Raw genomic sequence first — 57,671 nt, 5'->3', positions numbered from 1 at the left:
GCGTATCCATAGCATTGAAAAACGCAAACGCCGCGTTCACTTCAGCACAGGTAACAACCTCTCCGCTGATGGATGTACCAGTAGGTAAAGCACAAAATGCATCACCTACAAGAACCATTTTACCCGTAGAACTACTGAAGTCGGCGGCTGTAAGACCTCCAGGGTTTACTACAGCAGTCATAACATCCTGAATGGTAAATCGCACGTTGGCCAAAAGATAAAGCATCCCCGACATTTGCTCGAAGCTACCATAAGAGCCATTGGCTTTAAGGTCGGCTACCAGGGCAGCAAAACGTCCGGGAGCCGCAGTATTGAGTGCACCAAGATAATCAATAAAAATCTGTGCATCTTGAATTTCAGTCTCGTCAATTAGGTGTCCACTAACTGATTTGCCAACAAGTAAGCCCAAAGCTGTATTCACATCCGTCAAATCTTGAACAATGAAATCGCCGCTGTTGGCGTGGCTAACTGCTATAGCCGCAGCAAAGCGAAACTGAGCCAAAGGATAAAGCATTGTCGACATTTGCGTGAAGCTGCCATAAACACCATTGGCTTTAAGGTCAGCTACCAGAGCTGTGAAGCGTCCGGAAACCATATTATTGAGTTCGATAATAAAAGCATTTGCAGCTTGAATTTCAGTTAATTCAATTATGTGTCCACTAACTGATTTGCCAACAAGTAAGCCCAAAGCGGCATTCACATCCGTCAAATCTTGAACAATGAAATCGCCGTTGTTAGCGTTGGTAACTGCTATAGCCGCAGCAAAGCGGAAATCGGCTAATTTAGTTAGCATACCGTACATGTTCGTGAAACTGGGATAACCGCCAGGAACAGGGGCATTAGCTGCAAGGTCAGCTACCAGTGCATCGAAGCGTCCGGATACCAATTCTTCAAGATCAGTAACTAAGGCCGGAATACCGTAAAAGTCCTCTGGAATCGTATTGCCATTAATTAACTTTCCTCCATTTTTAAGGGGAATCAAAGCTGTATATACAGCCTGCAAATCCGCAATTTCAAAATTACCGGTATTGGCGTGATCCACAGCTTTACCCACGGCAAAACGGAAATCGGCCAATTTAGTTAGCATACCGTACATGTTCGTGAAACTGCCATAAGCACCATTGTCTTTAAGGTCAGTTCTTAGTGCAGTGAAGCGTCCTGATACCATATTACCGAGTGCATCAATGAAGGTCTGTAGATCTGCAAGGTTCTGATGAGAAGTTACTACTCCATTAATTTTCATGTCTTCAAACTTTGCCCAAGCATCTTTCACAGCCTGCAAATTTTGAAAAGTGAAATCGCCGTTGTTGGCGTTGTCAACAGCTACCTGAACTGCCAGCCTAAAGGTTACCAGATCATCAAAAAGCGTTTTTACATCGACAATGCTTTCATATCCCGTAATAGCTAGACGATTTTCGAGCATATCCTGGGCAACGGCAGTTTTACGGGCAGAGACAAGTGTATTATAATCAACATAATTATCAATACATAAATGTACATCCTCAAGGGCTGTTTGCATTGCTACTTTATCGCCAGCGGCGTTTACTGCTGCGAGTGCCGGACCTGCAAGATTAGAAATCTCACAGGCATTATCTATTACCTTTTCACATCCGGCTTCAGTAGTTCGTATACTAACAACATAGGTGTTGGGTTCAAGATTTGAAAAAGTACCTGATGTTTGCCACCCATCTCCAATGGAATACTCATGATCTTCGAATCCACCTGTCGGGTTTGTAATTCTTATCTCTCCATTGTCTTGATAGCATGTAGCATCTGTTTTGTCAAGAGTAGCTGTTGGCTTAGCCTTTACCACAACGGTTGCATTTTTATTGGTAAATTCTTTAGTGCATCCTGTAGCCGTTATTTCAAGTTTAGTTATTTGAATAACATAACCATTATAGCCGACCACCAAGTCAATAGGTATTTCATAGCTAACTTCACCCTCTTCGCCAGTATTGTCTTCAATGTCTCCATCAAAAACGAAATTACCACCACCGGTTTTAATTACATAAGATGCTTTGCCATTAACATTCAGCGGAAGCCCTGTTAATGTCATGGTTGCTTTATTGCCTGCACACACCGGTGTTAAAGTTACGCTACCGAGTGTTGGGAGTGGGTTTACCGTCCAGGAAACGGAAACTTCTTCCGACATACATCCTAATCCATCAGGGTGCGCACGCCAGGCTTTCACCTGAACAATATTAGTTCCTGAAAGATCGGTAGTAGAAATACTTTGCCCTGAAGTGTAAGTACTCCAGCTTGAGCCCCCATTTGTACTGTATTCATAAGTGTCACTACATCCAGAAACCCCACCTGATCCTGCTACTATTGTTGCAGAAACATTTGTTCCAGCACATACAGACTCATCGATTGGATCTTTGGTCATAGTAGGTGCGATGGGATCGGCTTCTACCTTAACGGTAAAAGCCAAATTAATAAAGCCGCCTGGAGGAGGGTTATTAAAACCGCTAACACTAGCATTAAAAGTACCAGATGAATTGTAGGTGTATGAAAAGCCAATATTACCCCCAATTCCAGCTGTTGGCCCTTGATTGTCACCATTTCCAGGTGCGAAATAATAGTCTTTCCCAGCTTTGCTGCCATGCACAGTGAGATTAACGGTTCCACCTTTACAAATAGTAACGGTTCCAGATCCCCCTCCATCTAAAGGAGGACTGGTACTAATTGTTTCCTGTCCAAACGCACTAAAGCCCACAAAGGCCATCAATGCAATTAAAAGTGTAAATTTTTTCATAACTCGTTAGTTTTTAGTGATACATTTAAAATTTTGTAATTAGTATTATGATTGAGAACGATAAATTTATTGCTGGTTGAAGGATGCGGCGTGGTCGGCTGAACGGAAGCGCTGCCGGCCTTGCCGCTGTTTACGCCGCACATCAGCACGGTGGAAGAGCGCTACTACTGCGGCGCTCACTACAAACAGAAGGATGGTAAATAACAACATGTCCGTTAATTTTTTTGGACCCGGAAAATAAGAAGCCTAATGCTTCTTCGCTAAATCAAACTGTACGAGAGTGTGTCAGAAGAGAAAGGGCTGCCCCTGGGAACACCCCGATAGCACACTGGCAGAGGCAGGTAAACTCGTTACAGATGGTGAAGAGAGAGAAGTAAAGACAGGTTTTTTCATACAACAGGATCAAGTTAATAACTTGGGTAACTCACTATAATGTTAAAACTTTGATGGATTCCCCCCACAAAATTTTCGTAAAAGTAAAAAGTTAAATAATACAAAAATAGAAACCCGTCTCTTATTGTATGAGCGACATGGTTTCGTGTATGAACCCCCTGTTTTTGTGTATGAAGCAATTTCCGCTTTACAAACCTGCCGCCAGCCTCCACACAAAAGGACGAATGGGCTACGTGGCATTTTAGTTATCAGTCTGTTAGCTTCACGCCAGGCACCGGCATTTTACAGAAGGTGCGGCCTTCACTCCATAGCATCGGTACCCATTGATTGCAGATTATCAAGCATTTCACTCTTTCCTGTTTTATTTATGCGGTTTAACGAGCAGATGTAAAAAAAACGCTGGCACCCCCTCTCATTTCTGTCCGCTGTATTTAAAAATCAACACCGAAAAAGGGATTGCCAGGAAGGCAAGATACGACACCAGGTTATAGCTCCATTGCAGTCCGCTGAGATCGCCAAAGAAGCCGATGAGCAGCACGGCAAGGGAGCCAAAGAAAAAGCTGATGGTCATGTAGATGCCGTTGAGGAAAGCAGGGCGGTCGCTGCCCAGGTCCTGCACCATGGCAAGCACCACAGGACCACTGGCGAAAAGAAAAAATCCCAAAAGGATCAGCAGCGGAAACTGCCAGGAGGCAGAAGAATGCACAAAAAACCAAAATACGATGGGCGTCACCACCGTGGCGGTTACCAGTGTGGTTTTGCGGCCAATCCTGTCGGAGAGGGTGCCGGCCAAAAGGGTGCCTGCCGCTCCGGATGCTTCGAGCGCCACCAGTGCAAAACCGCCATACCATAAGGTGGCGCCCTGGTCGGTGAGGTAGGTGGGAAGAAATGCTGTGACAGCCGACTTCAGCAAAGCGCTAAAAGCCAGAAAACCTGCGAGCATCACCAGAAATGGCCAGTAACGGCGAAGTGTGATGCCGGCATTAGCCTCTTCATGGCTGTGCTGCATCACTTCCGAAATCTTGATGTCGCGCAGCAGGAAATACAAAAATAGAGTAAAGAATGCCGAAACGGGGATAAGCTTCCAGGTGTTGGATAATCCCCACAGCGAGACAGCTCCGAGTATCACCATCGGTCCGATGGTGCGCGCCACCTCGCCGCCAAACATATAAAAACTCATCCCGCGCCCCACATACGCGCCCGAAACACGGCGCACCATCACCGGCGACGGCACATGAAACAATGCCGCGCTGATGCCCATCACAAATACCAGAACAATGAGGAGCGTCACGTTGGGGGCTGCACCCATAAAGCTGGCGCAGATGGCAGTAATAAAAGGTGTGAAGATCACCAGATAACGCATCTGAATCCTGTCGGCAAGCAGTCCGATAAACGGATTCAGCAGCATGGGCACCCGGTTGACTACGTTGAGAACGCCCGCCATGGTAAAGGAGAGTCCCAGCCTGGAGATGAGCAGCGGCAGCAGGGGAGCCAAAAACGCCGAGTAGGTGTCGTGAAGGAGATGTGCCCCCGAAATGGTAAGCACGCTACCGGTTTTAAATTTCTCTTTTTCCATCATAATTTTCCACCACAGCAACCAAAAGCGATCCTGCGGATCTCTGATCAATGCAAAGAACACCCTTTTTGTTTTCTAAGAAAAACGGCGACGGAAATTGTGAGACGGAGGGAGCAGTCGGCAGTTCTCAGTACTCAGTCGGTAGCCTTCATTACACAGTTCTCAGCTCAGCGTTCGGCTTAGGCTGGTTTCGACTACGCTGGTTTCGACTACGCTGGTTTCGACTACGCTGGTTTCGACTACGCTCAACCACCGCAACCACCGCAACCACCGCAACCGCCACAGCCTAAGCTGTATCTATTTTTGCAGGCTTAGCCTGCTTTATCCTTTAAACTTTTGAACGATCGAACAGGCACAGCCTGTAAAAATAGAACGGACGAGGCCAAGCCTCGTCCAAACCCCGGGGCAGGTTGAAAAAGTAAGCAGAAGTTAGAAAAAAGAGATGAGTGGTGAGAAAAAAACAGGACGGGTCGCAGGCATTCAGTGAATTTTTATTTCATTATTCGAGTCCGCACTTGCATAATTCTGCGATCCGATATTTAAAAAAATAGAAGTTTTACTAAACGCACTTATCGTTCGGCTTGGCGTTCAGCTTAGGCTGAGCCTAAGCTGCAGCTATTTTTGCAGGCTTAGCCTGCTTTAACCTTTAAACTTTGAACGATCGAACAGGCACAGCCTGTAAAAATAGAATGAACGAGGTACAACCTCGTCCAAACACCGAATATTACCAAGAAAGCAAAGTACGACACCAGTTTTTAGCAACATTACATTCAATTGAACTCATCAACGAAAACGAAAGGCAAAAAAAATGTGCCTATAACAATAAGGTGTGAAATGAACGATCGGGGCTTCGACTACGCTGGTTTCGACTACGCTGGTTTCGACTACGCTCAACCACCGCAACCACCGCAGCCACCGCAACCTCGTTCAAACTCGGGAGGTAGTAAGTAGCTGGCAACCTTCCGGCTTCAGATTATAGTTTTACAGGCACCCATACCCTTACCTTTTTCTCCCTACCATCCCTATACCATCGCTATACCTTCGCTATGTCATCTCCCTGTTGTTTGGCAAAAACTAAACGCAAAAGCGATCATGGAAACTTCATGCTTGGAACATTAACTTAAGGCCTTGCTTCGCTGCGAAACTATTTACCAACAGGAGGCAGTCTTTCAGCCTTTGAATTGAGGTTTTACAGGTACACAGTGCAACTCACCATTTTACTCAATATAACTCTGTGCAACTGCATTTACAAACAAACAACACCTGCCCTGAACGTAGCCGAACGGAAAAACAAACAACACTTGCCCTGAGCGTAGTCGAAGGGAACAACAAACAACCTAACATCTTCTCCTGTATGGCTAGAAATGTATATTTTTGAATCAAAATATTTCATTATTAACAACCAAAACAATAACATCATGAAAATATCCACACGCAACGTACTAAAAGGTACCATCACCCACATCGAGCATGGGGCAGTCAATTCTGAGGTAACCCTTCAATTGCCAGGTGGGCAGGAGATCGTTTCGATCATCACCAAAACATCCGCACAAAACCTTGAGCTGAAAAAAGGCATGGAGGTGTATGGCCTCATCAAAGCTTCCAATGTGATGATTGCCATCGATTAAATAAAAAAATAAACCCTTGATCATGTGTCTTTCGCCATGCGCCCTGCGCCATGCTCTAAGCGCCTTACGCCACGTAATTCTTAACAACTATTTTATGAAAAAGAACTTTTTAATTGTCCTGATTACCTTTGTTGCAGCTTTCGTTTCAGCTGCAGAGGTTACCATCATCGTAACTTCCCTCCCATCCAACATACCACCCGACGAATCAGTTTATGTTGCGGGTAATTTCAACGGCTGGAACCCCGGCGACGAAAACTACCGGCTGGAGACCAACAGCAACGGTCAGCCGCAGGTTACAATCACAGCCTCCGGACAGATCGATTTTAAGTTTACGCGCGGCTCATGGGAAACTGTGGAGGGAAACGAGAATGGCGGTTTCCTACCCAACCGCACCTTTGTGATGAGCAGCGCCGACACGCTGGAAGTATCAATACTAAGCTGGGAAGACCAGGGCAGCACGGGGCATACTGCTGCCGAAAATGTGGTGGTGATGGACGAAGCGTTTTTTATGCCGCAGTTCAACCGCAACCGCCGCATCTGGCTTTATCTTCCACCGGACTACGACATCAGCGCCAAAAATTATCCTGTGCTCTACATGCACGATGGGCAGAACCTTTTTGACGCGGCCACCGCTTTTGCCGGCGAGTGGGAAGTGGACGAAACTCTGAACCAGCTGGCCGACGAAGGCAAAGTCGTTCCTATCGTTGTGGGAATCGACAATGGCGGCCAACACCGCATAGATGAATATACGCCCTGGGCGAATACACAACACGGCGGTGGTGATGGTGACAAGTATGCACGTTTCATCGCCGAGACGCTCAAGCCCTATATCGATCAGCATTACCGCACCCTGCCCGATCGTGAATATACCGGTGTGATGGGCAGCTCGCTGGGCGGTCTTATTTCTCATTACATCGGCCTGAAATATCAAAATCTTTTTGGCAAAGCAGGGATCTTTTCACCCTCCTATTGGTTCAACGATTCTGTGTATGATTTCAGCTACCTGGCCGGAGCGCAGCATCCAATGCGGATTTATATTATGGGTGGCACTGCCGAAAGTGACAACCTGGTGCAACAGATGAATAAAATGAAAGATACGCTGGTGGCAGCAGGATTCCGTCCTGATCAGGTTACAGTAAAAGCAGTAGCTGGCGGCCAGCATAACGAAGCTTTGTGGCGTTCACAGTTCGCAGAAGCTTATCAATGGCTGTTTATGGAAACCTCCGGCGCCATTGGTTCCGGCGTGAATACAAACGAACCAACCCTGCAGGTAGTGGGCAAAAGCCTCGTACTTACCGATCCAACCGGCGCTACCGACACTTTCGATCTGATGGTTTATTCCATGGCTGGTCAGCTTGTGATGACGCGGCGGGTTTCGTCCGGCCGGCAAACAGACCTCTCGCCGCTGCAGGCTGGCATTTATCTCATCAAAGCCAATTACAAGGATGGGGTAATATCAAGGAAGGTGTTTTTGGATTAGTGTTTACTTCTTAATACTTTTCAGAAATTCATCCGGAGTCATGACAGGTATCAGTGATGTTTTAAAATCTTTCCCATTTCTGGTTATAATAATGTCACATTCGTATCTTAAAGCACTGTAATATTGTAATGAGTCTTCAAAATCATGAAACTCTGAGTTCAATCCTTTTTCGATGATTATTTCATCAAGTTCACATATTTTTGAAATGACTTTAAATTTCCTCAGTTTTTCTTTTGTTTTTTCCAAACCATAAAACTTAGTGAGGAAATAACTAACCGTAGCAAAAGATAAAGCAGAAACGATAATATTTAATTTTCGTTGATCAGCCAATGTAGCAAGCTTTGCCGCAGAAACAAAAATGGCACTCGCTCACCCAAGAGATCGAGTACTACATTGGTATCCAAAAACAATTTCATCTTTATTTATTTTTTTCAACCAAATGATTCAAGTATTCTGATTTGTAATCAAAATCTGAAGGAATACTTATTCCGGTGGACATACTTTCTACAAAAGGAGAAATCTCAATTTCGGAATCAATGTTTAAGTCTTCCATCTGAACTAAAAATTTTAGATAGGTCTCAATAATTTCCGATAATCTCTTTTTTTTCGAATAAGCATATTTCTCGGCTTGTTCGATCACTTTTTTGTCAAGTTTTATGATTAACTCAGCATTCATATTCGTTGTTTTTAAAAGGTATCAAATGATTTAAACGAATGTCAATGGATTTTGACTTTCATAATCTCAAAATAATATTTACGAAAATAATAAAAAACTCTGAAGCTCACCTCTTAACATCCTGATATTCCTTCAGGAACTTCACAAAAAAAGACCGGCTCCACAGTAGAGCCGGTCATTCCTTCATTATTAAACCAAATCAAAAAAAGAGTTACTTGCTAATGATGATAGTTTGCTGGTGTGTCTGGCCTGTACTTCCAATAAACTGAAGCATGTAAGCGCCTGCATTTAAACCGTCGAGGTTGAACTGCTGATTCAGTGTATTTATCGTTTTAGCTTCACGAACCAACTGACCGAAGCTATTGAACATGCGAACACTTTCGATACCTTCCACCAGGTCGATGTTGAGCCTGTCGGAAGCAGGAACGGGATAAACACGGATGGCCTGCATCGGAGCTTCATTCATTCCTACCATTACGTCCAGGGTAACCGGAACAACGGTGTAAGGTGTGTCGTGGTCGTTGCTTTCGATAATGATGTTGGCAGCATAGACTCCCTGCATCATAGAGGTAGTGGTAAAATTAACAGCTACTTCCCGAACGTCGTCGGCGGGTACAGTTCCGGCAGCAGGATCGAGGCTGAGCCATTCGCCGGGTGTAAGCTGCAGCAGACCGCGGATGTTGAGGTTGTTATTTAAGCCGGCATCGGAGAGATGCTCCCACGTTTCGCCATCCATCGAAACCCAGTCGCCATTGGGATTAGCAGGGCCGGCGTCGAGACCTGCCACCCACATACCTGCATTGTGGATGTAGTTGACTCCGATCCAGATGTCGGTACTTTCCAGTTCCAGTGGTGTATCCAGCGTAATAGTATTCCACTCGAGCGGCGCCGCGTCGAAAGGCTGAACGTGCAACACCTGACCGGGTGTTGTGGTGGTGCCGGGACCCCAGATAACGAGCGTAGATTCGTTGGGCAAATCATTCACATAAAAATCAACGGATTGTAGCGTTGCGCCGGCAAAGGGATAAACCATTTCTGACGGGAAACGTGCCGCAGCAAACATACTGCCTCCATCCATAAGACCTACAGCCTCTGCATTGTCGCCATCATAATGCAGCACAAAGTAGTCGTCGCGGGCATTGTCGCGCAAAGCAGCTCCACCTTTGGTGGGAGCGGATTGCACCGAAAGGTTCCGGTTGCGCTGGCTTTTGCCTACAGGAACAGCAGTGGGCTGGTTGGTTTTTCCGGCCATCAGATAGTTAACAAAAGTTCCGTAAGTGAGGGGCGCATTACCGGTATTTTGAATTTCCATTTGTTGGGTGGAGCTTTCGCCAGGGTTGAGCGCCTCTGTAATATTTTCGGGTATGACCTTAATATGCGGTAGCTCAGCAGCAAAATCGATGAGGAAAGAAACAGTTTCGCCAGCGGGATTTATTCCGGCACCAATAATATTCAAGCCATCGGGAGTTGCGCCATTGATACTGTAAAATAACCAATCGGAAGCATCCGACATTCCACGGTTTAAAGCATAATCGTTGAAGGTAGACATTTCACCATCAGGCATCCTTACAAATGCGCGGCGCATATCAGGAAATGGGGGGAAACCTTCGACAGTATAGCCAAAAATGGTACCGTCGTCCAAAACGGCTAAAGCAGATATTTCGCCCGCATTCAATGTATTGGGAAAAAGTTCAACGCCGGCTTGTTGGCTCCAGATAAATCCTTTGTCACCAGCAAAACCAACTACATATTCGCCGGTTGAAGAGGCTGCCATTGCTTCGCCATAATCATCAGGAGCAACTTCTATCAGTTGGCCATCAGCCCAAATAACTGGTGAACGTGAAGCGCTGGGCAAATCAGCCCATCCATAAACCACGCTTCCATCGTTGCTAACGCCGTTGGGGCGGTTGCCACCAGAAGCCAGATCGCCAATCATATCGTAACCACCGGCAGCAGACCACTTAAAAGCTTTGTATTGGAAATTCGGATAATATTGCATCCCGACTACTATCGAACCGTCAGCAGACATTCCCCATGCGGAAGAATAATCAGATTCTGTCGGTTCGCCTACTTCAGGATTCAGCGGCAGAAACGACCACTGCCCGCTTTGGGGATGCCACAGGCCAGCCATAGCTGTCTCCTGACCCTGAAGATTATATTCAGGATTGCGCTCGGTGCCTGCTACAGTTCCATCTTCGGCAACCGCAATCACTTCTGGTTCGATGCCGTTAATAGGTAACAATCCGCCAGATTTTGACCAAAGTAATCCCCCGCCACCAAAAGGCACGATCACAACATATTCACCGCTTTCGCTAATGTCGTAAGGGAAGGTGTAGTCATTAACCATAATGGTCACATCAATATTTGCAGCTTCCAGAATAGTGTAGTTAACCGGTACAGTTACTTCCGGCAACTCGGGATCGTTGGAGCTGATGGTGATGGTGGCAGTGTATGTGCTGCCAATAGAAAGACCTTCAGGATTGAAAGTTAGGATATGTGCCAGCGAGCTATTGGTGCCAAGGTCGCCGCTAAGCGGATCGATGGAAAGCCAACCGTTGGTGCCACTGCCATAGGTAAAGTCGAGTGTGTAAACCAGATTATCGATACCGATATTTTTTATCGTAAGTTTTTTATTTACTACCGTATTTATGGGTGCAGTAATATTCAAAACGGCAGGATTGACAACGATTTGCGGGGCGGTATTAAAATCACTTCCAATAAATACATCATCCACAGCCCAAGCATGTGCAAAGTCGCCTTGATAGCGGAATGCAACATAAGCGGTTTGCCCCTCGTAGCTTTGCAGATTAAGAATTACCTGCTCCCACACTGCCACCGCTACGTCAGCCGTCCAAAGCTGCACGAAATCGCCACTGGCCGGATCGCCGCTGCCGGTACTGATCCATACGCTGTTGTTGCCATAATAATCAGGGTCAAGGGTATAATTCCAAAAAGTAAAAACAATCGGATGACCGGTTGGAAAATCCATGGCAGGAGTTACCAGCCAACCATCCTGGTTGCCAAAAGCGAAACTATGATAAGCGCTCATGGAACCATCGGGTGTGTGATTTAAAGTAGTAGTGGCAGCCCAGTATTCGCCGCCACCATCCAAATCATAAATCTGCCAGTTGGCGGGTGGAAAGGTTGCGACTTCAAAGCTCTCCTCGATAGGGAAGATACGACTGCTCTGGGCACCCGCCGTTGTAAACATGAGCATGAGCAGCAACATAAGGCTGGCCAATCGAAATTGTGAGAAAAATGTAGTTTTTGTTTGCATTGTTTTAATTGTTTTGAATTATGAATGTTTGATTTAAGTATTATTAAGGGTGTAATGATTTCTATTTTGTCATTTTATCATCCATTCCTTTTTCGACGTGACGGAGCAACTTCAAAAGTGCTTTTCTCTCGTTTTGTTTACGCTCTAAAAGAGCCTTCAACTCCTCGTCGATTTCTTTCTCCGTTTTATCGTCACTTCTATTCTGCGCCATCGTTTTAAGTTTTGAGCTGCAAGATTACTACGCGTGTGGTTTACCACCAAAAAAACCATCGCCACTTTGTAGCTACAAAACCACAAAACCGACCATACATCCGCACTACAAAAACGATTAGCTTGCTGCTGATGAGAATCTTATGATCGCAAGGCGCTGAGAGCAGGGCACCGGACAAAGAACGCAGAGCGGTTTTTTGAATTTGTGTGTTTGGACGAGGCTTAGCCTCGGTGCATTTTCAGACCTCACCCCCGACCCCTCTCCTAAAGGAGATGGGAGCACTTCTGCGGAAGGTTACTGTGCGCTTTTCTAATCGAAATGTTTCGTTTAAGTTTTCCAATAGTGGTGTTTGAACGAGGCTGTAGTGGTTTCGACTACGCTCAACCACCGTAACTCAAACCAGCCAAAAATTAACACAACTGATTCTCAACCTGAAAATCTGGGTGTTTGGACGAGGCTGTGCCTCGTCAGGTCTATTTTTACAGGCTTAGCCTGTTGTAACCAAAAAGAAACTTATCTTAAAAAAGCAGGCAAAGCCTGCGGAAATAGAGACAGCTTAGGCCAAGCCTATGCTGAACACATCGGAATTTTATTGACAGCCGGAAAACTATCAGAGAGCACTTCTGCGAAAGGTTGGTGCGCGCTTTTCTAATCGAAATGTTTCATTTGAGTTTTCCAATAGTGGTGTTTGGACGAGGCTGAGCCTCGTCAGGTCTATTTTTACAGGCTTAGTCTGTTGGAAACCAAAAGAAAATTGATTTAAAAAAGCAGGCAAAGCCTGCGGAAATAGAGACAGCTTAGGCCAAGCCTAAGCTGAACACACCGGAATTTTATTGAGAGCAGGGGCGCCATCCCTTGCCGGCTGCTTACTGAGAACTGCAGGCTGAAGACTTCGTCAAAGAGCAGCAAGATATTCAACAAGCCCTGTATCCGAGTTGGTGAGCTTGAGCTTTTTGCGCAGGCGGGTTCTGGCCACATCAATGGTGCGGGGCGCTTGACCGGTGATGAGCGAAATTTCTTTGGAGCTCATGTTTAGCTTTAGGAAAGCGCACAAACGCCGCTCGTTGGGTGTGAGGCTGGCGTCGATATCGTTCAGTTTTTGGTAGAAATCATTGTGCACCTGTTCGAAGCGAACTTCAAATTCCTGCCAAATTGAACTGTCGTGCGTGCGCTCAAGATCGCGGATGGTCTGAAGCAGCCACCGCTGATCGGGCCGTTGACCCGTTGCCATTTGTTTTTGTAGCTTCTGGACAATTTCATAAATCAGCTCGTTTTTCTGAATTTGAACCATCACATTGGTGGTCAGCTCTTTTTTCTTGATGTCGAGTTCCTTTTCAAGATTATTTTTTTCAAGCTCAATTTTCTGCGCATTCAATTGAATATTCTCGGCCTTCAGACGAAGGCGTTTGTTGCGGCTATGCGAAAGGAAATATAACAGGCTGATAATGGCCAGGATCAAAAGCAGGGTGAGTCCGATAAAAAGATAGCGCTGCTCCTTGCGCTGCTGCTCCAGGCGCATCCGTTGCCGGCTTTCTTCGTATTTGCTGGTGATTTCAAACTGCATGAGCGTGTTAGCCGCCTCTTCGCGGGTGAGCTTTTCGTTGATATCAGCGTAAGCGATATAATATTTCAGTGCCGAATCGGAGTTGCCCTGCCGCTGATAAATCTCAAACAATTTGATCGCCACTTCCGTTAGCAAACCCATATTTCCAACCTGAGTCGCCAACCGATAGCCTTCGTTAAGATGACTGATGGCGGAGTGGTCGTCGTTGATGGCGAGATAATAGTCGGCAAGCGTGCGGTGCGACTGCCCCATGGCGCCGAGATCGTTGGCTGCCTGGCGAAACCGGAAAGATTCGAGCAGATATTCAAGACTTTTTTCAAGATTGCCCTGCCCGATAAAAAGCGCCCCCAGATTGTTGAGCAACATGCCGAGCTCTTCGGGTTTGCTGCCATCCTGCTGTGCCAAAAGAATTCCTTTTCGGTAGTACTTTTCGGCCAGATCATACTCTTTCAGGTTTTGACAGGCAATGCCCAGGTTATTATAAATGGTCAGCATCTCTTGATGTGGCGACGCCTGACGAATAGAATCGGGCATTTGTTCAAAAAAAGTCAGTGCCTTTTCAAAATAATCGCGTGAGCGTTCGTATTGCTGCAACTGCAGATAAACCGCCCCCAGATTAATGCGCCCGTAAGCAACACCTTTTTCATCGCTGAGGCGGGTATTTATTTCGATGTATCGTAAATAATATTGCGTGGAAAGCTCCAGCAGGCCATTGACGAAATATGCGTTGCCAAAGTTGAGGCAAGCGTATGCGATTAGTTTTTGGTTACCCGATTTTTCTGCTACATCCATTGCCTGCTGCGCCACCTGTAAAGCCTCTTCGATATCGGAGGCAACAATTGCTTTGGATAGTTCCACATATTCGTGCACCCGTGCCGAATCGCCGGACGCCAGATTAGCACGATGGTTGAGCGAATCGATCTGGACCATATTCTGTGACGGAAGTCGTCCGGCAGAAATCACCAGAACTACGATAGACAACGCAATACGGAAAATCATTACATGCTTCACCTTAACGATATTAGATGACAAAGATAACTTTGTTTTTAAGGCTTTTATTCCACAGGCAGCGGGCGCACAAAGCCCTCTTCGAGCGAGATGAAAGTTTCTGTGGCAACTATCTCCGGGATGGATTGGATTTGCTCGACGATGATGTTTTTGAGATGCTCGTTGTTGCGTGCCAGTATTTTCACCAGCAACGAATATTTGCCGGTGATGTGGTGGCACTCAACGATTTCAGGGATTTGTTTTATCTTCTGGAAAACTTCCTCATGTGTGCTCGTAGCAGTGAGATTTACCTGCAAACCGATGAAAGCACACGTGAGATAGCCGAAGCCACTGCGCGAAATAGTTACCTGCGAGCCGATGATCACACCTGCTTCGGTCATTTTTTGCACCCGCTGATGGATGGCCGCTCCCGACACTTTGCAATGTCGTGCCACCTCGAGGTATGGCGTGCGGGCATCGGCGGTAAGCAGCGCCAGGATGCGCCGGTCGAGACTGTCGAGTTTGAAATTTTCAGTCATGAGCTGTTTGTTAATCGTTAATCGTTATTTGTTAATCGTTATTCGTTGTTTAGAAACTAAAACATCCACTATAAAAAACAAGCCGCAAACTTACAGTTTTTTAAGATATTCTTGGTTTTGGTTACAGTTTTTAAAATCTTTAAAGATACCGCCTTTAAATCGGCGCAATTTCCTTAGTTTTGCTTCGACATTTAAAATTAAATAATTTAAAAAAGATACAATTATGAAATTTGATCCGGCAAGTAAAATTCAGGATTTATTACAGTTTGGCGAATTTGGCGGTGTAAACCCATCCGTCACCGATTCGGCCACCTTCACATTTATGCAGGCCAAGACCATGCTCGACACTTTTAAAGGCGAGGCAGAAGGATGCTTCCTTTACTCACGTCACTGGAACCCCAGCAACAAATTTCTGGCTGATGCGCTGGCCGCCATGGAAGGCACCGAAGCAGCCTGGGTAACAGCCTCAGGAATGAGCGCCATCACCTGCGCAATTTTGCAACTTTGTAATGCCGGCGACCACATCGTAGTTAGCCGCACCACCTACGGCGGAACCTTTGCATTTCTGAACAACTACATAGAGAAATTCAATATCGAGGTGACTTTTGTAGATATCACCAACCTGAAAGAAGTAGAAGCTGCCATAAAACCCAACACACGCATCGTCTACACCGAAACGGTCACCAATCCGCTGCTCCAGGTTTCGGATGTGCGCAAACTAGCAGACATCGCCCACAAGCACAACGCAAAGTTGCTGGTCGACAACACCTTTACGCCGATGATGATCAGCCCGGCCAAATTGGGCGCCGACGTGGTACTTTACAGCCTCACCAAATTTATAAACGGAAAAAATGACTGCGTTGCCGGTGCCATCTGCGGAACGGAAGAATTTATCGCTTCGCTCATCGACGTAAACAGTGGAACTGCTATGCTTTTGGGCCCGGTGCTCGACCCGTTCCGCTCGTCGTCGATTTTGAAAAACCTGCATACACTCCACATCCGCATGCAGCAGCATAGCCGCAATGCAATGTATCTGGCCGAGAAACTGGAAGAAATAGGCGTCCCGATAAATTATCCCGGACTGAAAAAACACCCCGGTCACGAGCTGCTCAAATCGATAATGAATGAGAAATATGGCTTTGGTGGCATGCTCTCCTTCGACGCAGGTACGGCAGAAAAAGCCGCTGAAATGATGGAGATGATGGAAGAGGTTGGCGTAGGCTATCTGGCCGTAAGCCTCGGCTATTTCAAAACACTCTTTAGCAACTCGGGCAAAAGTACTTCGTCGGAAGTACCCGCAGAAAAGCAAAAAGAAATGGGTCTTTCCGAAGGTCTTATCCGCTTCTCGGTGGGACTTGACAACGAAATCGACCGTACTTTCGAGATGATAAAAAAATGCCTGAAGCAAACAGGAATGATCAAATAGATTAGATTGTCAGGTTATCAAAGTTACGAAGGATCAAAACCTGGATTCCTGACGAAATAACAAAGTACAGATAAATATAAAAATCCCGGAGCATCTCTGCTACCGGGATTTTCTATTCACTCAATCAACTAATCAATCACTCAACTTTTTGTTTACTTATTGTCGTCGCCATCAGTCAGATCGCGCAGCTCGTTCTTGAAATCATCCCAGCCATCGTTAAAGTCAGCCTTGAACTTTTCCCAGTCGCTTTCGGTCCATTCATCAAGACGTTCTTCGAGGTGTTGCGTCTCACGTTTCAGGTTGTTGATGGTACGCTGGGTTTGGGTATCAATTTCATCGCCGCGTTCTTTCATACGGTCTTCAAAATCGTCGATACGCTCTTCGAGATTATCGAGCGATTCCTGCATGCGCTCTTTGAAATTGTCGGGTTTGTCGCGCAGAGTAGCGTCAATGTTGGCCTCGAGGCGGTTGATGTCAGCACGCAATTCTGCCAGTGCCTGTTGACGTTCTAGTTTCATTTGCTCCGGTGTATATTTAGATTCGTCACGCTGCTGGGGATTGTTACATGCGGTAGCGATAAAAAATAGAGACACTAGTGCCAGTGAAATGATTTTAAATCGGGATTTCATAGAAATCGTTTTTTAAGTTTAAAAATTTAATCTTTTAAAAAATGGATTTACTGATGTTCAGCGTTTAGTGGGCGTCATTTGCGAATCAGCGAAATCAGTATAGAGATAACAGCTAACACCAAAAGGATGTGGATGAGTCCGCCAGCTGTGTAAACAAAGAATCCGAGTATCCAGCCAATAATCAGGATTACCGCGATAATATACAATATTGATCTCATAATTAATTTATTTTATTGATTTCGTTAGTTAATTCTTCTTTTGTCTTTCCGGTTTTCTTTTGCAGACGGCCGAGCAGTTCGTCTTCTTTGCCTTCGACATACGTCAGATCGTCGTCAGTAAGGTTTCCGTAATTCTGTTTCAATTTTCCTTTCACTGTGTTCCAGGTTCCTTTTAATTGCAGTTTGTTCATTGCTTTTACTTTTTTAGGTTTAACATTTTATTTTCAAAATCTTAATCTGGAAAGGTGATAAGAGAGGATCGTGCCAGAAATTTTGGAAAAGAAAAACAGACAAATAAGTAGCTTAACCCACTGATTGTATGGTTTTTAATTTTAAATCTTAAAAAATAAAAAAATACTGCGCTGTGGATACCCTTACCCAAAATTTGGGTTAAAAAATCTACAAATAGGAAGTTCTCAGTCTTCAGGCGGCAGTTCTCAGTCGGTGGTCATCACGACGCCACGCGCCATGCTCAAGCATCATTCTTATTTCTGATAAGGTTGAGCGCCGAGCCGGCGTTAAACCATTCTATTTGTATTGGGCTGTAGGTGTGCAGCATCTCCATCTTGTCGGTGGTGCCATCAGCATGGCGAACGATGAGCTGCAGCGAACGTCCCTGCTCAAAAGTTTCGAGACCGGTGATGTCGAAAGTGTCGTCTTCCAGGATCTTGTCGTAGTCGGCTTTTTCGGCAAAGGTAAGCGCCAGCATTCCCTGCTTTTTCAGGTTGGTTTCGTGGATGCGTGCAAAGCTACGCACCACCACAGCCCGAACGCCCAGATGGCGCGGCTCCATGGCGGCATGTTCGCGCGATGAGCCTTCGCCGTAATTTTCGTCGCCCACCACAATGGTTCCGATGCCCTGCGCTTTGTAAGCTCGTGCCACGGCTGGCACTGCATCATATTGTCCGGTGAGCTGATTTTTGATCAGATTGGTATTTCCTGTAAAGGCGTTTTCGGCGCCAATGAGCAGATTGTTGGAAATATTATCCAAGTGACCACGGTAACGCAACCACGGCCCCGCCATCGAAATATGATCGGTGGTGCATTTTCCTTTGGCTTTTATCAGCAGCCTGAGCCCTTTTATGTCGTGACCTTCCCAGGGGGCAAAAGCCGTGAGGAGCTGCAGGCGATCAGAGTCGGGAGCCACTGCTACATTAATATTGCTGCCGTCGTGGGCTGGTTCCTGGTAGCCATTATCTTCTACTGCAAAACCTTTTATCGGCAGTTCGATACCCTGAGGTTCTTTGAGCTTTATCTTTTCTCCTTTTTTATTAATAAGGCTATCAGTAAGCGGATTAAATTCGAGGGTGCCGGCGATGGCAAAAGCCGTCACTATTTCCGGCGAAGCGACAAAGCCATGCGTATTGGGGTTGCCGTCGTTGCGTTTTGCAAAATTTCGGTTGAACGAAGTCATGATCGAATTTCTCTCCTTCTTGTCGGCATTGTGCCGTGCCCACTGCCCGATACATGGACCACAGGCATTGGCCAAAACTACACCGCCTATCTTTTCGAAAATGTCCAGGTAACCATCGCGCTCTACCGTGTAACGCACCTGCTCAGAGCCGGGCGTAACGGTATATTCTGATTTCACTTCCAGATCGTTGTCGAGCGCCTGCTGTGCCACGGAAGCAGCACGCGTAATATCTTCGTAGGAAGAGTTGGTGCAGGAACCGATCAGCCCCACCTCCAACATCAAAGGCCAGTTGTTGTCGCGCGCTGCCTGCGCAAACTCCGATACAGGAGTAGCCAGATCTGGCGTGAATGGACCATTGATGTGTGGCTCCAATTTAGAAAGATCAATTTCGATAACCTGATCAAAATATTTTCCGGGATCATTATAAACCTCTTCGTCACCGGTAAGATGGTCGGCAATTTTATTGGCAGCGTCAGCCACCTGAGCACGTCCCGTTGCACGCAGATAATCGGCCATGCGGCGATCGTAGCCGAATAAAGAAGTAGTAGCACCAATCTCGGCGCCCATGTTACAAATAGTACCTTTTCCGGTGCAGCTCAGATGTTCGGCACCCGGGCCAAAATATTCTACAATAGCGCCCGTTCCGCCTTTTACCGTAAGGATACCGGCCACTTTAAGGATGACGTCTTTGGAGGAAGTCCATCCGCTGAGCTTACCGGTAAGTTTCACGCCTATGATGCGTGGCATCTTCAGCTCCCATGGCATCCCGGCCATCACATCCACAGCATCGGCGCCACCCACGCCAATGGCAACCATGCCCAGTCCGCCGGCATTTACGGTATGCGAATCGGTGCCAATCATCATCCCACCAGGAAACGCGTAATTTTCGAGCACCACCTGATGGATGATGCCGGCTCCCGGTTTCCAGAATCCTATACCATATTTACTGGATATCGACGAAAGGAAATCAAAAACTTCCCGATTATGATCTTTAGCCACCTTTAAATCTTCTTTGGCTCCCACGCGCGCCTGAATCAGATGGTCGCAATGAACGGTGCTTGGAACCGCCGCTTTTTCGCGTCCGGCCTGCATAAACTGTAGCAGCGCCATCTGTGCGGTTGCATCCTGCATGGCCACCCGATCGGGAGCAAAATCCACGTAATCGTCGCCACGCTTATGCTCTTTTTCTAACTCGCCCCAAAGATGAGCATACAGGATTTTTTCGGTGAGTGTAAGCGGACGCTTCAGAAGCTGACGCGCCTTTTGAATTCGTTCAGGAAATTTATTGTAAACAGTTTGGATGAGATCAAGATCGAAAAGCATAGTTTTTTATTTTTTGCGTTAATGGATTTGCAAAAGTAGCAAGAATCGCTGGTGAGACGCTGTTAAGAAATACTAAAGCACTGACATGGTAGTCGTTTCAGGCGTTTTTTTTCCACCATTTATAAAATGCTGCCCCCACATATTGTCCTGTAAAAAATGCAGCCACCAAAAAGAGATAGGTACTCCATCGGAAACCAATTTTGAGATAAAACCTCAGAAAGATGATGATGGGCACCGGGATATGGATGGCCAGAATCCACGCGAAACTATACCGGCGTGTGCTGCCGCGCCAAAAACCAAAGGGCAGGTTGATAACGAATGTCAACAAAGTGGCGAGCAACAGAGAAGCGGAAACGAGCATTTTTAAGATTTTATCTTGTCGCGCAGATATTGGCCGGTATAGGATTTTTCAGCTTTGACAATTTCTTCGGGCGTTCCCTCAAAAACGAGATATCCGCCCTGGTCGCCGCCTTCGGGACCCAGGTCGATGATATGATCGGCCGATTTGATAATTTCAGGATTGTGCTCTATCACCACGATGGTATGGCCGTTTTCGAGCAAAGCGTTAAACGCTTCGAGCAGTTTGCTGATGTCGTGAAAGTGCAGCCCTGTGGTGGGTTCATCGAAAAAGAAAAGCGTAGGGCTTTCGCCGGCGCCTTTGGTAAGAAATGAAGCCAGCTTGATGCGCTGCGCCTCGCCACCTGATAAAGTACTCGACGATTGTCCCAGTTTTAAATATCCCAACCCAACATCCTGTAATGGCTGCAGCCGGCTCATGATACGTTTTTCGGTAGCCGAAGCTTTGACGTTGTCGATGCCAAAAAAGTCGACTGCCTGATTGATGGTCATGTCGAGGATGTCGGCGATATTTTTGTCTTTGAATTTTACATCCAGAACTTCATCTTTGAAACGCTTGCCGCCGCAGGCTTCGCAGGTGAGATAGATGTCGGCCATAAACTGCATCTCTATCTTTACCACACCTTCGCCTTCGCATTCTTCGCAGCGACCGCCCTCAACATTAAAAGAAAAGAAACCCGGTTTGTAACCGCGCACCTTTGCCAGTTGTTGACTTGCGTAAAGCGCCCTGATTTCGTCGTAAGCTTTTACGTAAGTGGCAGGGTTAGATCGCGAGGAGCGCCCGATAGGATTCTGGTCGACAAACTCTACCGCCTCTATGCGCTTGAGATCGCCCTGCAACACGTCGTATTTTCCGGTTTTTTCAGAATATCCTCCGAGATGCCTTTTGATGGCAGGATGTAAAATCTGCCGCACCAGCGACGATTTTCCCGAGCCGCTAACACCCGTTATCACCGTAAAAACATTCAAAGGTATCTTTACAGAAATATCTTTGAGGTTATTTTCGCGGCATCCGGTGGCCTCTATGTAGTCGTTCGATTTACGCCGTATTGCCGGCACCGGAACCTCCAGCGTACCAGTCAGATATTTTGCCGTAAGGCTCTTACCACTTTGCAACAGCTCGGCGAGCGTTCCCGAAAATACCACCTCTCCCCCATGAACACCAGCCAGTGGACCAATATCGATGATTTGATCGGCTTGCCGCATAATGTGCTCGTCGTGCTCTACCACTATCACGGTATTGCCAAGTTGTTTCAAACGTTTGAGCACCATTATCAGGCGCTCTGTATCGCGCGGATGAAGTCCGATGCTGGGCTCGTCGAGGATGTACATCGATCCCACCAGGCTGCTACCGAGCGAAGTGGCCAGGTTGATGCGCTGCGATTCTCCTCCCGAGAGCGAGGACGACAAACGGTTTAGAGTGAGATAACCCAGACCCACATCACACAGAAATCCAAGACGGTTTTTGATTTCTAATAAAAGCCGTCGCGCCACACCCATCTCGTAGTCGGAAATATGAATGTCTTCAAAAAACCTCAAAAGTTTATCCAATGGCATCAGCACCAAGTCGGTGATGGAATGGTCATCCACCCTGACATATTGGGCGTCTTTGCGCAAGCGTGTACCGCGACAATCCGGGCAGATGGTTTTACCGCGATAGCGCGAAAGCATCACGCGGTACTGAATTTTATAGGTCTGTTCTTGTACCTGTTTAAAAAACTCATCAATGCCTTCAAAGTGTTTGTTGCCCGTCCACAACAGGTTACGTTGCTCCTGCGTGAGCTGGTTGTAAGGCTTGTGCACCGGAAATTTAAACTTCGGCGCAGCCATAACAAACCATTCGCGCCATTGCCCCATCTTCTCACCTTTCCAGGGAGCCACTGCCCCCACATACACCGAAAGACTTTTGTTAGGGATTACCAAATCTTCGTCGATGCCTATCACGCTGCCAAACCCCTCGCAACGTTTACAAGCCCCAAAGGGATTATTAAAACTAAAAAGATTCTCCGAGGGCTCTTCGAAAGTAATTTCGTCGAGCTCAAATTTATTGGAAAACTCATGCGAGGTCAGCTTGTCGCCATCATACACTTTTACGTAGCAGCGCCCCTTGCCTTCGTAAAAAGCAATCTGAACAGAATCGGCCACACGCGAGCGCAGATCATCTTCATCGGTTACCACCAACCGATCCACCACCACCTCTATCTCATCAGCATTTCCTTCGGCAAGTTTTGGATTTTTAATAATGTCTTCGATGCGGATAATTTCCTGATTGACGAGCAAACGTGTAAAGCCTTGCTGCAAAAGAACTGTAAGCTGGTCAGGCAATTTACGGGTACCGGCGCTGGTGATACAACTGGTGATGAGCACACGGGAATCGGCGGGCAGAGACACTACGAAGTTTACAACATCCGTTACCGAATGACGCACCACCTCCTGCCCCGACACCGGAGAAATTGTATGCCCGATACGTGCAAAAAGTAGTTTGAGATATTCGTAAATCTCGGTAGAAGTACCCACAGTTGAGCGCGGATTGCGCGAATTCACCTTTTGTTCGATGGCAATGGCGGGCGAAATACCCTTGATGTAATCGACTTCGGGCTTTTGCATGCGTCCCAAAAACTGCCGTGCGTAGGCGCTCAGACTCTCCACATAACGCCGCTGGCCTTCGGCATACAAGGTGTCGAAAGCCAACGATGACTTTCCGGAACCCGACAAGCCGGTAATTACAACCAATCGATTGCGTGCGATGGCAACATCAATGTTCTTCAGGTTGTGCACACGGGCACCTTTGATGAGGATAAATTTATGCGGGTCTAAGGTTTCGATATTATCAATTGACATGGAATTTGTTTTACCGTTTCATGGCATAATTCTTGAATGCTGAACACCCACAAAATTGCCGATTTATAAGGCAACAAAAGTAAAAGAAAATTTGGTGGTGTTAATATTTGTCTATATTTGCACCAACTTTTCAAAAGCATTGATTGACCATTAAATAAATTATTAACAAAAAATAGGAGACAGATTATCGAAAAAAAATTACGCTTGTGAAACAAACATAAAAAGGAGATCCGTATGAAAGCTCAATTTCCAAGTGATAAGGACTTAATTTGTCAATTTTTGGAAGGTAATCAGTACAGCCTTGAAAAGTTAATCCAACGCCACCAAAACAGGGTGTTTGCCTACATTCTGATGGTGGTAAAAGATAAACAGTTAGCTGATGACATTTTTCAGGATACGTTTATCAAAGTTATCAACACCATAAAATCGGGTGCTTACAGAGAGGAAGGGAAATTTATCCAGTGGGTGATGCGTATTGCTCACAACCTCATCATCGACCATTTCCGTAAGTCGAAGCGCCTGCCTACCGTTGAAAACGACAAAGATAATTTCGATATTTTCGACACCATTCGCTTTACCGATCCCAGTGTAGAAGACCGGATGATAACCGAACAAATACACGAAGATGTGCGTAAACTGATCGAATACCTTCCGCCTGAACAAAAGGAGGTGCTCTTTATGCGCCACTATTCAGAGATGAGTTTTAAAGATATTGCAGAGCAAACCGATGTGAGTATCAACACTGCTTTGGGACGTATGCGCTATGCACTGATCAATCTGCGCAAGCTCATAAAAGAAAAGAATGTGATCCTTACTAAGTAATTCCCGGGGCATGTAATAAAGCGCGCGCGTGGTTCGTTTGCTATTTTGTTCACTGATTTAATCATCAACAAAATAGCCTATGCAGAATCCTTTTACTCTTAACGATTTGATGTTCTTTGCTTATAGTGACCCGGAGTTTTCCGGCGACAACAGGTATCGAAACATGATTGAGGCTGATGAGAACCTTTCCAAAAAATTCAATACAGTCATGCGTGTTAAAAGATATGTTGCCAAACTGAAAGTCTCGCCAAGTCAAAGTACCATCAACAACATCTTGAATTATTCCAGAGCCTTATCTGTAATAAAAACACAAAATACAGGAAACTTCAGCTTACTGCTGAATTAAAAAAACTCTGACACAGAGAAAAGATTTTTCAACAAAAGCCACCCATACCAGGTGGCTTTTCTATTTTTGTAAAAAAACAATTGCATTGACAAAAAAAGAGAGATACACGCAGTTTATCGAATATTTTTCGCAGCACGAGCCTGAGCCCGAAACCGAGCTGAGATATTATACCCCCTACCAACTGCTTGTAGCAGTAATACTATCGGCGCAATGTACTGACAAACGTGTAAACATGATTACACCGGCTCTCTTCGACCGGTTCCCGAATCCTGCTACGCTTGCCGATGCCACCACCGATCAGGTTTACGAATTCATCAAAAGCTGCACCTATCCTAACAATAAAGCCAAACACCTCATCGGTATGGCCACCATGCTCCTGAAGGATTTTAGCGGCATTGTGCCATCAGAGATAGAACAACTTCAAAAGCTGCCGGGTGTGGGACGCAAAACAGCCAACGTAATTGCCTCCGTGGCTTTCAACCAACCAGCCATGGCAGTGGATACGCATGTGTTCAGAGTTTCCGCACGCATTGGACTTACCACCCGAAGCAAAACGCCACTCGACACGGAGAAGCAACTCGTGCAGAATATTCCCGAAGAATATATTTCGCGGGCACATCATTGGCTTATCCTGCACGGCCGTTACATCTGCCAGGCACGCAAACCCAAATGCGACCAATGCGGCATCGCCAATATTTGCAAATTTTATCAGCAACATCAAAGGAAATCAGCTCTTAATAAATCTTAAAGCACCAGCTAAGCGGATGATTTCATTAATTTTGTTGCTAAACATTTAATACACATTAATTATGGCATTTTTAAACAAGGGTGATAAAGCTCCCGATTTTCAGGTGAAAGATCAGGATGGAAAAATGGTGGCTCTGAAAGATTTCCTGGGTCACAAAGTCATTCTTTATTTCTATCCGAAAGCTGACACCCCCGGTTGCACTGCCGAAAGCTGCAACCTGCGCGACAACTACGACGACCTGCTGGGACGTGGTTACAAAATTATTGGCGTAAGTCCCGACACAGTAGAGAAGCAAAAAAAGTTTGCTGAGAAATATAACCTTCCTTTCTCGCTGCTCGCCGACACTGAGCTGGAGGTGATCAAAGCTTATGGTGCGTGGGGAACCAAAAGCATGTATGGAAAAAGCTATGAAGGCCTGCTGCGCACCACTTACGTGATAGATGAGAAAGGTAAGATTGAGAAAGTAATTACATCAGTAAAAACCAAAGACCATGCTGCACAGATCCTGCAGGCAATGGAAAATGATTAAATTTCAAAAATATTTATAATAAGAACCAAAATCATGGCTAAAGAAAAAAATGACACCGACAAGATAAAAGCGGATAAAATGCAAGCGCTACAGCTCACGCTGGGCAACATAGAGAAACATTACGGCAAAGGCGCCATCATGATGCTGGGCGACTCACCCATCGAAAACATGCCAACCATCTCCACAGGCTCCATCGGATTGGACGCTGCGCTTGGCGTTGGTGGGCTGCCCAAAGGAAGGATTGTAGAAATCTACGGGCCGGAGTCGTCGGGTAAAACCACCCTGGCCCTTCATGCCGTGGCCGAAGCACAAAAAGCGGGGGGCATTGCTGCATTTATCGATGCGGAGCATGCCTTCGACAGAATCTATGGTGAGAAGCTTGGCGTGGACACAAAAAATCTGCTGGTGTCGCAGCCCGACAACGGTGAGCAAGCGCTCGAGATTGCCGACAATCTGATTCGCTCAGGAGCCATCGACATCATTGTCATCGACTCGGTGGCAGCCCTCACGCCAAAAGCTGAAATAGAAGGCGAGATGGGCGACTCCAGGATGGGCTTGCAGGCACGGCTTATGTCGCAGGCTTTGCGCAAGCTTACCGCCACTATTAGCAAAACCGGCTCGATCTGTATTTTCATCAACCAGCTGCGCGAAAAAATCGGCGTCATGTTTGGCAACCCGGAGACTACCACCGGTGGCAACGCGCTGAAGTTTTATGCTTCTATCCGCCTCGATATTCGCCGCACAGGACAAATAAAAGACACCGAATCGGTAAGTGGTAACCGTGTGCGGGTAAAAGTGGTAAAGAACAAAGTTGCCCCGCCATTCCGTAGTGCCGAATTCGATATGATCTATGGAGAAGGTATTTCCAAGCTGGGCGAAATCATCGACCTGGGCGCAGAACATGAAATCATCAAAAAAAGCGGCTCCTGGTATAGCTACGGCGACACAAAACTGGGACAAGGACGCGACGCGGTGAAAAAACTCCTTGAAGACAACCCGGAACTTGCAGACGAGCTCGAAGCTAAAATCCGTGAAGTGATCAAATAGAACCTTCAAACATTAATTGACCGTACTTCCTCGTTTTAGATAAATGGCAATGGATGTACGATGGCGAACACTTTTATTATCAGCATCCAGCATTAAAAATCAACACCTTTTTGCTATCAATATTATTTTAATAAAACGCATTTCAAAGCAGTAGCTTTAATTTTGCTAAAAATGTTGCGGTTCATTATGAGAATACAATTTATAAAAACGACAGCTTTGATGGCTATTGCCGCTTTGATTTTTGCTGTAAGCGGATGCAATACCGAAAATGCCAACCAGCACGACGCCACATCCGAAAATACAGACACTGTGCTGATGATGCTGAATAAAGCTATTTCTAACAATGCTGACAACGACGCCGCTTACATTAGCCGCGCGGATTACTATCTTTTGATGAATAATGTAGATAGTGCTTTGCGCGATATTCTCATCGCCATCAGTATCGACGATAAGAATGCCAATCATTATATCACCCTGTCGGATGCCTATCTGGCCGACGGCAATCCCGACAAATGCCTCGACGCACTCGATAAAGCGCTTCATCTAAATCCCGAAAGCCGCGAAGCATTTCTCAAAAAAGCACAGCTTTATCTAATCATGCGCGATTACAAAGAAAGCCGCGCCGCCCTCACACAACTGCTCGATCTGGATGGGATCAATCCTAAAGCATACTTTATTGCCGCCATCGGCCAACTGGAACAAGCTGATACTGCTGCTGCCATCCGCAGCCTTCAGACAGCTGTAGATCAGGATCAGGAATATTTTGAGGCGCAGCTTGAATTGGGGATCATCTTTGCTGCACAAAAAAACCCCGTCGCGGTAAGCTACCTCAGAAATGCCATCGAGCTACGCCCTCGCACATTGGAACCTTATTATCAGCTCGGCTTGTTTTTTCAGGAAAACGATAAAACCGAAAGCGCTATCAAAACCTACCAAAACATACTCGACATAGCTCCCGAATATGTTCCGGCACTTTACAACCTGGGCTATATCCATCTGGTTTATTTAAATGATTTTGCCAGAGCAGCCGATTATTTCACGCAGGTTATCACCCTGGCGCCCGGGTACACCGAGGCCTGGTATAATCGTGGTTTTACCTATGAACAAATGGGGCAATACGATATGGCGCGCTCTGACTACAACGCAGCGCTGGAGAAAACAAGCAACTTTCAAAAGGCCATCGAAGGCCTCAACAGACTGGATGAGAAGCATTAGCTATTTGGTTTCTCTACGGCAATTCACCATTAAATCCCAAACGCAATAAAACAACCGTCAGTAGCCGGTGCTAACAATCACAAATAAATTTCAATGTTAAAAACTCAATGACCAAATTCGTACGAATTTGGTTTTTTGTTATAAAAACATCGACTTTACAAACAGATACTATTTAGCCTGGAGCTCAAAAGATCAATGGTGGGCAGCTTTCTTGAGATGCGCAATCTTGCAGCTGCTTTGTGCCTGAAAACATGAGCTGCATGCCGAAGGCTCTTTTTGATAAAAAAAACGAACCATTTTTACCACCATTATTACAAAGGTGGCAGCTAAGATTAGATATGTTAGAATTTCCTGTACCATAATTCACAAAATTTTAAAATACTAAAAGTCCTATCCGATAGGTCAAAAATGACAGGACATAAGCCAGCACCGTGGTGTAGCCGACCAAAAACAAAGCCCATTTCCACCCACCGGTTTCTTTTTTAACGGCAGAAACCACTGCAATGCATGGGAAATAAATCAACACAAAAATCAAAAATGCCAAAGCCACCGCAGGAGTAAACACAGGCTGGCCTTCGAGCGGTCCATCGGTGTGGCGCTGGTGCTGGATTTTTTGTGACAGTGTGTGGCCAGACATTCCTTCTTCGGAATCCTGATACAAAACACCCATCGTGCTCACCACAATTTCTTTGGCCGCCGCCCCGGTAATCAAGGCCACACCCATTTTCCAGTCGAAGCCCAAAGGTGCTATCGCCGGCTGAAACCAATGCCCCAGCTTCCCGATGTAACTATTTTGCAAACGATAGGTTGCTTTTTGCTCCTGCAAACGCAAAACCTGTAATTGCTCATCATGCTCCAGTTGTTGCACCTGATCGATATCGTCGGCCATGTGTAGATCGGAAATCTGATCCTGGTGTTCTTGCTGTACCAATGCAATCTGCTGATCGAACGCCTCCATGTGCTCTTTGTGCAATGGAAAATAGCCAGCGGCCCATATTATTATTACAGCAATTAAAATTACACCGCCCATTTTCCGCAGGTACTGCGAACCTTTGAACCACATATTGCGAACAATGGCTTTGAGCGTGGGCAACCGGTAGGGCGGCAACTCCATGACAAAGGGCGCTTCCTGATTTCTAAATATTGTTTTCTTAAACAAAACTGCTATCAGAGCAGCTACCAAAATACCAAAACCATAGATGCCAAAAAGAATGGTACTGGGGTGCTCCGGAAAAACGGCTCCGATGATAAGAATGTAAACAGGCAGTCGCGCGCTACACGACATAAATGGATTGATAAGAATAGTGAGGATACGGTCGGAACGCGACTCGATGGTACGCGTGGCCATGATGGCCGGCACGTTGCATCCAAATCCCATCAACATCGGAATAAACGATCGGCCATGCAAACCGATTTTGTGCATAATCCTGTCCATGATAAAAGCTACTCTGGCCATGTAACCTGTATCTTCCATAAAAGAAATAAAGAAGAACAGGATGAGAATGTTGGGTAGAAATACCAACACGCTGCCCACCCCGGAAATGATTCCGTCGGTAAGCAGATCTTTGAGCATACCGGGAGTCATATAGGTGCTTACAAATCCGTTGAGTGCTCCAAAACCGGCGTCGATCCATTGCATGGGATATTCGCCCAACGTAAAAGTGCTGTAAAACATCAGCCACATAAAAAACAAGAAGATCGGGAAACCAAAAACGCGGTGCGTCAGGAAGGTGTCTACAACCTCCGTTTCGTTTCGGGTGCTGCGACTGTGACGATTTTCCTGAAATGTTTCGCGTAGAGCGCCGGCAATGAAACCATATTTGAAATCGGTGACCATGGATTCGGTGTCGTCCTGGAAATCTTTTTCCAAAAGCTCTATCTCGCGTTCGGCAATACGACTGATGTCGGGATAGTTGGGCAACTTACCCAACGAAAAATGCGCCGATTCGTCTTTTTCGAGCAGCTTGATGGCGTAATAACGTGACGAAACTTTATCGGTGAGTGACTTATTTTTCCAAATCTCATCCTGAATCCTGCTGATGCTACGCTCCATGGGCTTTCCATAATGAATATGGATGTGCCGCATGATGGGGTCGCGGTCTTCGTACACATCTATTACTTTGCGAAAAAGCGTGCGGATGCCTTTTCCTTTCGAGCCAATCGTAGGTACGAAAGGGATCCCGAGCATTTTTCCGAGCGCCCGGTGGTCGAACTTGTCGCCTTTTGCAGAAAGCTCGTCGTACATATTGAGGGCCACCACCACCTTAATATCCATGTCGATAAGCTGGGTGGTGAGGTAAAGATTACGTTCGAGATTGGAAGCGTCGAGTACGTTGATGACAATGTCGGGGAAATGCCCCAGGATATGCTTGCGCACGTACAACTCTTCGGGAGTATAAGCGCTCAGCGAATAGGTTCCGGGCAAATCCACCAGGTTGAAAGTATAACCGTCGAGCTTGAAGTGAGCCATTTTGGCATCCACAGTTACGCCGCCATAATTGCCCACCTTTTCGCGTGAACGTGAAGCAAAGTTAAAAATGGTGGTTTTGCCGGAGTTGGGATTTCCTACCAGAGCAATATCGATGGTCTTGCCTTTTTCGACGGCCTTCAATTTAAGAATGTCGTCGCTGATGGTGCCCTGAAAGGGGAGTCCGTTTCCATTATTAATTTCTGATTCTTTCGTTACCACCGACACCAAACGCGCCTCGCTACGCCGCAGCGACACCTCATAATTCATCAGCCTGTACTCGATGGGGTCGCGCAAAGGTGCATTGCGGATTACCTCCACCTCTTTGCCTTTCACAAAACCCATCTCAGTGAGGCGTTTGCGAAAAGCGCCACGCCCTTTTACTTTCGAGATAAAAGCTTTATCGCCTTGTTTTAATTCGCTTAAGTTCATTTTAACTCTTTAAGCTGGTAATGATAATTTAGAATCAATAAAGATTGCAAATTTACCCAAAAATCAATCCATAACCACATGGTAGCCTGATGATGACTTATTTAGAAAGCCTGGAGATTTCTAAAACAATGTATTAACAATCAATTAGGTAGCTAAATACTTATTTAGAATGTGGCCTTTATAGCCAGGGGTTTGTTGAGTATTGTAAGTCGGTGTAGGGGTTCCTAGGATTTGCCTGCTTAATTGTCAGTGATTGATTTGAGAGGATCACTACTTAGCAAAGCCTCAACGAAGTGTTTGCAAAAAAAGAATCACTCCTCCTCGCTGGCCTAAATGGGGAGGCCATCAACGCCGGTCATTGCTGTCGGGCGATTTTCGCTGTAAAGATTATAATGCAGAACCTTGAGCAGGTTCACAATCCGGAAACCCCAGTGTGCCTGAAACAATTCGCGCATCTCCCACACCGCAACCTTTTTGGCATCACGCAATGGTTTTTGATACAGCAGCACGAAATCCCTCATGTCCTGGTAAATATCCGTAAAACCATCGGCCAGGCTACCTTTTATCAGTTCGTTGAGCGGGTTATCATTTTCGTTGAACCAGTATTCGTCGTCTTTTCCCAGCTTTTCGCGCAAAGCGTTAAAAACATTTTGCCACTGCTCTTCGGTTACATATTTCTCGTTGGCTTCGTAGTGTTCGGGCGTTACTTTCGGCAGCACCGAGCCGCGCACATACAACAACGACAGAGCTTTATGCATGTAATCGAAAATTTCGCCCACGGAGTAATTATCGATCTCTTCGATAAACAAACAATACTTCTGCGCCACCGCTACAAATTCCAATACAAAAGGAGAGTAAACCGGTTCTTTTAAAATGTCTTCGTTTTCCATAGTAATGTTGTCAAGTTATCGGGTTATCAAATTGTCGGGTTGTTATTTAGGGCTGCCGACTGAGAACTGTGAACTGCCGGCTGCCTTCTCCCCTACCCTCCCGCAGCAATGGCTTTGTAACCTTCACTTTTGAGGATTGCCAGCACCTTTTCGCGCACTTCGCCTTGTATTATGATTTCACCTTCTTTGGCCGATCCACCGGTTCCACAGCGCGTCTTGAGAAGTTTGGCCAGAGACTCCAAATCCTCCGTGGTTCCCACGAAACCTTTCACCAGCGTCACCACCTTTCCCTTGCGCATCTTGCGATCGAGCCATACTTTCAGGTTTTGTTGGGCAGGACTTAGTGTTTCCTCCTGTGCCTCTTCCTGAAATTGGAATGAAAAATCGGGATTGGTGGAATAAACAATGTCGCCGGTAATTTTTTTGAACTTTTTAGCCATTATTGAAAATATTCCTTCATCCTATTGAAAATGCCGCGCTGACTTTTGGAGGGGCTGGGTTTGAAGCTTTCGGATTCGTCGAGCTTCTGCAGCAGCTCGCGTTCTTCGCGGCTGAGGCTTTGTGGCGTCCACACGCTGATGTTCACCAGCAAATCGCCGCGCCCATATTGTTGCAGGTGTGGGATGCCTTTATTTTTTAGTCGCAACACCTTACCGGAATGTGTACCTGCTTCGATGCTCACCTTGGCTTTCCCGTCGAGGGTGGGCACATAGGCGGTAGCTCCCAGCGCTGCTTCGGCAAAAGAGATAAAATGATTGTAGATGAGGTTGTCGCCGTCGCGGATGAGTGATTCGTGCTCGGCTTCTTCTATCACTACGATGAGGTCGCCATTGATGCCGCCCCGGGCTCCCGCGTTTCCTTTACCACTCACCGAAAGCTGCATATCCTGGGCTACGCCAGCGGGGATTTCGATGCTAATCACCTCTTCGCCACGCACGATGCCATCGCCGTTGCAGGAAGCACATTTGCTGGTGATTACCTGCCCTTCGCCACCGCAGGCCGGGCAAGTGCTTGCCGTTTGCATTTGCCCCAGAAAAGTATTGGTAACGCGCGTTACCTGGCCTGAACCATGACAAGTGCTGCATGTGCTGTAGGAGCTGCCACCTTTGGCACCGCTTCCCGAGCACTCTTCGCACTTTTTATACTTATTAACTTTTATTTTTTTATTGATTCCATTGGCAATTTCCTCGAGGGTAAGCTTTACGCGCACACGTAAATTGCTGCCCCTGTTGACACGACGTCGCCGGCTGCTACTGCCAAAACCGCCACTAAAGCCGCCAAAGGCGCTGCCAAAGATGTCGCCGAAATTGGAGAAGATGTCTTCCATCGACATGTCGTAGCCACCACCGCCTTGCCCACGTAAACCATCATGACCAAAACGGTCGTAACGCTGACGCTTATCGTTGTCGTTCAGCACTTCATAAGCTTCGGCAGCTTCTTTAAATTTATCTTCGGCTTTGTGATCGCCGGGATTTTTGTCGGGATGGTAACGTATCGCCATTTTGCGGTAAGCTTTTTTTATCTCACCTTCGTTGGCATCGCGTGTTATCTCCAGTATTTCGTAGTAATCTCGTTTTGTCATGACTCGTAATTCCTTTGCAAAAAAATGCTTTATCCCTTGTGGGTTATTGCCCCACCACTACGCGGGCAAAGCGAATAACCTTGCCTTTGAGCATGTAACCTTTTTGAATTTCGTCGACAACCTTACCCACCAGGTCGGGAGCAGGTGCGGGAATGTTGGTGATGGCTTCGTGAAAATCGGTATCAAATGTTTCGCCAATCGACTTCATTGGCTCCAGACCACTGCGCATCAACAGGTTTTTTAGTTTATTGTATATCAACCGCATTCCTTCGACGCTGCTTGCAACTTTGGGGTCGTCAGCATCATCGAGCAGTTGCATGGCACGATCAAAATCGTCGAGCACCGGCAGCAGCTCTTTTATCAATCCGGCCGAAGCGGTGTCGAGCAGTTCGATGCGCTCTTTGTTGGTACGCTTGCGATAATTATCAAATTCGGAAAACAGGCGCAGATACTTGTCGCTGAGCTCGGCAAGGTTCCCTTCAAGTTCATTGATACGGGTCTCAAGCCGGGCACGCTCCTGCTTTCTTATTATAGTCCGCATTATCTTCTTATCATCACGGTGTACTTCTTCATCGGTGTGCTGATGCTTATTCCCATCCTTTGGTTTTGAATTTTTATTTTTGGGGCTTTTTGTTTTCTCGTCCATCTTTTTTTATTTATTAAAAAATCAACTTCCCTGAATAACTGCTAAAATTAAATGAGCCATGGCTAATCAAATAATTTGCCACTGGCTCATTTAACGTCAAATTGTCATTCCTGTAAAATGATTATTCCTTCATCAATTTTCGAAGGGCTTCCGCTAATTGTTCGCCATGCAGGTTTTTGGCAATGATTACGCCCTTTTGGTCGATGAGAAAATTCGTGGGGATGGCACGCACATTATATGTTTTGGCAGCCATCGAATGCCAACCCTGCAAGTCGCTTACATGCGTTTCCCAAAACAAGCCGTCGGCTTCTATGGCTTTGCTCCAGTCCTGGCGAGTTTTGTCGAAGGAGATGCTTAGGATTTTAAAACCTTCGGCATCTTTAAATTTTTTGCTTTGAAAATCTCTGTAAGTCTTCACCAACACAATGTTCTCGCGGCGGCATGGTCGGCACCATGATGCCCAAAAATCGACCAGGACAATGCTTCCGCGAAGCTCAGAGATTTTGTGTGGATTGCCATCCAAATCATTCAGGGTAATGTCAGGCAAAACATTGCCTGGCTCCACTCCTGTTGTTCGCGACACCTGTGCCCGGATTGGACTGGCAACAAGCAGCAGTGATGCGATTATTATCGTTGTAACAATAAAATATTTTTTCATAATGAATTAATTCAAATTCTACTATTTGAATACATTTTCCACCTGTCTCATGCAACGCTCAATCGGGCGTCTTTACATATCAAATAATATCATTTAAATCCTTTCAATTTCCGCGCCAAGTGCACGCAGGCGTCCGTCGATGTTCTGATAGCCCCGGTCAATCTGCTCAATGTTGTCGATGATGCTTTTGCCTTCAGCCGAGAGGGCGCTGATCAACAATGCTACTCCGGCACGGATGTCGGGCGAACTCATGCGGATGCCGCGCAGCTTGTATTGCCTGTCGAGGCCGATAACTGTGGCGCGGTGCGGGTCGCACAGGATAATGCGTGCGCCCATGTCGATAAGTTTATCAACAAAAAACAAACGGCTCTCAAACATCTTTTGGTGAATCAGTACGCTGCCTTTGGCTTGTATGGCTACCACCAGAGCAATACTTATCAGGTCGGGCGTAAATCCGGGCCAGGGCGCGTCGGCAATGGTCATGATGGAGCCGTCCATGAAAGTTTCTATTTCGTAGCCTTCCTGTTCGGGGATTACAATGCTGTCGGCGTTGAGCTGCATTTTGATGCCCAGCCTTCTGAAAACGTCGGGGATAATGCCCAGATCGGCAGGATTGACACCGGCAATTTTAATATTGGATTGTGTGAGCGCGGCCATGCCAATAAAGCTTCCTACCTCGATCATGTCGGGCAACAGCCTGTGGCTACAGCCCGAAAGTGCCTCTACACCATTTACGGTAAGCAGGTTGGAGCCGATGCCTTCGATGCGGGCGCCCATGCTATTGAGCATCTTGCAAAGCTGCGCCACATAAGGTTCGCAGGCAGCATTGAAGATGGTGGTTGTACCTTTTGCCAAAGTAGCAGCCATCACCACATTGGCGGTGCCGGTAACGGAAGCTTCGTCGAGAAGCATGTAAGTACCTTCGAGCCGCTCAGCTACGACACTGTAATAGTTTTTTTGAAAATCGTAATCGAATTTAGCCCCCAGCTTTTCCAATCCTATAAAATGGGTGTCGAGCCGACGCCGACCTATTTTATCACCGCCGGGCTGTGGAATAAATGCTTTGCCAAAACGCGCCAGCAACGGCCCGATGATCATGATACTGCCACGCAACTGTGCACTCTTTTTGCGAAACTCGTCTGTGAGCAGGATATCGAGCTGGATGTCAGAAGCCGTAAAACGCCAGGTTGCTTCGGCAGTTTTTTCCGCCTCCACACCAAGCAGTTTGAGTAAATCGATGAGTTTTATTACATCACGAATCTCCGGAATGTTACTGATGGTAACCGGTTGGCGTGTAAGCAGCACAGCACAAATTACCTGAAGGGCTTCATTTTTGGCACCCTGTGGGATAATCTCACCGCTGAGCCTTTTGCCACCACAAATTTCAAAAGAACTCATTATAAAATTTTTTAAGTGTTATTAATTTTTTGGACGATTTTGTCTTCTCGGTGGCCTATTGCTGCCATGCTGCTGGCGTGGCTGGAAGCTCTTTGTAGACTTTTTGCGAGGCTTGGTACCCAATAGCTCGTTGGTGCTGGTAAACTGATAATTGCTGTCGAGCTCGAGTTTACCTTCAGACAATTCATCAAAATGTTTTTTTATCAGTCCATCGTCCACCGAATCGCGGTTCCAGGTGAGATAGGATTTCTTCAGGTGGTTGGCAATATTTTTGACAAGCTCTTTTTTGTCGTCACCGTCAGGATATTCAGCAACCTCCCCAATGATGTTCTCTATGTTTTTTCCATAATAAATAAAGCGCATGTTCTTGCGGGGGTATTCCAGGTTTTGTGGAGCTTTGGTAAGCACTTCGCGGTCGGGCACCGGAAAGGGGCTGTCCACGTCGAGCCTGAAACCGGAGACGATGTGGAGATGATCCCACAGCCGCTGCCGCAGCTCGGGCGAGTCCTTCTGCTGCGAATGAATGTTGGCCATAATATCCACGACCACATGTGCCAGTTGGGTACGCTTGGTGCGGTCTTCGGTATTCACTACAATCTCAACGATTTTTTGCAGATTACGCCCATATTCGGGGATGATGATGTGTTCGCGTTGGCTATTGTATTCCATTTATTTATGATATTTATTTTTTAATATAGCATTCTTTGTTGATAATCAAAAGCCCATGGCTGGCTCATCAAACGCCGGCCACTTCGGCTTTTAGCCGTTCGGCATTTTCGGCAAGCTGCAACTGATCGATGATTTCCTGAATATTTCCATCGACTATCGATTGCAGATTGTACAGGGTGAGATTGATGCGGTGATCGGTGACGCGGCCTTGCGGGTAATTATAGGTCCTGATCTTGGCTGAGCGGTCGCCTGTTGAAACCATCGTTTTACGCTTTGACGAAATTTCTTCAAGATATTTCTGATATTCCATTTCATATAATCTCGAACGCAACACGGACAAGGCTTTCTGGTAATTTTTCATCTGCGATTTCTGATCCTGACAGGTAGAAACAATGCCGGTGGGGATGTGCGTGAGCCGCACCGCTGAATAGGTGGTATTTACGCTTTGCCCGCCAGGCCCCGAGGAGCAGTAAAGATCTTTGCGGATATCGGCAGCTTTCAGGTCAACGTCGAATTCGTCGGCTTCAGGAAGCACCACCACCGACGCTGCCGAAGTATGCACGCGCCCCTGCGTTTCGGTTTGTGGCACACGCTGCACACGGTGCACACCCGACTCGTATTTCATCTGGCCATACACATTGTCGCCGATTACGTTGAAGATGATTTCCTTAAAACCACCCACCGTTCCTTCGGTAACGTCCACGCCTTCGAGCTTCCAGTTTTTGCTTTCGCAATATTTCTGATACATCCTGTAAATGTCGCCGGCAAAGATGCTGGCTTCGTCGCCACCGGTGCCGGCGCGTATCTCGACAATGGCATTTTTGCTGTCTTGCGGATCGGCGGGGATGAGCATCAGGCGCACTTCCTCTTCGAGTATCTCCCGGCATTCGAGCAGATCGCTAAGCTCTTCTTTGGCCATAGCCTTAAACTCTTCGTCTTTCTCATTTTTTAATACTTCACGCGCCGAAACTATGTTTCCTTCTATGTTCACCAGAATTTCATAACTATCCACCACAGGTTGCAGTTCTTTATAACTTTTGCCGAGCTGGATAAACTTCTTCATATCGGCCATAGCCGATGGTTCATTCATTTGCTTTTCTATTTCTTTCCAGCGATTTTTGATCGCTTTCAGTTTGTCAAGCATATTTGTTGCGGGTGCTGATATCATTTGAAATTAAATAAAAGGGGCAAAGATAAAACAATTATACCAACGCTGATGGCATACAAGGTATTGCAAATCACTGCAAAAGGGTCTTTTCTGACTGATAATCAGGAAATTTTGCGTACAAAAAGCTGGGTATTAATATAGCGTGTAACACGCACCGGAGTATCTTTATCAATAAAGCCGGATTCGGCTGTAGCATCGAAGATTTCATCGTCGATAAGAACCTTGCCGGCAGGGCGCAAAACGGTACGTGCTATGCCATCGCGGTTAAGCATGTTGGTGTAGCTACTTTGTGCTGAGGTAAATCCTTCCGATTTTTCCTGCGTCGACGACAGAGCCAGTCCGCCAAATACGTTGCTGGTGAAAAGCTTCTTGCTAAAATAAATACTGCCCACCAGCGCCAAAAAGGCAGCGATAATTACTGTAAAGAGCGCTACTGCAACGTCGTTGATGTGGAGCATAGAAAAATCAAATCCGGTGTTGTCGAGCATACTCAGCATCAACCCGGCCACTACCAGAATAATTCCTGAAATGCCCGCGACGCCAAACCCCGGCAACGCAAATATTTCCACAGCTATCAACACCACGCCAACAATAAAAATGATGATCTCCCAGTGCGCCGCCAGTCCTTCCACATAAAGCGGTGCAAAATAAAGCAGCGCAGCCAAAATGGATGCTGCGATGGGAAAACCTATGCCGGGCGTCTGTAGCTCGAAGTAGATGCCGCCGATGATAATCATGATGAGCAACCCGGAGATAAGAGGATTTATCAAAAAACGGATGATGCGATCGCTCACCGTTAATTCGTAGCGGATAATCTGATAATCGGTGATGCCGGCAGCTGTAAGCACCTCGGGAATGGTATTGGCAGTCCCTTCGCAAAAGCCGTATTTCATAGCTTCGGAGGCGGTGAAGGTGATCACTGCTCCGGAATCGGAGATGCCGGGAACCATTATGCGCGGATCGACCATACCTTCGGCGATCAGCGGATTGCGGCCGCTGGCCTCGGCGGTGGAACGCATCATAGATCGCATGTACGATTGGTATTTGTCGGGCAGTGCTTCTCCGGTTTGGTTTACTACCGTGGCTGCACCGATGTTGGCGCCCGGACGCATGTAGATACTATCGGCAGCAATGGAAATCAGCGCTCCGGCTGAGGCGGCGTTATTATCGATAAAAACCCATACTGGTATTTTCGATTGAAGGATGGCTGTGCGAATACTGTCGGCAATGTCCAGAGCGCCGCCATAGGTGTTCATGTGGATCAGGATAATATCGGCAGCAGTGTCGCGCGCAGCCTTCAGAGAGTGGCGCGTGATGTGCCAGGCTGGTGCTGAAATTTCTTCTTTGAGTTCAAAAACATAAACCCGTTTCGGTCTTAATGTATCAGCATCTGATTGCGCCCAAACGGACGACACCCGGAGTGTGGTAAGGAAAACCAAAAGTAAGATTCCGGCTAAACGACCGGCGGCAAGTATCTTTTGCATTTTTTTACAGCTATAATATTTTTTTTAATTTCCTTTAGAAATTTAACCCTAATCCATTTTTCATCAAATTCCAAAACTCCAAAATTCTACATTTTTAAAAAACAAAACACGCAAAGTAAATCTAATATCAATCAACTTTATAACCTTACAATCCGAGAACTTCTTTTTATGGCTTTTCCGTCGGATCTAATCTTTTACCGACGACACATCAAGAGCTAAAACGAAAACGTTATTTGCCGTCCGGCTCCTTTGACGGAAAATATTTCCTGACAGTCTGCATCAACTCGTCATGAATTTTACCGTTTGAAGCCACCAGTTCAGCGCCAAAAATATAATTATTTCCGCCATCGAAATCTGTTATTCTGCCTCCGGCCTGCTGCACGATGAGCGCTCCGGCTGCCACATCCCAGGCATTGAGGCCATATTCGTAAAAAGCTTCAAAGCGTCCACACGCCATCCAGGCCAAGTCGGCAGCAGCCGAACCCAGCCGGCGCACGCCATGCGAATGCCGCAAAAAATGCTCAAACATCCTCAGGTAAGACGGCAGCTTTCCGTAATCGGCATATGGAAACCCTGTGACCAGCAGACTGTCGGCTACTTTTCGAGCATCGCTTACGCGGATAATTTTATCATTACAATAAGCAGCACTGCCTTTCCAGGCATAAAAACATTCGTCGAGATTAATTTCATACACCACCCCTATCACCACCTCCAGGTGTTCCATCAAGGCAATGCTCACCGAAAAAATCGGAACTCCATGTATGAAGTTGGTAGTGCCATCGAGCGGGTCGATCACCCAATTGTAGCGCTCTGCCCGCTTGGTAGCTGTATCTTCTTCGGCAATAAAACCAGCACCCGGCACCAGACCGATGAGTGCTTCCACAATCATCATTTCGGCAGTTTTATCCACATACGATACAAAATCGTGCAGCCCCTTGGTTTCGACCGACTGCATCGAAAAGTTGCGGCTCTCCTGCCTGATGTAAGCTCCGGCTTTGCGTGCTATGTCGATGGTTTTATAGGTGAGATTTTCAAGATTAACAACAGAATTCATGACGTTTTTAAAATTTAAAATGATAGCTCTTGTGAATTTCCAAATTCCAAATAAAACAAAATACAAATAAGTTCCAATATTCAAAAACCAAAAAAACCGAAACTGATGCGTGTTGATTATTGATTTTCTGAGATTTATTTCCCTTCGGGTGCAAATATCTAAAATAAAACAACCCGAAGGCACCTGCCACCATCAGACAGATGACTATGATCTGGATCTGCGTTAGCTCCAGGACGGCCAACTGGTAAGGTATGTTGCGGCACTCAAGTTCGATAATAAAACGCACAAGCCAACCCTACTGTAACAAAAGTCAATGCAACAAAAAAACAGTACGTTTGCACTGGGATGTTAAAATAAATTCCGGTGAGATCGGCGATAAGATCGGTGGTGCGGGGATAAGCTCAAAAAACAAAGCTGAGATTTGGATGTTAATAAAATCAAAGGACATTGTTCGGGTGTTAAAAAAGTGAAAATAGATTTCCCATACAACTCAATGTTATATTTTTGTTGAAAATCAATACAACAACAACCCCATGTTGAAAAGATTTAGAAATAAATTGAAAACATTATCGGATCAGGATTTCCTGGACAAGCTGATTCATCACGACATTTATCCGCGCAAATATTACCCCGTAATAGAACAAGAGGCGCGCAGCCGCTTTTTTAGCAACCGGCATTTTAATGGTGAAAACGATAATTACATCCACCCTAACACTCTCCGACCCACCGCTACGCGTAAAAATATCGTAACCGGCACGGTGATGATTGTGGCTGCTGCAGCATTGGTTTTCGTTCTCTTGTATTCGCTCAGCACCAACCACCTTCCCTATTTGCACACCACTTCGGCCAGCCGGGCTGGCTCCACCATAAAACCGCCTGCAGATCCTTCGCCCGCTAACCAAAGAGTTATAGCTGTTGCTAATGAAGATGCAGACAATGAAAATATTAGCATTCAGCCGGAAACTGTAAATCCTGACAAATCCGATCAAATTGTTCATGATCAAAATTCGGCATCTTCTGAGCCTACTGTAGCATCTCCCGCTGAAAATCCAAAACGCAACAAATACCTTCAGTGGGAAGCATCCTATCGGCCAATTTATGTGACCCCCGAAAAACAAGTTGTTCCCGTTGCAACTACTTTGGAAGCTGAAGAAACTACTCCCGCACCCATCGAAGACAATCAGCAACTTGCGCAAAATACGCAACCAGAAGTCGAACCGGCTGTTCCTGAAAAACTCGTTACAGAAACTACTGCCCCAGCAAAACAAGAAATTGCCAGCCCGGAGGAGCCTAAACCTGAAAAAGAAATACCGGTAGCAGAAAAGCCAAATTCAGAACCGACAGTGGTCACTAACAAAGAGCCTCTCAGCGACTACAGCAATGTATCGCAGCTCTCGGTGCCGATGCTGCGGAAATTTATACCTTTTATCAACGACTGGGCTTACCAGCAAACCCAGATGCCGGGCATAAAGGATTATTATGTCGAAAATAATTCGCTGGTAAATCTGGTGCTCACACGTGAATATTCTGATTCTCTGGCTGCATTTCAACACCAGAAGGCTCCGCAGATGATGAACCGCTATTTTAGCGCGCTCAAAGCCAAGCTGGGTGAAGATTTTCCGCATGTACAAATTGAGATAAAATTTTTGAAATACAACGCAGATTTATAATCGGCTTTCATTCCCATCTACCCGAAAATCGCTGCAGCAAAATCCCTCCTACAATTAATGCCAGACCGGTAATGGTTGAAACCATGATGGTTTCGCCAACGGTATACTTTATCCATATCAACGAAAGAAAGGGCGAGAGAAAAATCAGATTAGAAATTTTGGCGGTAGTTGTGCAATACCGCAACGCTTTGAGCCACAACACAAAGGTGATACCCATCTCAAACAAACCGATATAAACACTGCCGGCAAGTCCGCGCACATCAGGCAACCGGAAGCCTTTGGTAAGGAGCAGATAAATAACGACATAGAGCAATCCAAAGCTAAAGTTGAGAAAAAGCTTGATGATCTCTTCTTTTTTGTCTTTTACATTAAAAATCCAATACAACGACCAGAAAATAGCGCTGCCTGCGGCCAGGAGCACCCCCGGAACACTGCTGAAATGCAGGCTCAGTAAATTCCCGCCGGTGGCTATTACCAGAGTTCCCACAAAACTTATCAGCACAGCAACCAAACTTACCCAACCAATGCGCTGGTGCAGCAATGGCACCGAGAGCAGCACCAACACCACCGGCCATATGTAATTGATCGTACCGGCTTCCTGTGCAGGCAGAAGCTCATAAGCGCGTATCAGCACGAGGTAATAAAGGAAAGGATTGAGAAAGCCGAGCACCGCAGCCAGACGCACATCATGCCAGCGCAGATAACGCAACTTCTTTAGCCGCCCGGTAACAGCCATCGCCGTAAGGAAAAAAATAAATGATACCAACGAAGCGTAAAAAAGCAGATCGGCAAAGGCGATGTATCGCAAAGTGATTTTGAAAGCCGAGCCAATGGTCGACCACAGTGCCACAGTAATTAGCGCATAGATGTAGGCCTTCTTCTTGTTTTTCATTTGCAAAAGTTGGGTCAGGTTTCGGCGTCGATGATTTCGCTCAGCTCGAGCCAGCGGTCGCCCGATTCATCAATCTGCTGCATGACGACAGCAATTTTCTCCGACCATTCTATCAATTCGTCCGGTGTGCCCTTGCCGCTGTTGAGTTTGTCGAGAAGAGCCTCGTGTTCGGCTTCGAGTTGATCAATCTTTTCGGTCAGAGCTTCGTATTCTTTCACCTCTTTGTAAGTTGGCCTCTGCGCTGACGACTGGCTGCGGGTGTCGGTTCGTGGCGCAGCAGCACTCGGAGCTGCTTTCCGCCGCTTCTGCTGTAGCTTGATAAGCCGGGCATATTCCGAATAATTGCCATAATAATCGCGAACGCGGCCATCGCCTTCGAAAGCAAAAATATGATCCACCACATGATCCATAAAATAACGGTCGTGTGAAACGATCATCAGACATCCTTCGTATCCCATCAGAAATTCTTCAAGTTTATTCAGCGTGTCGATGTCTAGATCGTTGGTAGGCTCGTCGAGGATCAGGAAGTTGGGCTTTTGCAAAAGCGTAGTGAGCAGATAAAGCTTTCGTCGCTCGCCACCACTCAGGCTCGAATAGTAGTTGTAATGAATGTCTGTTTTAAAATTGAAATAAGAAAGAAACTGCACCGGCGTCATGCTGCCTTTTTTAAATTCGACCTGCTCGGCGATATCTTTCACAATGTCGATGATGCGCTTGTCTTCTTTCAAAGGCAGCCCCTCCTGACGGAAGTAGCCAATCTCGAGCGTCTTGCCTTTTACCACACGCCCCTTGTCGGGTTTTACCTCTTCCATAATTATCTCCAACAGGGTGCTCTTGCCCACCCCATTGGAACCAATCACCCCGATGCGGTCGCCTTTTTTGAAGGTGTATGAAAAATCGTTTAGCAACTGCTTTTCGTCGTAAGCTTTGTAGATGTTGTTTAGCTCCAGGATTTTGCCACCCAGACGGTGCATGTCCACATCAAATCCACGGGTTTGTTCACCCAGGCTGGTGTTGGCTTTTTCTTCGATGCGATAAAAATTGTCTTCGCGGGCTTTAGCCTTGGTAGCGCGGGCCTGCGGCATGCGTCGCATCCATTCCAACTCGGCGCGATAGCTGGCACGGGCTTTCAGGATTCCGGTTTTCTCGTTGGCAAGGCGCTCCTCACGTTTTTCGAGGAAATAGGTGTAGTTGCCGCGGTATTTGTACAAAGTCTGGTTGTCGATTTCCAGAATTTCATTACAAACCTGATCGAGGAAGTAGCGGTCGTGGGTTACCAGCAGCAGCGCCAGGTTCTGGCGGTTAAGGTAATTTTCGATCCATTCGATTGTGGTGACGTCGAGATGGTTGGTAGGCTCGTCGAGGATTACCAGATCGGCATCGTCGATGAGTGCTTTTGCCAGCGCCACTTTTTTGCGCATGCCGCCCGAGAGTTCTCCGATGGTTTGCTGCAGATCGACAATATCGAATTTGCTCAGAATCTCTTTGATACGGGCTTCGTAGCTCCAGGCATGCAGCTCGTCCATCAGGCTGGTAATATGCTGGGCGGTTTCTTTATCAAATTTATGCCCCGACGAAAGCATGGTGTATTGCTGCAAAAGCGCCATCATCTTGTTGCCTGTGGCAAAAAGGTATTCCATAATGGTATGACTTTCGTCCATCTCCGGATTTTGCGGCAAATACGAAACCCTTACATCGTTGCCGATAGTCACCATGCCGCTGTCGGGCTGTTCGGTACCTAAGAGGATGCGCAGCAGACTGGTTTTGCCTGTGCCGTTGCGCGCTATGAGCGCCAGCTTCTGCCCCGAGGAGATGCCAAAAGAGATGTTCTCGAATAGCAATTTCTCGCCAAACGACTTGGTAATATTATCGACCGTGAGCAGATTCATAAACCGGAATTTAAAAAATTTGATCTTTCTGAGATTTCGATTGCAAAATAACAAAATTAAAAGGCAGGCTGGACAGAGTGCATAACGCAGTCCTCAGCCTTCAGCACACAGACGATGGTGCAGAGGCGAGCATCCGCGCATCGGGAAATGTTAATCAAGGATGAATGAGGATTTGAATTTTGAAATTAAAAAGAAAGCAGAGACCTTGACTTTATGAGTTTTGTTTGGAAAGGATGCTATTTTTCACAATCTTTTCATCAAAAACGCGGAAGTACTGTTTATAAATTAGAAATTGCATATTTTCGCATGGTATTAATAATTTACAATTAACATTATGAACGACAAAAAAATACTGGAAACCGTGGGATCAATCACCAAAATGGAGATGCTTTCCACCATCGAACACGATACCGATAAAGCCCTGGTACTTGAAACGCTGAAGCCTTTTCCGGGTTATCACGGCACCACCGTCCCCGACCATCTCAAACCTATTTCGTTGTTTTTTGTTACCGATCACAAATACACCGGCGAAAGTGTAATACGTGCCACCATGCGCGTGAAACAGGAATTTACTGATCCTTTCGATGCTGCTCCCGGACAAATCACCATATTCAACAACCTCACCCCCTGCATCCGAATCCTAGACCTCAAGGGCTACGAAAAAATTGAAGAACTGATCCAGCTGTACCGCAAAAACGGTATCGACTTTATGAAGTCGCGCAACATAGAACCATTTTATGGGCTGATAAAAATCCGCAAATATTTCACCCTGGAAATCATCGAGCCTAACATTTACCAGGACACCCGCAGCACCCGAATAGTCTATTTCACAATACCTTCGCTGATAAGCTGGGATATTTTCGAGACCATCACCCACAACCTGAGACTCAATGAGGATTGCGGTGATTTTGATGCTGCCCAAGTAGTATTTTTTACACCACAGGGCGTAATCGATACCATCAGGCTGTGGAGCGAAGAAATCGATATGGACAACATCCAAATGGTGCGCAATGGCTATTTGCAAGAGTTTAAAAGGGTGCCGTAAAACAGCCGGACTTTCAATCGCGCCACAGCGTAAGCTATAAGCTGACAAAACAATGATTTTGGCTTAAACCAAAAAAATTGCTATTTTTGACGCGAACCCAAAGTAATAGAATAGAATGTTTAAAGCCATCGACTACCTGCTTCAGGAACTTTTTGATTTAACAGGAATCCCACAAGCATACGCTGACGTTTTTATCCCCTTTGTGATGTTTGTAGCCATCATTCTTCTGAGCTACCTGATTCTGTTATTCACCCGCACAGTTCTGCTTACCATAGTTGCACGTATCGTCAAGCGTACCCGCTCGAACTGGGACGATGCGCTGCTGGAGCACAAGGTTTTTTATCGCATTGCCTATCTGGTGCCGGCTTACGTGGCTTACAAACTGATTCCCCACGCACTTCATGATTATCCCGATCTGGTTAGTTTTCTGCTGCTGGCATTGCGCATCTACAGCCTGATCATTGTTATGAAGGTGGCTACTGCCATCCTCGACGCCATCCTGAGTATTTACAATACTTACGACCGATCCCAATCCAAACCGATCAAAGGTTACTTACAGATAGGCAAAATTTTAGTTTACATCTTCATCACTATCTGGATAATTTCCACACTTATAGGCCAAAACCCGCTGATACTAATTGGCGGACTGGGTGCTTTCTCGGCGGTTTTGATGCTGGTTTTTAAGGATACCATTCTGGGACTGGTGGGCGGCGTGCAGCTTAGCGCCAACGATATGCTGCGCCCCGGCGACTGGATAACCATGCAAAAATACGACGCCGACGGTTCCGTGATCGACATTACCCTTACCACCATTAAAATACAAAACTGGGACAAAACAATTTCTACCATCCCTGCCTATTCGCTGTTTACGGAATCGTTCAAAAACTGGCGCGGCATGGAAGAATCAGGCGGACGGCGTATTAAACGATCCATCAATATCGATATGAATACGATCCGTTTCTGCACACGTGAGATGCTCGAGAAATACAAGAAGATCCAGTACATCAATGAATATGTAGAAAGCAAACAGATCGAGATAGAACACTACAATCAGGAGCGCGATTTCGACACGGGGGTGATGGTGAACGGACGACGGCAAACCAATATTGGTGTATTCAGAGCGTACCTGAGTGCATACCTGATGAATAATCCCGACGTACACAAAGAGATGACTTTTCTGGTTCGCCACCTACAGCCCACCGAAAAAGGGCTTCCAATCGAAATCTACGTCTTCAGCAAAGTGCAGGCGTGGGCGGATTATGAAGCTATTCAGGCCGATATTTTCGACCACATTTTGGCTATCATCCCGGAGTTCGATTTGCGGGTTTTTCAATACCCCACCGAAACCTTTACGCCTGAAATGGATTCCTGACAGAATATTCTTATTAACACCCCTAACCGAAATATTAAGAAACCTGACCGTGAGCTGATGTTGTACTTTAAAAACAAAAATCCCTAATCCCATGCCCTACAACGAAGTGGAACAACTAAGAAAATCGGGACAACTTAACGAAGCTTACGAGCAGGCACAACACAACCTGCAACAGGCGCACCTCACCAAACCTTTCGTCGAAATAGCTGAAGACACAAGCGCTATCGACACTACCGAAACCAAACCGGAACCACAGCCCGAAACCATTCTTGTGCGCAGCAAACGCGCTTTGGCCTGGGTGCTGCACGACCTTATGAAAAAGCAAACCTCCGCAGAAAATATAGATGTTTTTGAGGGTTATCTGCGGCAATTTGTGGAGATGGAGTTGAGGGACGATGAGAAGATGGTCATCAACCAATTGGTTTGGATCATCGGCACAGCGGTTTTCGAATTCACAAAAGAGCCTGGTTTCGATGTTGGCAAAATGGAAAATCTGGCTTCTTTAACCATGAAGCTCCGTTTTAGCAAGCCCGGCAAAGGGTACTCTTTTATTTTTAAAGCTTTTCACAAAGCTTTGCGCGACTCGCCCCTCTATCTGGATTTTGTAGAATGGTGGGACATCAATTACTTCATGCGCGAAGACTGTAAAATAAAAAAGGACGATGACAAAGCAGTTCGGATGGCCATTGCCGAGCAAGGTTGCAACCGTTACGCCAAGCATCTGCTAAAGGCACTGCATGCTGCCGACAACCCCGAACAGGCCGATGAAATCAAAGATAAGATGCAACGTTATCTGCCGGTGCTCGAGCAGATGATGAAGTACAACAAATTCTTCCGCATGTTGCCTTACTACAAAGTGCGACTGCTACTGGCGTTGGACCGTTGCGAACAGGTGTTTTCTGTGCTCACTTATTATGCACGCACCCGACCTACCGATTTTTGGGTGTGGGAACTGCTGGCGGAAGCCTACAGCGACGAAACCGAGAAACAAATTGCCTGTCTGAGCGCTGCGCTGCTTTGCAAAGTAAAACTCGACAAACTGATTCCTATTCGCGTGCGACTCACCAAACTGCTTATCGAGACGGGCTTTTACGACGAAGCGAAGACTGAAGTAGCAATGATATTGAAACTTTGTTTCCAGAATAAATGGGAGATACCGCAAGTAGTTATCGACTGGGGCGACGAAACGTGGTATCATCAGGCATTTGTAAAAGAAAACAACCTGAGCATGTACAAAAGCTACCGCCCCGGTGCCGAGGAGCTGGTATTCGATGATATTCCACAACAAAAAATCGTGATAGAGGCTGTGAACCATCCAAAGAAAATCCTCAACTTCATGGCCGGTGACCGCGCCCGTGGTTTTTTTAAATATGAGAAATTTCTTACCGAAGTAGAAGTAGGAGATGTTTTTTTGGCACGCATCAAAGAGACCAAGATCGCCGGACGCTACAATGTTTTTAATATCCGGCGCTTACACGAAAAAACAATACCGGGCATCCTGCAGACCTTCGCAGGCGAGGTGATCATCCCGGAAGGGAAACCCTACGGCTTTTCCAATAGCATGTACATCACACCTGCCACTTGCCAGACTTATAATCTGCAACATGGCGACATCATCTCGGGAACAGCTATGATTTCCTACAACAAAAAACACGAAGAGTGGGGCTGGAAAATCATTTCGATTGATTGATTGTTTGCTACCCCTATTTTTTATTTTGTTTATCTGTAATGATTTTTAGACCATCGAGCGGGGTGTGATTATTAAATCCGAACGGCATTTTATGAAGGGTCGGTAAACCTTACCATCGTATGAATGTTGTAAAACAAAACAGAAAACACTATGAATAAACACACAAATACCACTTTTGATAATATCGACAAACGCATCACCTCGTGGATGGCAAAATATGGCCTGCTGCTCCTGCGGCTTAGCGTAGGCGTAATTTTTTTCTGGTTCGGGATACTGAAATTTTTCCCGGGCCATAGTCCGGCGCAGGATTTGGCCATTCGCACCATCGACCTGCTCACATTCGGTTTGATTCCGGGTAGTATCTCCATTTATTTATTGGCTTCATGGGAAGTACTCATCGGCATCGGGCTGCTCACGGGCATCTATATGCGCATAACATTATTTCTACTCTTCGCGCAGATGTTGGGCACCATGAGTCCGGTTTTTCTTTTTCCTCATGAAGTTTTTACCCGCATTCCGTATGCGCCCACACTCGAGGGGCAGTACATCATCAAAAACCTGATTATCATCAGCGCTGCACTGGTAATAGGTGCTACGGTACGCAAAGAAATCCCCCACGCTACTGATAAGGAAAGGATTGAAAGCAGGGAGTTTTAAGTGATTTAACGGGGGTTTTTTGAGCTGCTGAGCAATCTGCTACATGCCGGGCAAAACTTCCCACACAAATGCACGCAGGCCTACCTCGGTATTGAAACCATCAAGTTTTTTGAGCTTTTCCATCATAGGCGCTACTTTTTCATCCTCTACGATGGCAATGGTAGCCGAGTTCATCTCAGGCCAGGTATGGGTGCCCAACCGCGGATCACCGGTATTTGATCCACGCCCCACCACATCATTCCATTTGGTGTAACCACGTATCTCACATCTTTCGAACAGGTATTCTATTTTCTCGGTGTGTGCCTGGTTGTAAATTATCATTATCGCTTTCATCAGCTGTTATTTTTTAGTTATTAATAAAAAACAAAACTGAACCCCCACTAAAGGGGGCTCAGTTCAAAATCAAAACTATTAATCTAAAAAGGCGAATTGCTTATTCACCGTATTCTTCTTGTTTCGTTCGCCGCGGCTGGCAAAAACACGGTAAACAACCGGTACAATGATCATCGTAATGATGGTCGAAAATATCAACCCACCGATTACTGAAATACCCATGGGGCTCCATATTTCGGCACCTTCGCCGGTGCTCAGCGCCAGTGGAAGCATCCCCAGGATGGTGGTGAGTGCCGTCATCAATACAGGCCGGAGTCTGTTTTGCCCCGAAAGTATGATGGCTTGATCGAGTTCGTAGCCGCGGTCGCGCATCAGGTTGATATAATCCACCAGCACAATAGCGTTTTTCACCACGATACCTACCAGCATTACAGCACCCAGCGCAGCTATCACACTCACCGTGGTGTTGGTGATATAAAGCGCCAGGATGACGCCCGTGAACGCAAACGGAATAGAGAACATTATGATGAGGGGCATCTTGAGCGACTCGAATTGCGAAGCCATAACGATGTAAACCAACACAAGGCTTAGAATTAATAGCGTAAATATATCCACAAATCCTTCCTGCTGGTCTTTGTAGGCGCCACCTAACTCGATAAGCACTTCGCGGGGGATTTCATGATTATTGATCTCGTTTTGTATCTCTTTTGCCAGTTCGCCTAATGAGGTATTATATGGCGACACGGTAACCTTAACCATACGTTCGCGTCGTTTGCGCTCAATATTTGGCGGCGACCAATATTCGACGACCTTTCCCACTTCTCCCAGCTTTACCATCTCTCCGGTAAAGGTTTTGAGCGTAATGTTCTGTATATCGGAGATGCTGCTGCGGTAGTCTTCTTTGAAGCGGACACGAATGTCGTATTCATCGCCATCTTCCCTAAATTTTGTTGGTATCAGTCCGGCAACGCGATTAAATAGTGCTACCGACACCATGGCTGTATTAAGGCCTACTGCCGCCATTTTTTCTCTGTCGAGTTCTACCCGAAGCTCGGGTCGGGCTTTTTCGCGGCTGATGGTAATGTCGCGTGCACCGGGAATGGTTTCAAATTTGTCTGCCAGATCATTGGCCAGCAAAGTTGTTTGATCGATGTCGTAGCCATATATTTCCACATCTATGTTGCTAGTGGCCATTCCGCCGCCGCCAGTACTCACCTTATAGTGTGTGATCTCCGGAAAATCATCAAGCTGGGTACGTAGCTGTTCGGCAATTTCCCATACCGAACGGTCCCGGTCTTTGAGATCGGCCAGACGGATGGTGTAGTTGATGATGTTGCTGCCTGTCGACTGGAAGACAGCCGCGAAACCGCTCTCGGAATCGCTGCCTGCCGAAGTCGAAATCAGCTCTACTTCAGGATATTCGCTGATAATTTTGTCGATACGCCGTGCTACATCTATCGATGTTTCCACACGTGTACCCGACTGCAGTTCTACCAGCATAGAAAGCCGGCCCTCGTCACTTTGTGGCATAAACTCCGTTCCCAGCCTTGTGGCCAGAAATCCTGATCCAACGAATATACCAATTGTAATGGTGGCAATTAACGTTTTGTGGCAGATGCTCCAGCGCAAGACACGTCCGTACCAGGCATCTATCTTATCAAAAACCGGCAGAACCAGGTTTTCGTAACTCCATTTGCGCGGCTTCACATTTTTCGGGCGAATCCGCAGCATCATTGCACTAAGCATTGGCGTAAGCGAAATGGCGGCAATGGTGGAAGTAACTACAGTGATACTCACGATCCAGCCAAGCTCACGAAACAATACTCCTGTAATACCACTCAGCATGGTCATCGGAAGGAATACAGCAAGAATGGTCAATGTGGTGACGATAACAGCAAGCCACACTTCATTGGTGGCATAAATGGCCGCTTCGCGCGGACTGGCCCCCCGTTCGATGTGCTGGGTAATGTTTTCAAGTACCACAATGGCATCGTCCACCACCATTCCGATGGCAATCGACAAGGCCGAGAGCGAGATAATATTGATGGAGCTGCCGGTGAGCTGCAGGTAAATAAACGAGACTACCAGCGAAATAGGAATGGTGAGCACAATAATAAAGGTGGCACGCCAGCGTCCTAAAAAGAGAAATACTACCAGCGCTACAAATCCCAGGGCATACATCAGCGTCTTTGTCAGGTTATTGATAGAACCGGAAATAAACTCGCTGGAGTCGAACACCTTTTCTATCACAATATCACCGGGCAACGCCTTGCTCAGTTCCTGAAGTCGCTTGTGCACATTGGTGGCAATTTTTACTGTGTTTGCACCCGACTGTTTCATCACCATCAGGCGCACGCCTTGTTTGCCATTGATCTTTTCGTCGACGGTCATTTCTTTTATCGAGTCGCGAACCACAGCCACATCTTTCAGATAAATGCTTTGGCCGTTATAATTTCCCAGCACGATATCTTTGATGTTATCGCTTTGCTTAAACTCTCCTTCCACGCGCAACGCGTAATCCATCTTTCCCATTTTGATACTACCTGCGGGCATATTCATATTTTCTGCGCGCAGCACATCGCCGATCTGCTCAGCCGTAATGTTGTAGGCTTCGAGCTTGCGGGGATTAACCTCGATGGTAATTTCCCTGATGGGCTTACCCACAAGTTCTACCGAACCGATACCTTCCACACGGTTGAGCGGGTTGATTACTTTATCATCGAGCAGCTTTTCCAGCCCTTCGTAACTTTCGTCTGCGGTGATGGCATACATCAGGATGGGAAACATGCTGGAGCTGAACTTAAAAACTGTGGGCTTGTCAGCAGCATCCGGCATAAATTTTTCCACCAGGTCGAGGGCGTCGCGAATGTCGTTGGCGGCTTCGTTCAGGTCGGTCTCATACTCAAACTCCACCGACACAACGGATATGTTGTCGCGCGAGACCGAAGTGATTTCTTTAAGATTGTCGATACTGTTGAGCGCATCTTCAATAGGACGCGAAATATTGGTCTCAATGTCAGTGGCACTGGCGCCGACGTAGGTAGTAAATACCGTGATGGCCGGAAAGTCGATCTCCGGATACATATCGACTGGCAGTTTTGTCAGCGAATACACTCCAAAGATTATCAGAGCCAGAAAGACCATGATGGTGGTTATCGGTTTTTTAACCGCACTCCCGTAAATACTCATAGGAACTCCTTAAATTTTAAAAAATAAATGCTTTTGTTGTATTGATGGAAAAACGGATTTATTTGTTTACTACTTTGATTTTCGATCCGTTCAACAGGTTGGCTTGTCCTTGTACGATGAGCTGCGCACCTGGCTGCACACCGTTGGCCTGGAGTTCGATCATGTCGTCGATACGTTTTCCGATTTCTACTCTTATCTGCCGGGCAGTTCCGTTTTCGGCCAGAAAAATAAAGCGGTTGTTGGTACCTTCCTGTTTCAGAATGGAAATAGCCGGAACCATCAGCGCCTCCACTTTTTGTAGCTTGATCTCTATATTGGCAAACATGCCTGGCCGCAAAATTTGCGCATCATTTTCCACCAATATCTCTACCCGAAATGTGCGTGTAGCAGCATCGATGGTAGGATGTATGCGATAAACTTTGCCCTTGAATTCCTTTTCGGGATAAATGTCGGTGGTGATTACAACTTGCTGATCGGTACGAATTTGTGGGAAAAAACTTTGTGAAACATTCACGAAGGCTTTCAGCGGTTTTATCTGCATCAGCGAAACAATAGCCGATTTGCCTGCAGGCGTGTTGGGCGCTCCCGAATAAAGTTCGCCGTCTTCGTAATATTTGGCCGTAACTATCCCATTGATGGGCGACACCAGCGAAGTGTTTTCCGAAAGATATCCAACATTCGATGTAGCCAGTTCATATTGTGTTTTGGCTTGTTCGTACTGCTGCTCGGAGATACTGCCCAGGCTGTAGAGTGTATCGATGCGGCTAAAGTTAAACTTTGCGTTGGCCAGCTGTGTGCGTGCCTGCACCAGTTGTGTCTGATCCATTTCGGCAAGTTTTTGTCCTTTGGTTACATAGCTGCCAATTTCAACATAGATTTTGTTGATGCGTCCCGGAGCTGCGGGAGCATAATGCACTTCTTCAAAAGGCTTCAGGTCGGCACTGTATTCTATCGTTCGATCGATGGTTTGTATCCCCACGGGTTCTACCGTCACCGGGAATTCGCGCTCGCTTTCCACAGTAGCGTCGTCACTGCTGCCCTGGTCACAGCTGCTTACCAATAAAGTTGTAGCTGCCACAAGTACAGCCATGCGCATGGGCGTAGCGATTTTTTTCGTTAGTTTTTTCAAATACATTTTCATAAGGTTACAAATTGTTATAAAGTTTATCCAGTGCAAGTTTCGATTTTAATAACTCCATGATGGAGGTGATGTAATTGTTTTCGGCCTGCAAATAATTGGTGTTGGCCTGTGTGAGATCAAGGCTCGACATCATTCCCTGACGGTATTTGTTGTTGACGCTTTGATAAACCCGCTTGGCTACCACCACGCTTTCTTTTTGCGTCAGATAGTTTTCGTAGGCGCTGTTGAGGTTGTATGTCAACTGTCGATCCTGCAATTTGAGCTGTTCCTCGAGTTGCTCTTTGCTCAGACGCGTTTGGTCGAGTTGTATCTTGGCCTGACCTACGCGCGAGGAACGGCTGAGGCCGCTAAAGATGGGCACCGCCAAACTTACTCCGGCCACATTGTTGGGACTCAGGTCGAAACCCGATGTCATCAGCTTTTTGGTGTAACTATAAAAGCCGGTAAGCGTAGGACCGTAGGCCCATTTTTCGAAATTGATGTTTTTCTCACTTATCAGTTCCTGGTCCAGCATAATCTGATAAGAAGGGTTTTGCTCTATGTCGAGATTGGGAATAGCGAGGCTTTGCTGCTCCAGTGCCGGCAATAACTGGTCAATTTTGTCGGTAAGAACTACCTCTTCATTTGTTTCTAATCCCAACAAAAACCTTAACATATTGAAATTGAGCTGCAGATTTCGGTCCATGGCTTTTTTGGAGTTTTTCACCTGCGAAAGACTTACCTGAATCTGATCTGCGTCGGTTTGCTCTGCCAATCCGGCGTAAGCCATATCAGAAGTATGTTTGAACACCTCATTCAGATTTCCGATGTTATCGTCGATAATGCGCAGATATTCTTCGGTAATGAGTATCAGATAATAGGTGTCCACCACATTCTCTTTGATGTCGAGAGCTGTGAGATTAATATTCTTCTCAGAAATACTTCTGGCAATCTTAGCCAGCTTTATACCCGTCAGATATTGACCGTTAAAAAACAACTGCGACACTTGCACCGAAGCATTAAGCCGATCTTCGAGAACAATGCTTCCGCCTTCGGAGGAAGATGTCATTTGCTCAAGAAAACTAAGAATTTCAAAATCTCCGGCGTCCAGCAAGGTGTAGTCGATATCTGGTGGTGCAGTGCCGCCTCCGCCGGGATTAAAGTCTAACTCATAATTAAAATTGGTGTTGTAATCCAGCCCACCATTCACCTGTGGCAAACCGCCGGAAATAGCCTCGCCTACCTGCTTGTCGCTTAGCGCTGCCTGACTCCGTGCAATCTTTAGCGTTTTATTGTTGGCAACAGCATATTCCTGAGCCTCTTGCAGCGAAAACACATACTTCTCTTTTTCCTGACCCCACATTGTTGCGGTGATCAATAAAAAAAAGGCTGTTATTATTGTTTTAAAGTTCATAACTTACTAATTAGTTTATAATGCAGTGAACCATTTAATAGAAAAATAAATTACTTAGCAGACTCGAGTTTCAGTTTCGATTCGGCGATGCTTTCCAGAAAAACGCATACTGAGCGTTGCATTTCTCGCAAATATTTTGAGTTTTCTGATTGAGGATCAGCCTTCAATTCGAGCATAAGGTCGGTGAGATGTTGCAAATTTTTCAGCTTTTTTTCAGCATCTTCAATGATGTTTCCGGTGTTCTGTTTGCGAAAGCGGAAATAGCGTTTGCGATCGCCCGGTAGGGTGATGTATTCGATGTCGCCACGTATCTCCAGATTGCGCAGAGCAATGCTTGCCGAGCTTTTACTAATTTGAAGTTCCTCGATGATCTCATCAAAAGTGTATTGCTCTTTATCCATCACCAACAGCATACCCAGGATGCGGCCGGCAATAGGCTGAAAGCCTTCCTTATCGAAGTGGCGACCAAACTTCTCTACCAACCTCCTTTGTTGCTCTATTCGCTCTTCTGTTGTCATTGTAATTTATTTAGGTTTCTAATGAAGCGGCAAAACTAACCTCTTTATTTGGTTCATAACATATCGAACTAATAAAACCATCTTTTAATACCTTACAATAAAATGGTGAACCGGAAGGAATTGGGCAGATATTAAAGTCGCACCGTGAATAATGCAAGGCGAGCGGACAAAAGTTTCCTGCCTCAAACGAGGAAGTCAGATGCCAGAAAGAAGAGATTAGGGAAAAATTTGAGTGGTGAGAAAGGGGCGAATAGAATGAAAGTTTCAATCGACGGTCATCAGCCGATTGAGAGAAACAGGAAGGTGATTGATGGTAAAAGGTTGAGTAGAATTATCCAAGGGTTGCATCCTCTTAGGCGCTGCGAACCCACGTAAAGAATGCCAACTCTGCTCTTTGCGCCTTGCGCCTTGCGCCCCGCTCTTCGCGCCCCGCACCCCGCCTACTCCACCAAACTATACAGCAACCTTATCTCTTCGGCCCATATCGTTTCGTCGGGGGTTTCGAGGATCAGCGGCATGTTGTCGAAGCGTGGGTCGTTCATGATTATGGCAAAAGGCGCGATCCCGATCATTCCTTTGCCGATGCTTTCGTGACGATCTACACGGGAGCCAAGCTCTTTTTTGGCGTCGTTCAGGTGCATGCCTTTCAGGTATTTCATGCCTACGATGCTGTCGAAGTGTCCGAAGGTTTCGTCGAATACGTCGCGGGTGCGCAGGTCGTAGCCGGCAACAAAGGCGTGGCAGGTGTCGATACACACGCCCACTCTCTCTTTATCTTCTACCTGTTCGATGATCTGCGCAAGCTGCTCGAAGGTGAAGCCCAGGTTGGTTCCCTGCCCGGCGGTGTTCTCTAAAACGGCCGTCACTCCTTTGGTTTTGTCGAGCGCCAGGTTGATGCTTTCGGAGATACGCTGCAGGCTCTTGTCGGGGTCGATTTTTTTGAGATGTGAGCCGGGGTGAAAATTCAGCAGCTTTATTCCCAACTGCTCGCATCGCTGCATCTCATCCAGAAAAGCATCTCTCGATTTCTGCAGCGCTTCAGCCTCCGGATGCCCCAGATTGATGAGGTAGCTGTCGTGTGGCAACACGTAGTTGATATCAAAACCAAACTTCTCCAGGTTTTTTTTAAACCCGTCGATGTTTTCGCTGGTGAGCGGGGCGGCTTTCCACTGCCGCTGGTTTTTGGTAAAAAGCGCAAAAGCTTTAGCCCCGATAGCATGCGCATTTTCGGGAGCATTCTGCACGCCTCCTCCAGCACTCACATGTCCGCCTACCTGTTTCATTATTTCTTTTTTTATAATTACTGTTTAGCTGATGTCTTTTAAAACATAAATATCAGATAAGAATTTTTATTTTAAAAACGCCCCGCTACCCCTCAATCTCCGCCAGCTGGCGGAGAGGCCAGCCCACACACTCTCGATTGTGCGTTGGCA

47 protein-coding genes (1 of these 47 running past the window's edge) are annotated in these 57,671 nt (G+C 46.4%); 14 read left to right on the top strand and 33 right to left on the bottom strand.

The window, feature by feature from the left end; translation table 11 throughout:
* Positions 1 to 2,755: part of an immunoglobulin-like domain-containing protein coding region (locus VFC92_06885; protein ID HZK07911.1), annotated on the bottom strand (this coding region is incomplete at its 3' end). 8,678 nt of the annotated region lie to the left of the window's left edge; the window shows 2,755 of its 11,433 annotated nt.
* An 805-nt stretch (positions 2,756 to 3,560) separates the two neighbouring features.
* Positions 3,561 to 4,775, bottom strand: coding sequence for an MFS transporter (locus VFC92_06880; protein HZK07910.1), 1,215 nt, complete (start codon positions 4,773 to 4,775; stop codon positions 3,561 to 3,563).
* A 1,367-nt stretch (positions 4,776 to 6,142) separates the two neighbouring features.
* Between VFC92_06880 and VFC92_06875 the strand changes: the two genes are divergently transcribed.
* Positions 6,143 to 6,352 carry a molybdopterin-binding protein gene (locus VFC92_06875; GenBank protein HZK07909.1) on the top strand — a complete coding sequence of 70 codons (210 nt, stop codon included), beginning with the start codon at positions 6,143 to 6,145 and terminating at the stop codon, positions 6,350 to 6,352.
* A gap of 94 nt (positions 6,353 to 6,446) precedes the next feature.
* Entirely contained in the window at positions 6,447 to 7,832 is a 1,386-nt protein-coding gene (locus tag VFC92_06870) for an alpha/beta hydrolase-fold protein (GenBank protein ID HZK07908.1), read from the top strand.
* Between the two features lie 3 nt (positions 7,833 to 7,835).
* Here VFC92_06870 and VFC92_06865 read toward each other — a convergent pair whose 3' ends face one another.
* The 6 genes from VFC92_06865 to VFC92_06840 all read right to left on the bottom strand — a co-directional run bounded on the left by VFC92_06865 (position 7,836) and on the right by VFC92_06840 (position 15,086).
* Positions 7,836 to 8,192 carry a PIN domain-containing protein gene (locus VFC92_06865; protein HZK07907.1) on the bottom strand — a complete coding sequence of 119 codons (357 nt, stop codon included), beginning with the start codon at positions 8,190 to 8,192 and terminating at the stop codon, positions 7,836 to 7,838.
* 58 nt (positions 8,193 to 8,250) lie between these two features.
* Positions 8,251 to 8,508, bottom strand: coding sequence for a DUF6364 family protein (locus VFC92_06860; protein ID HZK07906.1), 258 nt, complete (start codon positions 8,506 to 8,508; stop codon positions 8,251 to 8,253).
* A gap of 211 nt (positions 8,509 to 8,719) precedes the next feature.
* Positions 8,720 to 11,785: a choice-of-anchor J domain-containing protein gene (locus VFC92_06855; protein HZK07905.1), complete on the bottom strand. Its 3,066-nt coding sequence runs from the start codon at positions 11,783 to 11,785 to the stop codon at positions 8,720 to 8,722.
* A gap of 61 nt (positions 11,786 to 11,846) precedes the next feature.
* On the bottom strand, positions 11,847 to 11,996 hold the full coding sequence (locus tag VFC92_06850; GenBank protein HZK07904.1) for a hypothetical protein: 150 nt from the start codon (positions 11,994 to 11,996) through the stop codon (positions 11,847 to 11,849).
* Positions 11,997 to 12,891: 895 nt separating this feature from the next.
* A complete protein-coding gene (locus VFC92_06845; GenBank protein ID HZK07903.1) occupies positions 12,892 to 14,592 on the bottom strand; it encodes a tetratricopeptide repeat protein in 1,701 nt (566 codons plus the stop codon).
* 23 nt (positions 14,593 to 14,615) lie between these two features.
* Complete coding sequence (locus tag VFC92_06840) at positions 14,616 to 15,086, bottom strand: Lrp/AsnC ligand binding domain-containing protein (protein ID HZK07902.1); 471 nt, start codon at positions 15,084 to 15,086, stop codon at positions 14,616 to 14,618.
* 223 nt (positions 15,087 to 15,309) lie between these two features.
* Between VFC92_06840 and VFC92_06835 the strand changes: the two genes are divergently transcribed.
* Complete coding sequence (locus VFC92_06835; protein HZK07901.1) at positions 15,310 to 16,512, top strand: aminotransferase class I/II-fold pyridoxal phosphate-dependent enzyme; 1,203 nt, start codon at positions 15,310 to 15,312, stop codon at positions 16,510 to 16,512.
* Positions 16,513 to 16,664: 152 nt separating this feature from the next.
* Here VFC92_06835 and VFC92_06830 read toward each other — a convergent pair whose 3' ends face one another.
* The 6 genes from VFC92_06830 to uvrA all read right to left on the bottom strand — a co-directional run bounded on the left by VFC92_06830 (position 16,665) and on the right by uvrA (position 23,294).
* On the bottom strand, positions 16,665 to 17,141 hold the full coding sequence (locus VFC92_06830; protein HZK07900.1) for a hypothetical protein: 477 nt from the start codon (positions 17,139 to 17,141) through the stop codon (positions 16,665 to 16,667).
* Between the two features lie 74 nt (positions 17,142 to 17,215).
* A complete protein-coding gene (locus VFC92_06825) occupies positions 17,216 to 17,359 on the bottom strand; it encodes a lmo0937 family membrane protein (protein HZK07899.1) in 144 nt (47 codons plus the stop codon).
* Positions 17,360 to 17,361: 2 nt separating this feature from the next.
* Entirely contained in the window at positions 17,362 to 17,550 is a 189-nt protein-coding gene (locus VFC92_06820; protein ID HZK07898.1) for a CsbD family protein, read from the bottom strand.
* A 281-nt stretch (positions 17,551 to 17,831) separates the two neighbouring features.
* Positions 17,832 to 20,096, bottom strand: a complete 2,265-nt coding sequence (locus VFC92_06815; GenBank protein HZK07897.1) for an aconitate hydratase — start codon at positions 20,094 to 20,096, stop codon at positions 17,832 to 17,834.
* A gap of 97 nt (positions 20,097 to 20,193) precedes the next feature.
* On the bottom strand, positions 20,194 to 20,457 hold the full coding sequence (locus VFC92_06810) for a hypothetical protein (protein HZK07896.1): 264 nt from the start codon (positions 20,455 to 20,457) through the stop codon (positions 20,194 to 20,196).
* A 2-nt stretch (positions 20,458 to 20,459) separates the two neighbouring features.
* A complete protein-coding gene (uvrA, locus tag VFC92_06805) occupies positions 20,460 to 23,294 on the bottom strand; it encodes an excinuclease ABC subunit UvrA (GenBank protein HZK07895.1) in 2,835 nt (944 codons plus the stop codon).
* Positions 23,295 to 23,528: 234 nt separating this feature from the next.
* Here uvrA and VFC92_06800 point away from each other — a divergent pair, with 234 nt between their 5' ends.
* The 6 genes from VFC92_06800 (at position 23,529) to VFC92_06775 (ending at position 28,001) form a co-directional block, all read left to right on the top strand.
* Positions 23,529 to 24,116 carry a sigma-70 family RNA polymerase sigma factor gene (locus VFC92_06800; GenBank protein HZK07894.1) on the top strand — a complete coding sequence of 196 codons (588 nt, stop codon included), beginning with the start codon at positions 23,529 to 23,531 and terminating at the stop codon, positions 24,114 to 24,116.
* 79 nt (positions 24,117 to 24,195) lie between these two features.
* On the top strand, positions 24,196 to 24,462 hold the full coding sequence (locus tag VFC92_06795) for a hypothetical protein (protein ID HZK07893.1): 267 nt from the start codon (positions 24,196 to 24,198) through the stop codon (positions 24,460 to 24,462).
* Between the two features lie 85 nt (positions 24,463 to 24,547).
* Positions 24,548 to 25,210, top strand: a complete 663-nt coding sequence (gene nth, locus VFC92_06790) for an endonuclease III (protein ID HZK07892.1) — start codon at positions 24,548 to 24,550, stop codon at positions 25,208 to 25,210.
* Between the two features lie 61 nt (positions 25,211 to 25,271).
* Positions 25,272 to 25,739 carry a thioredoxin-dependent thiol peroxidase gene (gene bcp, locus VFC92_06785; GenBank protein HZK07891.1) on the top strand — a complete coding sequence of 156 codons (468 nt, stop codon included), beginning with the start codon at positions 25,272 to 25,274 and terminating at the stop codon, positions 25,737 to 25,739.
* 33 nt (positions 25,740 to 25,772) lie between these two features.
* Positions 25,773 to 26,786, top strand: coding sequence for a recombinase RecA (recA, locus tag VFC92_06780; GenBank protein ID HZK07890.1), 1,014 nt, complete (start codon positions 25,773 to 25,775; stop codon positions 26,784 to 26,786).
* A gap of 186 nt (positions 26,787 to 26,972) precedes the next feature.
* Positions 26,973 to 28,001, top strand: a complete 1,029-nt coding sequence (locus VFC92_06775) for a tetratricopeptide repeat protein (protein HZK07889.1) — start codon at positions 26,973 to 26,975, stop codon at positions 27,999 to 28,001.
* Between the two features lie 373 nt (positions 28,002 to 28,374).
* Here VFC92_06775 and feoB read toward each other — a convergent pair whose 3' ends face one another.
* From feoB to VFC92_06720, 11 genes are all read right to left on the bottom strand, one after another.
* Positions 28,375 to 30,900: a ferrous iron transport protein B gene (gene feoB, locus VFC92_06770; GenBank protein HZK07888.1), complete on the bottom strand. Its 2,526-nt coding sequence runs from the start codon at positions 30,898 to 30,900 to the stop codon at positions 28,375 to 28,377.
* A gap of 329 nt (positions 30,901 to 31,229) precedes the next feature.
* Entirely contained in the window at positions 31,230 to 31,790 is a 561-nt protein-coding gene (locus tag VFC92_06765) for a DUF5063 domain-containing protein (GenBank protein ID HZK07887.1), read from the bottom strand.
* Positions 31,791 to 31,882: 92 nt separating this feature from the next.
* Positions 31,883 to 32,230, bottom strand: a complete 348-nt coding sequence (locus tag VFC92_06760) for a translation initiation factor (GenBank protein HZK07886.1) — start codon at positions 32,228 to 32,230, stop codon at positions 31,883 to 31,885.
* Positions 32,230 to 33,372 carry a molecular chaperone DnaJ gene (dnaJ, locus tag VFC92_06755; GenBank protein ID HZK07885.1) on the bottom strand — a complete coding sequence of 381 codons (1,143 nt, stop codon included), beginning with the start codon at positions 33,370 to 33,372 and terminating at the stop codon, positions 32,230 to 32,232. Before dnaJ ends, VFC92_06760 begins: the two co-directional genes overlap by 1 nt.
* 43 nt (positions 33,373 to 33,415) lie before the next feature.
* Complete coding sequence (locus VFC92_06750; GenBank protein HZK07884.1) at positions 33,416 to 34,018, bottom strand: nucleotide exchange factor GrpE; 603 nt, start codon at positions 34,016 to 34,018, stop codon at positions 33,416 to 33,418.
* A 121-nt stretch (positions 34,019 to 34,139) separates the two neighbouring features.
* Positions 34,140 to 34,676 carry a TlpA disulfide reductase family protein gene (locus VFC92_06745; GenBank protein HZK07883.1) on the bottom strand — a complete coding sequence of 179 codons (537 nt, stop codon included), beginning with the start codon at positions 34,674 to 34,676 and terminating at the stop codon, positions 34,140 to 34,142.
* Between the two features lie 93 nt (positions 34,677 to 34,769).
* Positions 34,770 to 36,074: a UDP-N-acetylglucosamine 1-carboxyvinyltransferase gene (murA, locus tag VFC92_06740; protein HZK07882.1), complete on the bottom strand. Its 1,305-nt coding sequence runs from the start codon at positions 36,072 to 36,074 to the stop codon at positions 34,770 to 34,772.
* Between the two features lie 21 nt (positions 36,075 to 36,095).
* Positions 36,096 to 36,743, bottom strand: coding sequence for a DUF4290 domain-containing protein (locus VFC92_06735; GenBank protein ID HZK07881.1), 648 nt, complete (start codon positions 36,741 to 36,743; stop codon positions 36,096 to 36,098).
* Positions 36,744 to 36,810: 67 nt separating this feature from the next.
* Positions 36,811 to 37,887 (bottom strand): peptide chain release factor 1, encoded by a 1,077-nt coding sequence (gene prfA, locus VFC92_06730; GenBank protein ID HZK07880.1) that lies wholly within the window; start codon positions 37,885 to 37,887, stop codon positions 36,811 to 36,813.
* 125 nt (positions 37,888 to 38,012) lie between these two features.
* Positions 38,013 to 39,395, bottom strand: coding sequence for an NfeD family protein (locus VFC92_06725; protein ID HZK07879.1), 1,383 nt, complete (start codon positions 39,393 to 39,395; stop codon positions 38,013 to 38,015).
* Positions 39,396 to 39,624: 229 nt separating this feature from the next.
* Entirely contained in the window at positions 39,625 to 40,449 is an 825-nt protein-coding gene (locus tag VFC92_06720; protein HZK07878.1) for an inositol monophosphatase family protein, read from the bottom strand.
* Positions 40,450 to 41,006: 557 nt separating this feature from the next.
* Here VFC92_06720 and VFC92_06715 point away from each other — a divergent pair.
* Entirely contained in the window at positions 41,007 to 42,119 is a 1,113-nt protein-coding gene (locus VFC92_06715) for a hypothetical protein (protein HZK07877.1), read from the top strand.
* Positions 42,120 to 42,126: 7 nt separating this feature from the next.
* On the opposite strand, the gene VFC92_06710 is transcribed toward VFC92_06715, so the two are convergent.
* Together VFC92_06710 and VFC92_06705 are read right to left on the bottom strand one after the other, a co-directional pair.
* A complete protein-coding gene (locus tag VFC92_06710) occupies positions 42,127 to 43,011 on the bottom strand; it encodes a DMT family transporter (protein ID HZK07876.1) in 885 nt (294 codons plus the stop codon).
* A gap of 14 nt (positions 43,012 to 43,025) precedes the next feature.
* Positions 43,026 to 44,900: an ABC-F family ATP-binding cassette domain-containing protein gene (locus tag VFC92_06705; GenBank protein ID HZK07875.1), complete on the bottom strand. Its 1,875-nt coding sequence runs from the start codon at positions 44,898 to 44,900 to the stop codon at positions 43,026 to 43,028.
* Positions 44,901 to 45,234: 334 nt separating this feature from the next.
* On the opposite strand from VFC92_06705, the gene VFC92_06700 reads away from it, so the two are divergent.
* From VFC92_06700 to VFC92_06685, 4 genes are all read left to right on the top strand, one after another.
* Complete coding sequence (locus VFC92_06700) at positions 45,235 to 45,945, top strand: hypothetical protein (GenBank protein HZK07874.1); 711 nt, start codon at positions 45,235 to 45,237, stop codon at positions 45,943 to 45,945.
* Positions 45,946 to 46,060: 115 nt separating this feature from the next.
* Positions 46,061 to 47,317: a mechanosensitive ion channel domain-containing protein gene (locus tag VFC92_06695; protein HZK07873.1), complete on the top strand. Its 1,257-nt coding sequence runs from the start codon at positions 46,061 to 46,063 to the stop codon at positions 47,315 to 47,317.
* 91 nt (positions 47,318 to 47,408) lie between these two features.
* Positions 47,409 to 49,007, top strand: a complete 1,599-nt coding sequence (locus VFC92_06690) for a hypothetical protein (protein HZK07872.1) — start codon at positions 47,409 to 47,411, stop codon at positions 49,005 to 49,007.
* 150 nt (positions 49,008 to 49,157) lie between these two features.
* Complete coding sequence (locus VFC92_06685) at positions 49,158 to 49,664, top strand: DoxX family protein (protein ID HZK07871.1); 507 nt, start codon at positions 49,158 to 49,160, stop codon at positions 49,662 to 49,664.
* A 39-nt stretch (positions 49,665 to 49,703) separates the two neighbouring features.
* On the opposite strand, the gene VFC92_06680 is transcribed toward VFC92_06685, so the two are convergent.
* The 6 genes from VFC92_06680 to nfo form a co-directional block, all read right to left on the bottom strand.
* A complete protein-coding gene (locus VFC92_06680) occupies positions 49,704 to 49,997 on the bottom strand; it encodes a hypothetical protein (protein HZK07870.1) in 294 nt (97 codons plus the stop codon).
* Between the two features lie 78 nt (positions 49,998 to 50,075).
* A complete protein-coding gene (locus tag VFC92_06675; GenBank protein HZK07869.1) occupies positions 50,076 to 53,186 on the bottom strand; it encodes an efflux RND transporter permease subunit in 3,111 nt (1,036 codons plus the stop codon).
* A gap of 58 nt (positions 53,187 to 53,244) precedes the next feature.
* On the bottom strand, positions 53,245 to 54,327 hold the full coding sequence (locus tag VFC92_06670; GenBank protein HZK07868.1) for an efflux RND transporter periplasmic adaptor subunit: 1,083 nt from the start codon (positions 54,325 to 54,327) through the stop codon (positions 53,245 to 53,247).
* Between the two features lie 4 nt (positions 54,328 to 54,331).
* Positions 54,332 to 55,720 carry a TolC family protein gene (locus tag VFC92_06665; GenBank protein HZK07867.1) on the bottom strand — a complete coding sequence of 463 codons (1,389 nt, stop codon included), beginning with the start codon at positions 55,718 to 55,720 and terminating at the stop codon, positions 54,332 to 54,334.
* Positions 55,721 to 55,770: 50 nt separating this feature from the next.
* On the bottom strand, positions 55,771 to 56,238 hold the full coding sequence (locus VFC92_06660; GenBank protein ID HZK07866.1) for a hypothetical protein: 468 nt from the start codon (positions 56,236 to 56,238) through the stop codon (positions 55,771 to 55,773).
* A 440-nt stretch (positions 56,239 to 56,678) separates the two neighbouring features.
* Positions 56,679 to 57,521 carry a deoxyribonuclease IV gene (gene nfo, locus VFC92_06655; protein HZK07865.1) on the bottom strand — a complete coding sequence of 281 codons (843 nt, stop codon included), beginning with the start codon at positions 57,519 to 57,521 and terminating at the stop codon, positions 56,679 to 56,681.
* Positions 57,522 to 57,671: the final 150 nt, after the last annotated feature.

Source organism: Bacteroidales bacterium (assembly GCA_035647615.1).
Classification (GTDB): Bacteria; Bacteroidota; Bacteroidia; order Bacteroidales; family 4484-276; genus SABY01.
The sequence above is the reverse complement of the archived record's forward strand: the minus strand, read 5'-3'. Positions and strand labels throughout refer to the sequence as shown.

Bases quoted from the DNA above. Each gene is read 5' to 3' on its own strand.
- VFC92_06875 (HZK07909.1), top strand. From the start codon at position 6,143: ATGAAAATATCCACACGCAACGTACTAAAAGGTACCATCACCCACATC.
- VFC92_06870 (HZK07908.1), top strand. From the start codon at position 6,447: ATGAAAAAGAACTTTTTAATTGTCCTGATTACCTTTGTTGCAGCTTTC.
- VFC92_06860 (HZK07906.1), bottom strand. From the start codon at position 8,508: ATGAATGCTGAGTTAATCATAAAACTTGACAAAAAAGTGATCGAACAA.
- VFC92_06855 (HZK07905.1), bottom strand. From the start codon at position 11,785: ATGCAAACAAAAACTACATTTTTCTCACAATTTCGATTGGCCAGCCTT.
- VFC92_06850 (HZK07904.1), bottom strand. From the start codon at position 11,996: ATGGCGCAGAATAGAAGTGACGATAAAACGGAGAAAGAAATCGACGAG.
- VFC92_06840 (HZK07902.1), bottom strand. From the start codon at position 15,086: ATGACTGAAAATTTCAAACTCGACAGTCTCGACCGGCGCATCCTGGCG.
- VFC92_06835 (HZK07901.1), top strand. From the start codon at position 15,310: ATGAAATTTGATCCGGCAAGTAAAATTCAGGATTTATTACAGTTTGGC.
- VFC92_06830 (HZK07900.1), bottom strand. From the start codon at position 17,141: ATGAAATCCCGATTTAAAATCATTTCACTGGCACTAGTGTCTCTATTT.
- VFC92_06825 (HZK07899.1), bottom strand. From the start codon at position 17,359: ATGAGATCAATATTGTATATTATCGCGGTAATCCTGATTATTGGCTGG.
- VFC92_06820 (HZK07898.1), bottom strand. From the start codon at position 17,550: ATGAACAAACTGCAATTAAAAGGAACCTGGAACACAGTGAAAGGAAAA.
- VFC92_06815 (HZK07897.1), bottom strand. From the start codon at position 20,096: ATGCTTTTCGATCTTGATCTCATCCAAACTGTTTACAATAAATTTCCT.
- VFC92_06810 (HZK07896.1), bottom strand. From the start codon at position 20,457: ATGCTCGTTTCCGCTTCTCTGTTGCTCGCCACTTTGTTGACATTCGTT.
- uvrA (HZK07895.1), bottom strand. From the start codon at position 23,294: ATGTCAATTGATAATATCGAAACCTTAGACCCGCATAAATTTATCCTC.
- VFC92_06800 (HZK07894.1), top strand. From the start codon at position 23,529: ATGAAAGCTCAATTTCCAAGTGATAAGGACTTAATTTGTCAATTTTTG.
- VFC92_06795 (HZK07893.1), top strand. From the start codon at position 24,196: ATGCAGAATCCTTTTACTCTTAACGATTTGATGTTCTTTGCTTATAGT.
- bcp (HZK07891.1), top strand. From the start codon at position 25,272: ATGGCATTTTTAAACAAGGGTGATAAAGCTCCCGATTTTCAGGTGAAA.
- recA (HZK07890.1), top strand. From the start codon at position 25,773: ATGGCTAAAGAAAAAAATGACACCGACAAGATAAAAGCGGATAAAATG.
- VFC92_06775 (HZK07889.1), top strand. From the start codon at position 26,973: ATGAGAATACAATTTATAAAAACGACAGCTTTGATGGCTATTGCCGCT.
- feoB (HZK07888.1), bottom strand. From the start codon at position 30,900: ATGAACTTAAGCGAATTAAAACAAGGCGATAAAGCTTTTATCTCGAAA.
- VFC92_06765 (HZK07887.1), bottom strand. From the start codon at position 31,790: ATGGAAAACGAAGACATTTTAAAAGAACCGGTTTACTCTCCTTTTGTA.
- VFC92_06760 (HZK07886.1), bottom strand. From the start codon at position 32,230: ATGGCTAAAAAGTTCAAAAAAATTACCGGCGACATTGTTTATTCCACC.
- dnaJ (HZK07885.1), bottom strand. From the start codon at position 33,372: ATGACAAAACGAGATTACTACGAAATACTGGAGATAACACGCGATGCC.
- VFC92_06750 (HZK07884.1), bottom strand. From the start codon at position 34,018: ATGGACGAGAAAACAAAAAGCCCCAAAAATAAAAATTCAAAACCAAAG.
- VFC92_06745 (HZK07883.1), bottom strand. From the start codon at position 34,676: ATGAAAAAATATTTTATTGTTACAACGATAATAATCGCATCACTGCTG.
- murA (HZK07882.1), bottom strand. From the start codon at position 36,074: ATGAGTTCTTTTGAAATTTGTGGTGGCAAAAGGCTCAGCGGTGAGATT.
- VFC92_06735 (HZK07881.1), bottom strand. From the start codon at position 36,743: ATGGAATACAATAGCCAACGCGAACACATCATCATCCCCGAATATGGG.
- prfA (HZK07880.1), bottom strand. From the start codon at position 37,887: ATGCTTGACAAACTGAAAGCGATCAAAAATCGCTGGAAAGAAATAGAA.
- VFC92_06725 (HZK07879.1), bottom strand. From the start codon at position 39,395: ATGCAAAAGATACTTGCCGCCGGTCGTTTAGCCGGAATCTTACTTTTG.
- VFC92_06720 (HZK07878.1), bottom strand. From the start codon at position 40,449: ATGAATTCTGTTGTTAATCTTGAAAATCTCACCTATAAAACCATCGAC.
- VFC92_06710 (HZK07876.1), bottom strand. From the start codon at position 43,011: ATGAAAAACAAGAAGAAGGCCTACATCTATGCGCTAATTACTGTGGCA.
- VFC92_06705 (HZK07875.1), bottom strand. From the start codon at position 44,900: ATGAATCTGCTCACGGTCGATAATATTACCAAGTCGTTTGGCGAGAAA.
- VFC92_06700 (HZK07874.1), top strand. From the start codon at position 45,235: ATGAACGACAAAAAAATACTGGAAACCGTGGGATCAATCACCAAAATG.
- VFC92_06695 (HZK07873.1), top strand. From the start codon at position 46,061: ATGTTTAAAGCCATCGACTACCTGCTTCAGGAACTTTTTGATTTAACA.
- VFC92_06690 (HZK07872.1), top strand. From the start codon at position 47,409: ATGCCCTACAACGAAGTGGAACAACTAAGAAAATCGGGACAACTTAAC.
- VFC92_06685 (HZK07871.1), top strand. From the start codon at position 49,158: ATGAATAAACACACAAATACCACTTTTGATAATATCGACAAACGCATC.
- VFC92_06680 (HZK07870.1), bottom strand. From the start codon at position 49,997: ATGAAAGCGATAATGATAATTTACAACCAGGCACACACCGAGAAAATA.
- VFC92_06675 (HZK07869.1), bottom strand. From the start codon at position 53,186: ATGAGTATTTACGGGAGTGCGGTTAAAAAACCGATAACCACCATCATG.
- VFC92_06670 (HZK07868.1), bottom strand. From the start codon at position 54,327: ATGAAAATGTATTTGAAAAAACTAACGAAAAAAATCGCTACGCCCATG.
- VFC92_06665 (HZK07867.1), bottom strand. From the start codon at position 55,720: ATGAACTTTAAAACAATAATAACAGCCTTTTTTTTATTGATCACCGCA.
- VFC92_06660 (HZK07866.1), bottom strand. From the start codon at position 56,238: ATGACAACAGAAGAGCGAATAGAGCAACAAAGGAGGTTGGTAGAGAAG.
- nfo (HZK07865.1), bottom strand. From the start codon at position 57,521: ATGAAACAGGTAGGCGGACATGTGAGTGCTGGAGGAGGCGTGCAGAAT.